This window comes from Clostridium oryzae, assembly GCF_002029235.1.
Taxonomy (GTDB): domain Bacteria; phylum Bacillota; class Clostridia; order Clostridiales; family Clostridiaceae; genus Clostridium_AE; species Clostridium_AE oryzae.
Genome location: NZ_MZGV01000010.1, coordinates 57,672 through 109,457, shown reverse-complemented (window position 1 = coordinate 109,457; position 51,786 = coordinate 57,672). Strand labels below are relative to the sequence as shown.

Below are 51,786 nucleotides of genomic sequence, written 5' to 3'. Positions count from 1 at the left end.
AAATAATAAGTATATAATAGTAGATAATGTATTTATACATAAACATATTGAATTTGATTAATAAGTTTCGATGTACTTAAGAAACTGCGAAAAGAAAGGTAAGATGTAAATGTTTGATTATTTAATAGTAGGCTGCGGACTTTCAGGAGTTACAGCTGGAAGGATTCTAGCAGAGAATGGAAACAAGGTTTTAATTATAGATAAAAGGAATCATGTAGGTGGAAATGTCTATGATTATTATAATGAAGCAGGAATATTAATACATAAATATGGTCCTCATATATTTCATACAAATAGTAAACAGGTATTTGACTTTTTATCAAGGTTTACTAAGTGGAGGTTGTACCAACATAGAGTGCTGAGCTGCGTTGATGGAAAGCTGGTTCCTATGCCTATTAATCTTGACACGATAAACATGCTGTATGGTACGAATTATTCCTACAATAATATAGGAGAATTTTATGAGAATCTTAAGAACGATTCAATGGACATAAAAAATGCTAAGGATATGGTTGTATCAAAGGTTGGTGAAGAGCTTTATGAGAAGTTCTTTAAAAATTATACTAAAAAGCAGTGGAATATAGATGCAGAAGATCTTGAAAGTGAAGTTACGGCCAGAATTCCTATAAGGTATAACAGGGATGATAGATATTTTGCAGATAAATATCAGGCTATGCCGCTTAACGGCTATACTGAAATGGTGAATAACATGCTTGATTGTGAAGGAATACATGTTATGCTTAATACATCCTATGAGCAGATTAAGGATGAAGTAAAGTACAAAAAACTGATTTTTACAGGCTGTGCTGATGAATTCTTTGGCTATAAATACGGAAGATTACCTTATAGATCTATAAGATTTGAAGAGGAAACTTTACAGTCAGAACAGTATCAACCAGTAGGAACTGTTAACTATCCTAATGATTATGATTTTACCAGAATTACGGAATATAAGTATCTTACAGGACAGAAATGTCCTAATACCACGATAATGAAGGAATATTCTTGTGGTGAAGGAGAACCATATTACCCTATACCTCAAAGTGCAAACAAACAGCTTTACGAGAAATATGCTAAGGAAGCATCAAAGCTTGAAAATGTATATTTTCTTGGAAGGTTAGGACAATACAGATATATGAATATGGATGCAGTTATTTTAAATGCTATTAATTTTATTAATTCAACATTGCTGTAAGGAAGGTTTTTGATGGAAGATTTTAATGTTGTATTTTTAGGAGGATCAATTACTGAAGGAACAGGATGTTCAACTTACGATAAGAGTTATGTGTATAAGGTAGGAGAATATATTAAGAAAATTTATGCGGACAGAAATGTAAATATAATCAATAGTGGAATAAGTGGTACCGGATCCGTATTTGGACTTTTTAGGTTAGATAGAGATGTGATACGGTATAACCCTGATTTGGTGTTTATAGAATATTCAGTAAACGATAGGATATATGAGAAAGATATTGTACTTTCTACTATGGAGGGCATAATGGAGCTTTTTTCCAGACTTAGAAAGGTTCCGGCTGTAATTATACTGATAGCGCCCACTGGAGAAGCAGATGCATGTAGTGAAACACATAAGAGGGCAGCGCGTTATTACGGTATACCATATATTGATATACAAAAATATGTATATGATAATATAAAGCTAGATAAATATACTTGGGGCGATATAGCTATTGATAATCTTCATCCTAACAATCGAGGACATTATATATACTCTAAATGTATAATAGAAGCATTAAAAAATGATAAATCATTACTTAATAAGAAACCTGGCATAAATTCGAAAGACACCAATAGATGCAAGTTTATTCATCCTTCTATGATAAGTTATAGAGAGGCAGTTTTTCATGGCCATTGGAGAGAAGAAAATATAGATATGCCGAAAAAAATTGAATTGGCTGCTGTTTCAGATACCGTTAATGATTGTTTAGAATTCAATTTTAGAGGAACATATATTGGCATAACAACGATTTATTCAAGAAATGCCGGCACATTATACATAGCTGTAGATGATGATGAATATGAAATGGATTTATATAAGGATGAGGATGGATATTTTGATACAGCAATAGATATTATGAATTTAAAAAACACTGACCATAGGCTTATATTAGGAGTTAGTGAAAGAAGAAATCAATTAAGTTCGGGAAATAGGGTAGTAGTTGGCAGTTTCCTTGTAGATGAAGGATAATAGGAGAGAATATAATGATAATTGCAATAAGAGCAGATGGCGGCAAGACCATTGGTATGGGGCATATTATGCGAACATTGACGCTGGCTAAAGAGTTAAGGGTTAAAGGAAATGATGTATTCTATATTTGTAAGGCAGAGGATGAACTTATAAATAAAGCTTCGAAAGAAGAAAGTTTGTTTTATGTTGGCATAGAGAAGATAGAAATGGAAGGTTTTGCTGTAAAATTCATAAGACAAAATCGTATAGAGGATATTTGTGATGTAAATGCAGATCTATTGATAACAGATAGTTATGCAGTGGATACTCAGTATTTTGATCTCACAAAAACTCATTTTAAAATCACAGCTTATATAGATGATGAAAATAAATTAGATTACTTTAACGTAGACTTCATAATAAATCAAAATGCTGGTGCAGAAGCCTTCAACTATAATGTAAATAAAAACACAAAGCTGCTTTTGGGCAGCCCTTTTGTTATGCTTAGAGATGAGTTTAGAAATGCTGATGAGAAGAAAATCAATACTAAGGTTAAAGATATAATGTTTACTATTGGAGGCTCCGACTTTAATCATATAACTGAAGCGTTAATTCCTGCATTTAACCATATGAATTATAATTTTCACATTGTCGTGGGAGCGGCCTTTGAAAATACCGAAACGCTAAAGGATATAGCTGCTAAAAATATTAAATTATATTTTAATGCAAATATGTCAGAAGTGATGAAAAAATGTGATATAGCTATAAGTGCATGTGGAACTACATTATATGAACTTTCATCTTTAGGGGTTCCTGCAATAGGAATAGTTATTGCAGATAATCAGGTTAGATTGGCTGATAAATTAAATGAACTTGGAGTTATAGTTTCTGTTGGAGACTACGATAAATTAAATATAGCTGAGCTAGAGAAAACAATAATGTCTCTTGATAAAGATATTAGCAAAAGAAAAAGAATGAGTAAAAGAGGAAATGAACTTGTAGACGGCAGAGGAGTAGAGAGAATAGCTGCAAGTTTCATGAAAAGTGAAAAGTTCAGTAAGATTTAAGCTTGGATGAAGAGGAGATGGATAAAATGAATGTATTAGTTACCGGTGGAGCAGGTTTTATTGGAAGATGGGTGGTTAATAAATTATTGAAGGATGGTCATAATGTAACTGCTTTTGATAATTTAGCTAATGGTTCAGAAAAAAATATTGAAGAGTTTAGGAATAATGACAGATTTAAATTTATAAAGGGTAATATATGCAGTGAAGAAGATCTAGATGCTCTTTTTACTGAAAATTACGATATAATTTACCATATGGCAGCTTCAATAAATGTACAAGACAGCATAGACGATCCTAAAACTACATTTTTTAATGATACTGTAGGTACGTTTAATATACTTATGAAAGCTAAAAAGCAGATGTTCGGTGAGCATGGCAGAATGGACGGAGATAATTGGATTTTGGATGATAAGGAGAAAACCAGTCCCTGTAAAGTGGTTTTTATGAGCACCTGCATGGTATATGATAAATGCTCTCTTGAAACTGGTATAGATGAGAAGCATCCAACAAAGCCAGTTTCACCTTATGGAGGCAGTAAGATAGCTGCTGAGAATATGGTACTTTCGTTTTATCATGCCTATAAACTGCCAACTACTGTTATCAGACCGTTTAACACTTATGGACCTTTTCAGAAATCAGGTGGTGAAGGTGGAGTTGTAGCTATATTTATTAAAAACTCACTTCATAATAAGGCTATAAATATATATGGTACGGGTGATCAGACTAGGGATCTTTTATATGTAAAGGACTGTGCAGACTTTGTAGTTGGTTCAGGGTACAGCCAAAAAACAAATGGCGAAATTTTAAATGCCGGTACAGGCAGGGATATAACGATAAATGAGCTTGCTAAGCTTATAAGTTCAGGACGAAGCGAGATAAATCATATAAAGCACATTCATCCTCAAAGTGAGATAATGAAGCTGCTTTGTAATTATTCTAAGGCTGAAAAATATCTTGGTTGGAAACCTAAATACACGCTGGAGCAGGGAGTTAAAGAAACGGAGCAGTGGATAAAGCAAACAGAGGAGGCTTAAATTTGAAAAACATAGTTATATGTCTTATTGATAAGATGGATTCTCATATGGAGGAAGTACTAAATAGATTTGATGCAGCTGGATATGAGATGAATGTATTTGATAATATATATGAAAACAAAGTGGAGCCTCACAGTGTAATATATATATTGGATGAATTTATTAATGAGAGCTACAAGGATAATAATGTATTTTTTCTTACAGAGTCGCAGCAGCTTATGGAAATTGTATATAAATTATATAATGAGATATTTGAAGGATTCATTTATGTAGAGGGCTATGATCTAAACTATGTTGCACAGAGCAAAGTTTATGAGGCAGTTTTAAAGGATGAAGAGAATTTTAAACTGCTTAATAAAAGTATATATCTGGTAGGAGAGGACAGCTCTTCTAGGAAAAGCAGATATTTAAATGAAAGGTTTAAATCTATAAGTAATGTTAATGAAGTGATTAGTACAGAAGGTAAAATTCTTTGCGAGAATAAAATTCAAAAGCTTTATTACTATAACGGTGTGTATTATATATTTTCTGCAGGGACTTACGGCGGTGAAGAAATTATAAATCTCTGCGGTGAAAAAATTGAAAAAGAGCTGACCATAGATAGAATTGTGAATCTAAATGGTATTAAATTAGAAAATGAGATTAAAGATGTACTATGGAGGATTAGTAATAATAAAAACATTTTTATTGAAAATGATCAGCGTATACAAGCATTGCTGAAAAATATAAAAGATAACATAATTGGGATGCGTTACTTCACCCAAAAACTATATATAAAGTTATTGGAGCTGCAGGGGGATTTACTAAATGATACTGCTAAAGTACTAGTACTGTCTTTTATAGCTATAATAGAGAAAAATCCAAGATATCATAATAGTATTTTAAGAATGTGTCTTAACAGTTCTAACATGGATTTTACAGAAAAATTCTTTTTAGTGTATCAACTTATAAGAAGAGGTTTTGTTAATGAGGGCGCTGCAGATGAAGAAACTAATAAGCTTATGTGGAAACTTTACAGAAACATAGTTGATTCTGCAGAAAAGCAGCTTTCTACCAAGCTTAAATACATAAAGCGTGAGAATCGAAACGAGGATTTAGTTATATTAATTACAGCACAATTTCTAAGCCTTGGCCATGGCCCTACTAAGACAATACTTGATAGATGTTATACATTAGTGAAAACAATGCATAAGAAAGTCCTAATAATAAATACTAGAGATTTGATGCCGATACTTGGTGCTGTACCATTTTTTAATATAAATTCAGGAAATGTATTTGAAAATTACAATGATATAAATAGTATAAATTACAAAGATATAAGTATTCCATTTTATCAGAGTTCATGTCAGATGCCTAATATTCAGGAAATCAATCAAATACTGAAGGTTATTGCTAGTCATAAACCTTATTTTGTAATCAATATAGGCGGAAATAATATTACTGCTGATTTGTGCAGTAAGATAGTTCCAGTTATGAATGTAAGTACAGTTATGGGAATACCTATGTTTTTAGGACAATTCTTTTCTGTAGGCAAAAAATTAAGTGATGGTGAGAAGAAGTTTGCTGACAGTATGGGCATTGAGAGAGAAAGACTTATTGAAGGAGTATTTACGTTTGATTTTAAGTCTCAGGAACATAAATATGCTAGAAAAGATCTGAAATTACCTGAAGATAAAAAATTATTATTAATTGTCGGGGCTAGACTTGATAATGAGGTTACTCAGGAATTTATCGATATGCTAAAAGAAACGTTTGAGTTTGGTACTTTTATAGTGTTTGCAGGATATTTTGAAAAGTATGCATCAATTGTAAAAGAGGATGAGGTGTTGAGGAATAATTCGATATATCTAGGCTTTCAGGATGACATGCTGGCAGTATCTGAACTTTGTGACATATATGTTAATCCTCCAAGAGCTGGAGGGCAGACTTCTGCAGCTGAAGCCATGTCAAAAGGCGTACCTCCAGTTTCGTTAAACTTTGGGGATGTATCTGTTTGTGTAGAATATAGATTCTGTGTAAATGATTTTGAAGGTATGAAAGAAAGAATAAAAAAATTTATTGAGGATAAACAGTACTATAAAGAGATGTCAGAATTAGCTAAAAAGAGAGCAGAAGTTTTGCTGGACACTGATACGGAATTTGTTCGAATTATTAAGCAAATGGAAAACAGCAGGTATTTTAAATAAGGGGTGATTATTAATGAGCACATTAGCAATAAATGGAGGAAAACCTGTAAGGGATACATATTTAGCTTATGGGAGACAGAGTATAGATGATAATGACATACAGGCAGTAGTGGATGTCCTAAAAGGAGATTTTTTAACTACAGGACCCAAGGTAGCTGAATTTGAAAATAATATAGCGGCTTATGTAGGTGCAAAACATGCAGTAGCTGTTTCTAATGGTACAGCAGCGCTCCATATGGCTTGCTTTGCTGCTGGAATAAAGAATGGTGATGAAGTTATTGTAGCACCGTTGACTTTTGCTGCTTCAGCTAATTGCGTATTATATTGCGGCGGAACACCGGTTTTCGCAGATATCGATGAAAGAACCTATAACCTAGACCCAAATAAAATTGAAGATAAGATAACAGACGGGACTAGAGCTATTATACCAGTAGATTTTACAGGGCAATCTGTGGACATGGATAAGATTAGAGCTATAGCAGATAAGCATAAGCTTACAATCATAGAGGATGGAGCTCATGCACTTGGCAGTGAGTATAAAGAAAAAAAGGTAGGTAATATCGCAGAGCTTACAGAGTTTAGTTTCCATCCAGTAAAGCCCATTACTACGGGAGAAGGCGGCATTGTTATAACAAACGATGATAGACTGTATGAAAGAATGCTTCTATTTAGAACTCATGGTATAACTAGAGACGAAAAGCTTATGACTCATAGTGAAGGACCATGGTATTATGAGCAGCTGGATCTAGGCTATAACTATAGGATAACGGATATACAATGTGCTTTGGGAAGCAGTCAGATGCAAAAGTTAGATAAGTTTATCGCTAGAAGAAGACAAATTGTAAAAGCATACAATGAAGCTTTTAAGGGTATAGACGAGGTAATAACTCCTTTTGAACCCGATTACTCTAATTCAGGCTGGCATATATATGTGATAAGACTTAAACTTGACAAGCTTAAGGTTTCAAGAAAAGAAGTGTTTGAAGCTCTTAGAGCTGAAAATATTGGAGTTAATGTGCATTATCTGCCTGTATATTTACATCCATATTATAAAAAGCTTGGATATCAAGAGGGGTTGTGTCCTAATGCAGAATCAGTATACCAATCTATAATAACATTACCATTGTTTCCAGGCATGGAAAAACAGGATGTCGATGATGTGGTAGCTGCAGTGAAGAAAGTAATTGAGTATTACAAGATATAATTAGAAATTAAGGGAGGAATTCTGCACAGCAGAATTCCTAAAATTTTTTCCATCACTTTTCTCTTTTCTCTCTACTCTTTACTCTTCTTACTATAAAGTATTAAAAAAACATTACGATACTATTAGTAGAAATTAATATGGAGTTGGTTGTATGAGAATTAATATAAATTTGGCGTCACTTAATGTATTTAGAAATCAGACTAACAGTGTGGCTGCTAATAGTAAGGCCATTAGGTATCTAAGCAGCGGACTTAAAATCATAAGTTCAGGGGATGATCCTAACGGACTTAATAAAAGTGAAAAAATGAAAATGCAGATACGTTCATTAGAAATGGCTGGAAGAAATGTTCAGACTGGTGCCAGCATGCTTCAGGCAGCTGATGGAGCTCTTAGCAATGTGAATTCTATGCTTAGCAGAATGAGGGAGCTTGTGGTTGGAGCTGGTTCAGCTAAGAATAGTGATGATCTTGATGCCATAAAAAAGGAGTTACAGCAGACAGCAGATGCCATTGATGGTGTAGTAAAGACAAATGATTTTAATGGAGTTAATGTATTATATAATGAAAAGGTAACTGATAATTCAAAGCCTGAAACTTTAAAGATGCAATCGGGCTCAATGGTAGGAGAAATTAATGTAATACCTCAATATAATCTTTCAAAGACTCAACTTGGAATCGATAATTTAGACATTTCTGACAGTGCTAATATTGGTAAGTCAATAGATAAATTGGACGATGCTATCGATGCAGTAGTATCTGCAAGAAGTAAGTTTGGCGCTATAGAGAAAAAGTTTGAGGACATGGGGGATAGTATGTCTGCAATTAGTAATACTATTGAATCGGCTCAAAGTGATATAACAGATACTGATTATGGCAATAGTATGATGGAATTGTCAAGAACCAATATATTAATTGAAGCTGCAAATGCAATAATGGTTCAGACAAATAATCTTCCTCAGGAATGTCTGAGAATATTGGAGCGAGTAAAATAGTTGTGCTATTTTAACATAAGGTTATAAATAAATTATCATTATTTATAACTTTATGTTATTTTTACGTAGAAATGTTACATTTTTATTGTTAAAGGAAAAAATTGTTGTATAATATATTAAGAGATATTTTGTATAGAAATTAGATTGCTTTGAAGATTTTATGAATGTATATAAGTTGCAATAAAGTTCTTACATCGTGGCTTCTAAAATATCACTGCTGAATCGGTTCGACCGTAGGATCTTTTAGAAGTCAGAATGTATTAGAACTTTCACAACTTATGTAGTTAACACAAAAGAAAAAAATGATAAACAGTATGGATGAAATATGTATATGATTGTAAAATAAATTATAATAAGCTAGCGTTAGTATTGGTTTCACTTTTGGGGACAGTACTTTTTTGATATTGGCGTAGTGCTCATACTGTTGTGATTACAGGTTAATCACTTTTAATTAACAGTCTAGAGTACTATGTCATTTTTTTGTTAAATTGTAATAAACTCTGTAAAATTTCAAATAAAAAATCATTGCAAGAATTAAATAGAATAGAAGCTCAATGCTAGATTATTAAAGATATGGTGTATTAAGCATTAAAACGAAAAAACATGTATAAAGTTAATGATATATGGATAGTAAAGTATGGATGTTTGTAGTTATATAGATAAATATATAGAAAAAAAAGCGAATATGCACTATAATAAATCTATATTGTGTAGAGTGGTGCTGATTAAAATCAAATTTTATAATAGATTGAAATTTAAATAAATTTTTTTGTCAAAAATTTCATATATCTATGTACAAAATGGAAACTTTGGTATAATATATTATTATATTAAAAAAACGACTTAATAATTATTATTTTGTATAGGGAGGTAGGAACATAAGTGAATGTATCGAATTATGATGAAGCAGTGTATAATCTTACAAAAAAAGGCTTAGACGCTTCAGCGATTAGAAGTAAAGTTATTTCTAACAATGTTGCTAATGTAAATACTAAAAATTATAAGAGGTATTATGTATCATTTGAGGATACTTTAAGTGATAATATGAACAAGCTTCAAATGAAAAAGAGTGATCCGCTTCATCTCGGTGGTACAGATGGAGAAGGAAGTATTACAGTAAAACAGGATAAAGATTCAGTCATGAGGCAGGATGGAAATAATGTAGATGTGGAAAATGAAATGACTAATCTTGCTGCTAATACGCTTATGTACAATGCATTAATTACTCAGGCAAATTCTAAATTATCTATGGAAAGATATGTTATAACAAACACTAAATAAATTTAGGAGGTAGTGATTTATGGGCGTTTTCAGTACTATGAGAATAAGCGCTAGTGGTCTTTCGGCTGAGAGACTTAGAATGGATACAATAGCTTCCAATATAGCTAACGTAAATACCACAAGAAGCAGTGATGGGACAGGTCCCTACAGACGAAAGATAGCTTTGTTTCAGGAAAATTTAAACAAAGCTGTTGGAGCTGGCAATACTGATGGAAGTAATCTTTTAGGAGTAAAAGCTGTGGGGATTGAAGATGATCAGTCATCCTTAAGAAAAGAGTATGATCCTACAAATCCTGATGCAGATAAGGATGGATATGTAACATATCCAAATGTTAATGTCTTGAACGAAATGGCAGATATGATTTCGGCTTCAAGATCATACGAAGCAAATGTAACAGCTATGAACTCAGAAAAGACAATGTTTACAAAAGCTTTAGATATAGGAAAGTAGAGGGCTTAATATGCAAATTAGTAATGATTTTGTAAGAGGTACTTTGGCAGCATTAAATGGCAGCACACAAACAAATAGCAGCAATGTGAATAATACTTCTGCAAGTGGAGTAGATAGTTTTGCTAGCTTGCTCACAGATAAACTAGATCAGGTTAATAATAAGCAGTTGAAAGCTGATAGCGACACTGAAAGTTTCATTAAAGGAGATAACATTAACATACATCAAGTCATGCTTTCTACTGAGGAAGCTAAGCTTTCGCTGGAAACAGCTGTTCAGATAAGAAATAAATTAGTGGAGGCATATCAAGAAATTAATAGAATGCAGTTATAGTAAGGAGCATGGTGATGAGTAAGCTATCAGAGATTTTTAAAAATATAATTAATAAGTTTAAGTCTTTGAGTCTATTTAGAAAGATAGCTTTGGGAGTAATAGTTTTAGGCGTAATTATTTTTATCATAAGCTTTATTGCCTACAGGCAATCAAATAAGTATGGACTTTTGTTTTCAGACTTGTCAGTTGAAGATGGACAAACTATACCAGCGCAGCTTAAGACTGACAAAGTTGACTATATAATTAAAGGCAATTCAATATATGTACCAAAAAATAAAGTCGATTCATTAAGATTGCAATATGCATCAAAATTGAGTGATGACAGTAAGGGTTATGAACTTTTAGATAACAGCAATAGTTTTGGAATGACAGATGATGAATTTCAAGTTCAAAAACAAAGAGCTATTCAGGGAGAGATAGAGAAGACTATAAAAAGTTTTCCACAGGTAGAAAATGCGAGAGTATTGATAACTCCTGCGGAGGAATCAGCATTTGTAAAGGAGACTAAACCTGCTAAAGCTTCTGTGTACATACAGCTAAAAACAGGGCAAACGCTTACTAAAGGAAATGTAAAGTCAATTATTGCTTTAGTTTCCGGAAGTGTGGAGAATCTTCCGAAAGAAAATGTTGAAGTTGTAGACAACAATTTAAATTTACTTTCACAAGGTATTGAAAATAGTTCCTCATCTACAGGAACTGGAACAGATAGTTCTTCATCAGTTGAAAAGCAGCAATCCATAGAAAGCAAATTTGAACAAGGCAGAGAAAAAGCTATTATGGATCTTATCGAACCTGTAGTAGGTAAAGATAAAGTACAGGTAAAGGTAAATGCAAATCTGGATTTCGATGCTAAACAGAATACGACTATAACCTATGACCCCAATAAAGTAGAAGCTAGTACACAGACTACTAAAGAAACCAGCAAGGATGGTTCTGCTACAAGCAGCAGTAGTCCTGTTGATAATAATATGACGAATACAACAACTACTACGAATGGTGGAAATGGGGAGAGTTCTTCGGAAAGCCAGACAGTAAATTACAAAAATGGCAAATCACAGACTAAGACTGTTACAGCACCTGGAGAGATTAAGCGTATTACAGCATCTGTTGTTGTAAATGGTACATTACCTCAGAATACACTAAACAGTTTGAATACATTGGTTCAGGGAGCAATAGGCTATGATCCTGCTAGAGGAGATTCAGTAAATGTAGTTTCTATGCCTTTTGATACAACTGCTCAAAAACAAGCTCAGGCACAGCTTAAGGCAATGCAGGCTGAAGAACAGCAGAAACAGAGAACGGCATTATATAGAAACATAGCAATTGCAGCTGTAGCACTTATTGCTGGAATAGTAGCTTTGATAATATTCCTTATAAAGAGAAGAAAAGACAAAGAGGATGAGTACGAAGAAGGAGAAAATATTGACGTTGTTATAGGCGATGAGGTTGAAGCTAAGGAACCTATTGCATATGAACCGTTAGATTTGGAGCCTAAAAATGAAAATGCACATGTAGAGTCTGAAATAAAGAAATATGCTACTGAAAAGCCTGACCAAGTTACTGATATTATTAAGTCCTGGCTGTCAGAAGATGAGAGGTGATGTATATGGCTAGAGAAGCTAATAAATTGACTGGAGTTCAGAAAGCCGCCATATTATTCATAACTTTAGGCCCGGAAGCTTCTGCAGGTATTATCAAGAGACTTCCAGAACAAGAACTTCAGAAAATAACTTATGAAATTGCAAATATTACTGGAGTAAAATCCGAACAGCGTCAGACTATACTTCAAGAATTTATAGAGATAAACAAAGCTAAGGATTATATACTTGAGGGTGGAATTGATTATGCGAGAGACCTTTTAGGTAAAGCGTTAGGTCAGCAGAGAGCAAAGGAAATTCTTGACAGAGTAACTGAAGCAACTCAACAGTATAGGCCATTCGCAATAGCAAGAAAAGCAGATGCTCAGCAGCTTATGAATGTAATATCTAATGAACATCCGCAGACGATAGCATTAATTCTTTGCTACATGCAGTCGGATAAGGCAGGTCAGATTTTATCTGCTTTACCAGAGGATGTACAGACGGATGTAGCTTATAGACTTGCCACAATGAATACTACTTCGCCTATGGTGGTTAAGGAAATTGAAAAAGTTCTGGACAGCAAGCTTTCTTCTGTAGTTAGATCAGAGACTACTATCATTGGTGGAGTTCCAACTCTTGTAGATATATTGAATCAGGTTGATAGAACTACTGAAAAGAATATAACTGAGGGTCTTGAAAGAGAGAATGCAGAACTTGCAGAGAAAGTCAAGGAATCCATGTTTATATTCGAGGATATTGTTACAATTGGCGATATTGCTATACAAAGAGTGCTTAGAGAAGTGGATGCTAAGGAATTGGCTATGGCACTTAAAGGATGTTCAGAGGAAGTTGCAAGTGCTATATTTAGAAATCAGTCCAAGAGAGCTGCTGCTGCTTTGAAGGAAGATATGGAATTCCTTGGGCCAGTTAGACTTATGGATGTTGAAAAAGCACAGCAGAAGATTGTTGGCATCATAAGGAGACTTGATGAAGCTGGAGAAATCGTAATTTCAAGAGGTGGAGAAGATGCAATCGTCGTATAGGATCATTAAGAATGACAGCGCTGTTAGCGGAGAAAGCAAAGTTATTGTAACCGAGTTTAAACCTAAGGCAGTCAAGGAAAAAGTAGAGAAAGATGAAGCAGCTGCAGCAGCAGCGGCTTCAGAAGCTGCTGCAAAAAGAATGATGGAAAGTTATGAAACGATAGCTGAGAACATTTTGAAAAATGCTAGAAGTAAGGCTGACAATGTTCTATCCCAGGCTCTTACAGATGCTCAGGTTATGAAGGAAGATGCCTACAGAGAGGGGTATCAGAGCGGTTATGAAGAAGGAGCAAATAACGGCTACAAAGAGGCTTACGACGCAGAGATAGTTAAGGCAAGAGAAGAAGCAGAGAAAATTATTGAATCGGCTAATAATACACTAAGAGCTGCAAAGCTTGAATATGAGAAATATTTAAGTGAAAAGCAAGAAGCTATAGTAGGAATTGGTATTTCTATAGCCAGACAAATATTAAAGCATGAGATTGATAGATTTGATGGCATAGATCAAGCTGTTATAGACGCTCTTGATAATTCAAAAGGTGCAAAAAACATAATTATTAGATCCAATTCGATTTATATTGATAGCCTAAAAGCAAAGGTTTCTGATTACCAATATAAGCTTGGAGAAGGCTGCACAGTAAATATACTTCCTGATGATAATCTTGAAAAGGGTAAAGCCGTTATTGAAAGAGATAATGGAAAAGCAGAAATAGATGTTGATAAGGCAATAGAAAACATATTGGAAGTTATTAAGTAAAAAGATGGAGTGGTATTAATATGCTGTCAGTAGATTTTGATCTTTTAACAAAGAATATTAAAAATTGCAATACCACATATTTTGAAGGAAAAGTAAAAAAAATAGTAGGCTTGACTATAGAAGTTGAAGGTATTAAGGCTTTTGTTGGTGAGTTATGTACTATTTATAATGAAAATAACACTGCAGTATTGTGTGAAGTTGTTGGTTTTAGAGATGATGTCATATTACTGATGCCGCTAGGTGAGCTTAGTAGTATATCACTTGGCTGTAAGGTTGTACCAGAGGGAAGACTTTTGAGTGTAAAGTGTAGTGATGCTTTGCTAGGAAAGGTACTAGACGGCTTAGGAAACCCAATTGATGGTTCAGATATATCTTCTGGAGGAGGAGTTTTCTATCCATTGGATAATGACCCTCCAGATCCTCTTAAAAGGAGGAGAATAAAAGATATAATGCCTACTGGGATAAGAGCTATAGATGGTTTCCTGACCTGCGGAGAAGGCCAAAGAGTTGGTATTTTTGCAGGAAGTGGAGTTGGTAAAAGTACAACTTTAGGTATGATAGCAAGGTATGCTGAAGCTGATATAAATGTAATATGTCTGGTAGGTGAACGTGGCAGGGAAGTATTAGACTTCATCGAAAAGGATTTGGGTGAAGAAGGTATGAAGAAGTCTGTGGTAGTGTGTGCTACATCAGACAAGCCTGCACTTGTAAGACTTAAGGGAGCATTTACTGCTACAGCGATAGCTGAATACTTTAGAGATAAAGGGAAAAAAGTTATTTTGATGATGGACTCAGTTACTAGATTTGCTATGGCGCAGCGAGAAATTGGACTTGCTACTGGGGAGCCGCCGGCAACCAAAGGGTATACTCCGTCAGTATTTGCAAAGCTTCCAAGATTACTAGAGAGATCTGGAATGTCAGATAAAGGCTCAATTACAGCATTCTATACGGTGCTTGTTGATGGTGATGACTTTAATGAACCTATTGCAGATGCTGTAAGAAGTATTTTGGATGGACATATAGTACTTTCGAGAAGTCTGGCACACAAAAACCATTATCCTTCTATTGATATATTAAATAGTATAAGCAGACTTATGGCAGAAATTGCCGATGATCAGCATAAAGCAGCAGCATCTTATGTAAGGGATTTATTAGCTACTTATAAGGATTCAGAGGATTTAATTAATCTTGGTGCATACGTAAAGGGCAGTAATCCTAAAATTGACAAGGCCATAGAATATCATGAAGCTATATTGTCATTTTTAAAGCAAAGGATGATGGAGCATGAAGAATTTGCATCTAGCACTACAAGACTTAAATCTATATTATCTGTTTAGGAGCTGATAGGTCATGTCTTTTAAATTTTCACTTCAAAAGCTGTTAGATATGAGGATAGAGAATGAAGAAAAAAGCAAATTTGAGTTTATGAAGGCAAAAAGAGAAGAACTAGAAACAAGAAACAAATTAAATCAGCTTAAACAGGATTATAAAAAATATAATAGGTTAGATGGAAGTAGGAATTCTGTTGAACTAAAGATATTAAATAATTATCTTAATGCCTTAAACATAGGTATTGCTAATACTGCTGAACTGCTGAAGAAGAAACTTGAGGTAGTAGACGAGAGACGTCAGGATTTAAAGACTAAACAGATTGAAAGAAAGACTGTTGAAATACTCAAAGAAAAACAGCATGCAGCATATTTGAAAGAAGAAGAGCGAAGAGAACAGATTCAAAATGATGAGTTTGCTCTTTATGCATATATAAGAAAGTCTTGAAAGGAGGTGAGAAAGAATGGAAAGTAATATAAATTTGAAAGTTAATTTAAAGGCTGATAATTCAGATTATGTAACTCCTTCATCAAGCATAAAATCAAAGAGCAGCAGTGATTTTAAAAAGGTTTATAACAATTACAATTCTAGCAAGAAGAATGCTGATAATGATGAAAGAAATGTTACAGATGATAGTAGTGCTTTAGCTAATAAAATGGATGAAGTAAAGAAACTTAACTCTGATGATAATAAGACTGCCGCTAAAACTGATGCAGAAGACAGTAAGCTTAAAGACACTAAAGAAGATACAGTTAAGTTAGACGAAAAATCTGATGATAAAGACAAGACCAAAACAACTAAATCACAGGAACAGATGCTTGCTGAAATTATTTCACTTCTATATGTTCATAATTTAGAAGAAAGTTATTCTGGAGATGCCAGTGATGGTGATATTGATCAAAATACATTAAAATCTGCAATGAATGGTAATGTGGATGCATTAAATGCATTAGCAGCTTCACTTAAGAAAAATAATTCCGCGCTTGAAGATATACTTAAAAAATTATCTCAAGATGATAAGTTGTCAGCTCAGGTTAAGAGTATAATCCAGCAATATTTCAAGAGTAAAGATTCACAAAAAGCAAGTCTTAATCCAGCAGATATACTTGCGGCTGTAGCCGATCAGATAAAATCAGAAGAAGGAACAACAGCAGCTTCTGATTTAAAAGAATTTGCTAATGCTATACTTAGTGCATTTAGCGGTAATTCTACTAAGGTTCAAGTAGCTAAAGGAAATTCAACTTCAAGTCTGGCAGAGATGCTGATGAAATTTAAGCTTGAACAGAGTACAGAGAACGTTGAAGTACAAGCTAATACACCTGCAAATTCAGACGCTTCTGAATCTAATAATTCAGGTTCTAAGAATCATTCTAATGCAGAACTTACAGAGAGCTATTCTAAATCAGATGATGATGTGCTTAGTGATTTTCTTAAGGATAACAGTACTTCAGATAATAAAAGCAGTAAAGTAAGTATGTTTATGAATATGCTAAAGACTGATTCAAAGGAAGCTCAGACAGTAGCAAAAGCTGAACAAGTAGTTACAGTAAATAAGAATACTCTTGTAAATGATGTTGTTAAGTCTCTGAAATATATGGAAACTAATAACCTTAAGGAGCTTACTGTAAAGATAAACCCTAAGGAGTTAGGAGAGCTTACTATATCAGTAACTATGGAAGCTGGTAAGCTAAAGGCTGATATCACTGCGCAAAACAGAGATTCTTATAACCTGCTTATGGCCAACATAGCAGAGATTAAAGAAAATGCAGCTAGTTCAGTTAAATTTCAGGATGTGAATGTGAATATCTATAATGGAGATACAACCTTCTTTAAAGATGATTCTCAGAAACAGAATGAAGAAAAAAGCAGCAATGCAAAATCAAGCAATACATTTAAAAAAATAAATGACGATGAATCAGAGGATACTCTACAGGAAATTAATGATGAAAGCAATATTAATGTATTGGCTTAGTATTTGGAGGTGAAATAAATGACAGATTCGTCAACAGGGGTTTCAAATAGCAGCGGTACTAATACAACCACTGGAACAGGAAATTATACTAAGAGAGGCACCAAAATTGTAGAAAGCGGAAGTACATTAGATAAAAGCTCTTTTTTAAAGATATTATCTGCAGAACTTTCAAACCAAGATCCAACACAGCAGACGGATTCTACGCAGTATGTAGCTCAGCTTGCTCAGTTTTCATCTCTTGAGCAAATGTCTAATTTGAATGCAACTTCTACATTTAATGCAGCAAATAATCTTATAGGTAAAAAGGTTCTTTTAAATGTAAAAGATGCTAATGGCAATCTTTATAGTGGTATTGTCGCTGGTGCTACTCAGAGTAATGGTACAACAAAACTGCAGGTTTATGTAGATGTTAATGGTAAAACTACACCTATGGAGTTTAATTACAGTGATGTTGACACAGTTGCAGATGTGGATGATGGAATGAATTCATTAGAGACAAATGTACTTTTATTTACGGCATCATCACTTATTGGTAAAAATGCTGAATTTACTGTTACAGATTCTAAGGACGCAACAAAGACGACTACATACAATGGTCAAATACTTGGTGTTTATTTATCAGATGGAAGTGTTAAATTTAATGTAAAACTTAAAGATACCGGTGAAACAAAGCAGTTTGATTATTCAAATATATCAAAAGTAGAAAGCGCATAATAGTATCATGGGATATAGGGTTATAAATGGAAATATCTATCCCGTAGGCAATTTTCCTGTTGTAGAGCAGAATAACAGCGTTTCAAAACATAGTTCTGATAATAAAGTTGATTTTAATGACGTATTAAAAGATAAACTTGAAAGCAAAGGTTTTGTTATATCCAAGCATGCTGCGGAACGGCTAAAAGGTTCTGAACTTACAGACACTGATATGAAGAATATAAACAGTGGTATAAATAAAGCACAGGAAAAAGGAGCTAGAAATTGCTTGATACTATACAAAGATGTTGCACTGGTAACTAGTATAGAAAATAGAACTGTTATTACTGCAGTTCAGCGTGAAAGAATGAAAGAAAATGTATTTACTAATTTGGACAGCGTAGTGATGCTTTGAGCCGGACCTATAGAGGAGGCTTGTTCCTATTGAAAGACAGAGATAGGATTGTAGAAAATATATCATAAATTGGAGGTACACTAATGTTAAGATCATTATATTCAAGTCAAGCAGGTTTAGGTGTAAATTCAACTAAGCTTGACGTAATAAGTAATAATATTGTAAATGCCAGCACTACGGCTTTTAAATCCAGCAGAGCTAGATTTGAAGATACGCTTTATCAGAATTCAAGAAGTGCATCTAGCCCAATAGATACTCTTGGTGGTATGAATGCTGCACAGGTTGGTTTAGGAGTTAAAGTAGCCGGTATTGATTTAATGATGAAGCAGGGTTCTATGCAGCCTACTAACAGGAATACAGACTTTGCAATAGATGGTGAAGGATTTTTCATGGTAACAAAAGGATCAAGCATATATACTGATGCTGATGGAAAGTCAGATATGAATGTAAGTAATACAACATTTAATGCTACTTATAGCGGACAAAAGAATAATAACGTCCTTTATACAAGAGATGGTGCTTTTATTATAGATGATTATGGTAATCTAACAACTTCTGATGGTTACAAAGTACTTGGATATGCAGTGACAGGAGTTTGCAGTGATGGTAGCACTGCTACAAAATCAAGCATAGTAAAAGATGATACTAATAAAAAAGGCGGATACAAAGTTAATTTTGTTGATGCTAATAACAAGGATAAACCAGTTCAAGTTGTTGAAAGTACAGACGACACAACATCAAGTTTAGTTACTCTTGTAATACCTAGTGAAATAAACGATAATGGTACAATGCGTAAGGTGGTATCTTTTTCGGTAGATGCAGATGGTACTGTAAAAGCTAATTGCGGTGAGAAGACGGCTGTAATAGGGCAGATAGCTATGGCTAAGTTTTCTAATGCTACAGGTCTTGAGAAGACTGGTTCAAATATGTACAAGCAATCCTCAAACTCTGGTGTTGCAGAGGTTAGAGTAGGACTTAATGCTAAGGTTAAAAGTGGTGGGGATGAAGTAGCGGCTACCTCTAATGCTGCAGCATATGGAGACATACTTCAAAATAACCTTGAAATGTCTAATGTTGATTTAGCAGCTGAATTTTCAGATATGATAGTTGCAACAAGAGCTTTCCAGGCATGTGGTAAGATGATAACTACTGATGATGAAATACTTCAGGAGATTATAAATCTTAAGAGATAGTAAAAAAGAGTAAAGAGTAGAGAGAAAAGAGAAAAGTGAAGGAGAGAATTCAGCTGAGGCTGAATTCTTGATGAATTGATTTTTAGTGATGAGAGTTAGTAAGTAGAAAAGTTAATAGAAGCTACAGTGATAGTTTAGAGGTTTGTAAAATGTTGCTGGAAATTCAGCCTTAGCTGAATTTCGTCCATAACTTTTCTCTCTTCTCTTTTCTCTTTGTAACTTTTAGAAAGGGGATTTCTATGATAAGGTTAACTGGATTTGACGGAAAAGAGTTCATATTAAATGCTGATAATATTGAAAAGATTGAAGAAGTTCCAGAATGCATAATAACATTAACCAACGGCAAGAAATATATGATTTTAGAGAAGACAGAAGAAGTTGTACAGAAGGTTATAGAATATAAGAATAAGATTTATACATTTAAATTTGAAGGAGAAGATACTAAGCCTTCGGAATAATAAATATTTGCTAAAAAGAAGTTGACCATTATTGTAGTACATGTGAAAAGAATAAAAAATTAGAAAATTAAGAAACTAAAATGATAATTTTGGCTTCGGAAAAGGAGAAGTAATATGAGTGAAGCAGTTAAAGGAAAACCAAAAGCAGGGAATTTATTTAAAATTATAATTATAGTATTATTGGCCTTACTTCTTATTGGAGCGGCTGCTTTTGCAGGTGTCATATTAGGAAGCAAGGGAAACTTTAAAGTTGGAAAAACTGTAGCTACATCAACTCAGCCTTTGGAACAAGCATACTTTCAAACTGGTGAAGAGTTTACAGTAAATTTGGCAGATACAGATACAAAGCATTACGTTAAAACAGCTATATATTTAGCATATGATAAAAAGAATAAAGCGCTGGGAAAAGAGCTTACTGAAAATGTTGAGGCTATAAGAGATGCTGTAATAAGTGTTTTAAGATCCAAGAAATCAACTGAACTTACACCAAAAGGCGGAGAAGATTTAAAGAAAGAGCTTATGGATAGAATCGATACGGTATTAACAAAAGGAAGAATTTCCAATGTATACTATGATAGTTTTATCGTTCAATAAGAAAGGACAAACATGGAATCATTAAAGATGGTACTTCAAATATGTCTGTTTTTACCGTTTATATTGCTGCTGGTCTATGTTACATTGAGACTTGGAGGAAGTACATTCAAGAAGGTTCAAGATGGCAGGTTTATAAAACTTCATGAAAAAGTGATGCTGAGCAAAGAAAATAGTTTATTTGTAGCACAGATAGGTGAGAGAGGTTATATTATTTCTTCTACTAATGGAAGGATAGAAATACTGAAGGAGCTCACAGAAGAAGAATTATGCAAAGCTATTGAGAAACAACAGATTCCTCAGTATAAAAACTTGCAGGAGTTTGTTAAAAATTTTAAATTGCGAAGGAAAGATTTTTAATGAAAAGACTAAAAAATGTTGCAGTGGTATTAAGCGCATTAGTGATTTTATTTTTAATATTTAATAATCAAGTATATGCAGCTCCAAAATCGATTCAGATACCTGATGTAAATGTGTCTGTAAAAGGTGGAGGCAGTGCTCAGGACTATGTTAACAACATAAAACTGCTGGCACTATTTACAGTTTTGTCATTACTCCCTTCAATACTTATAATGATGACAAGTTTTACAAGGATTATAGTAGTATTTTCGTTTCTTAAGAATGCTATGGGAGCTCAGCAATCTATTCCTAATCAGGTTCTAATAGGCTTGGCAATATTCCTTACGGTATTTATAATGATGCCTACTTACAATACTGTAAACAAAACAGCGATCAAACCTTATCTTGAACACAAGATAACTCAGAAACAGGCTATTGAGATAGGCCAAGAACCAATAAGGGAATTTATGTTAAGGCAGACGCGTCAAAAAGATTTGAAGTTATTTATGGATCTTTCAAATGCTGGATCTAAGGTAACAAGCAAAAATGTGCCTTTATATATAGTAATACCAGCCTTTTCTATAAGTGAATTAAAAAGAGGTTTTGAAATAGGATTTTTAATATATATTCCATTTTTGATAATAGACCTAGTAGTTGGTAGTGTGCTTATGTCAATGGGAATGATGATGCTTCCACCAACGATGGTTTCACTTCCATTTAAGCTGTTGCTTTTCATAATGGTTGATGGTTGGAATCTCTTAGTACAAAGTCTTATCAAGAGCTTTACGTAAGGAGAAGATGCTATATGAGTGAAAATTTATTGATTGGGATCTTAAAAGATTCTATTAATGCAGCAGTTATGATTTCAGCGCCGTTTTTATTAACTGGTATTGTGGTTGGTTTAGCAATAAGTATATTTCAGGCTACTACTCAGATTCAAGAGCAGACATTAACATTCGTACCTAAACTAGTAGCAATGGCACTTGTAGCGCTTTTTGCCGGAAGCTGGATGCTTCATCAGCTAGTTGATTTTACTAAGAATATATTCAATATGATTTCAAAAATTTCCTAGGAAATTGGGAGTTGGTGACTTGATAGATACAGTGTATTTTACAGCATTAATTTTAATATTTATAAGGCTTGTGACTTTTGTAGCACTTGTACCAATATTTTTTCCAAAAGGAACTCCTAATATAATGAAAGCATTTATTGCTGGAGTGCTGGCAATAATAATAGCGCCAACTGTTGATGCAACAAGCATTAAATCAATAAATGATAATTATACATTAGCTTTGTACGTTGTTAATGAATTTGCCATTGGTATAGTATTAGGATCTATTGTAAGTATGGTTCTTTCAATGCTTAAACTTGCAGGACAGCTTCTAGATCTTCAGATGGGTTTAGCGATGATGAGTTTGTTTGATCCTAATTCAAATACAAATTCTACACTTATGGAGACTTTTTTCTATTGGATAGCTCTGATGGTTTTTATATTATCTGATGGTCATCTTGTACTGCTTAAAGCAATAATACAGAGCTTTCAGATTGTAAATTTAGGCCATGGAATTTTATATAGCGGTACTATGATGGTGGCGATAACTTCATTAATAAAAGTGTTTGTTATAGCTTTTAGAATTGCTATTCCGCTTATACTGGTGCTCATGATAACTGATATAACGCTGGGTCTTGTATCGAGAACTGTGCCGCAGTTAAATGTTATGCTGCTGGGCATACCTGTAAAAATTGCTGTAGGTCTCACAATAGTGGCTTTTGCAATGCCAGAAATAGTTAAAAGCATGGTTATTGTGTTTCAGAATATACCAGACATATTTAATTCGGTTTATAAAGCCATTCCTATGGTTCTTATCTTTGCCGCGGGAGATGACAAAACAGAGGAAGCTACACCGAAGAAAAAGGGTGATGCCAGAAAAAAAGGACAAGTTGCTAGGAGCAGAGATGTAGGTCTCGCACTTACGCTTTTAGCTGCTACTGTGGTAATATCTGCTGCGGGAGGCTCTGTAGGAAGAGAATTAGAAAAAACTTTAGTTTATTTTCTTTCTGATAATATTAGAGACATCAGTGCACTTACTGCGGGCAAAGTAGGCTATATGGCGATTGTAATAATAGCAAAAATATTTTTTCCAGTAATATTGCCTATTATGCTTATGGGTATAGCAGCAAGTTATTTTCAAACGGGTTTTCTATTTACCTTGGATACTATAAAACCTAAGTTTTCAGGTATGGATCCGTTGGCAGGCTTTAAGAGGATGTTTTCTTCAAGAACATTCGTTAATTTAATAAAGGATATAATAGTCGTAACAATTGTTGGCTTCATAGGATATAGGTTTCTTATGAGTAATTATTCAGAAATTTTAAAATTAGGATTTGTTGCTGTTGATAGAGTACCAAAGCAATTTGGAAATTATGTGCTAGATATCATGAGACAGATTGCATTAGTTATGATAATAATAGCTGGGGCAGATTACTTTTATCAAAAATATAAGTATAAAAAAGATATGAAGATGTCTAAGCAGGAGGTAAAAGAGGAATTTAAACAGCAAGAAGGAGATCCTAAAATAAAAGGTAAGATTAGACAGAAACAAAGAGAGATGGCTACGAGAAGAATGATGGCTAAGATACCTGATGCAACTGTGGTAATAACAAACCCAACTCATGTAGCAGTAGCACTGAAATATGAGGAAGGCGGCAGCGAAGCACCTGTGGTAATAGCCAAAGGCTTGGATTTGGTAGCCTATAATATAAAAAAGATAGCGAAGGAAAATGATATTCCTATAATTGAAAACAAACCTTTAGCCAGACTTATGTATGAAGAGGTTGATCTCGATAGGGAAATACCTGTTTCAATGTATCAAGCCGTGGCAGAAATTTTAGCAGTTATATACGCGATGAAAAAGAAAAAATAGTTTGGAAATTGTATTTCTAAGTTAAATATAGATAAAGGGTGATTGTATTGGCAGTTAACAGTAAAGCAAGGATAAAAGTTAATTTTAAAGAACAGTTTGATACAATAGTTGCATTTGCAGTGGTAGGAATAATCTTAATGATGATTATTCCGCTGCCAACAGCACTGTTAGATGTGCTGTTAGCTATAAATATAAGTATATCAATAACTATATTGCTGCTTACCCTTTTTACAACAGAAGTGCTCCAACTTTCAGTGTTTCCGACTTTGTTACTTATCACTACACTTTTTAGATTATCTTTGAATCTATCTTCCACAAGGCTGATACTTGGTCAAGGGGATGCTGGACACATCATACAAGCTTTCGGTACCTTTGTTGTTAAAGGAAACTACGCAGTTGGTATAATACTTTTCATTATCATAATAATAGTTCAGTTTGTAGTTATAACTAATGGTGCAGGAAGAGTATCTGAGGTATCTGCCAGGTTTACACTTGATGCTATGCCAGGAAAGCAGATGAGCATAGATGCAGATTTGAATGCAGGAATGATAGATGAAGCTACAGCCAGAAAAAGGAGAGAAAACCTTCAAAGAGAGGCAGATTTCTATGGAGCTATGGATGGTGCTTCTAAGTTTGTAAGAGGTGATGCTGTAGCCGGAATGATAATAACTGTTATTAATATAGCAGGCGGAATAATTATCGGTGTATTGATGATGGATTTAACGGCTGCTGAAGCTGCTGCTAAGTATGTGAAGCTTACTATAGGTGATGGACTTGTAAGTCAGATACCAGCACTGCTTATATCAGTAGCATCTGGTATTCTGGTTACTCGTTCAGGAAGTGAAGACAATTTTGGTAATGTTTTAGTAAAGCAGTTAACTTCCTTCCCCAAAGTTCTAGCTATTGCATCAATTATTCTCCTTATTATGGGTCTCATACCAGGTATGCCTTTTCCAGCTTTCTTTGGCCTTGCAGCAGCTTTTGCCGCAGGAGCATACTTCCTTCACAAGGATCAAAAGGAACAGGAACAGCGAATGATGGAATCTGAACAGGAAGAGATAATGGAGGTTGAAAAAAAGGAACCAGAGAATGTAATGAACCTTATCTCTGTAGAACCTATGGAGGTTGAAATAGGATATGGACTGATACCTCTTGCTGATGAAACTTCCGGAGGTGATATGTTCCAGAGAATAGCTTCAGTTAGAAGACAGTGTGCTATAGAAATGGGAATTGTAGTACAACCTATACGAATAAGAGACAACTTGCAGCTTAAAACTAATGAATATGTGGTTAAGATTAGAGGAACCGTAGTGGCTTCTTCGGATCTAATGCCAAATATGCTTCTATGTATGGATCCTACAAATGAGAACTTAGATATGCCAGGAATCAAAACTAAGGAACCTACTTTTGGACTTGCAGCTGTATGGATAAATAAGGATCAAAGGGAAGAGGCAGAAATAAAGGGATATACAGTTGTTGATCCTACTACAGTTATGGTAACTCACCTTACTGAAACTATAAAAGCTCATTCTTATGAACTTCTTGGCAGACAGGAAGTTAAGCTGATAATAGACGGCGTAAAAGAAAAATACAATGCTGTTGTTGAGGAACTTATACCTGATCTTATGACGATCGGAGAGGTTCAGAAAGTTCTTCAAAATTTATTAAAGGAAAAAGTTCCGATAAAGGATATGGTAACTATATTGGAATCTCTTGCAGATAATTCAAGGGCTACAAAGGATATAGAATTATTAACTGAATATGTTAGATTTGCACTAGCAAGAACTATATGTAATCCACTTGTAGATGAGAATAGAACTATTATCGTTGCTACACTCGATCCAAAACTTGAAGAACTTATTTCGAACAATCTTCAAAAATCTATACAGGGTACTTTTCCTGCTTTGGATCCTCAGATTACAGGAAAGGTGCTAGCCTCAATAAAGGATATTACTCAAAGTGTATATTTTAATGAAAATGTACCAGTATTCCTTGTGTCACCAAAGATAAGACCTGCATTTAGACGACTAATTGAAATGGTATATCCAAACGTAGTGGTATTATCATTAAATGAAATTCCTAATGATGTAGAGATAAAAACAGAAGGAGTTGTATCCATATAATGGTTATAAAACGGTATTTGGTTAAAAACATGAATGAAGCAATGACCAGGATAAGATATGAACTAGGGGCAGAAGCAATAATAATTAGCCAGAGAAAAATTAAGAAACCAGGTTTTATAGGTCTTTTCTCTAAAAGGATTATTGAAGTTACAGCAGCTGTTGATAATAGTGGAAAAGAAAAGAAGAAAGCCGACTTAAGGACTGATTCAAATCAGTCTATGAAAGACAGCATTGACGCGATAAAAAAGATAATGAACAGCAGTATTGAAAATAGGAAACAAAATAGCGAAGCAATTGCCAGCACAGCAGAAGATGCTATTGTAGAAGTTAAACCTGATAATGAACTTAATGATGAAAGTAAACCTTCTGGAATTGAAAATATGCTTCTATCAGAGTTTAAGGAAATGAAAAGCATGATTGCTGGAATAAATGTGTCTAACGGCGCAGCTTCCGGTGCTCAAAAGAGTGAAATACAGAAAAAATTAGAGTCTAATGATATAAATGAGAAAACTGCAGAAAAGATAATTAATACTATAAAAGCCGACGACTCTGAAGCAGATGAAAAAATCAAATTAGAAAATGCAATAAAGAAATATATAAATATATCTGATGCAGAGATGAATGGTACTATTGTACTTGTTGGACCTACAGGTGTAGGAAAAACAACTACCATTGCAAAATTAGCAGGAAAGTTGGCTTTAATGGATAAGAAAAAAGTTGGACTTATTACTGTTGATACCTATAGAATTGGAGCTGTAGAACAGCTTAGAACCTATGCTGAGATAATGAATATACCTTTTAAGGTTGTCATTACTATAAAAGAAATGGAAAAAGCATTAAGCGAGCTTGAAGATTGTGATGTTGTTCTAGTAGATACCACTGGGAGAAGCAGTAAAAATACGATGCAGCTTTCCGAGCTTAGAGCATTTATAGATAAGACTGGTTCTGAGAATATAAATCTGGTGGTAAGCTGTACAACCAAAGACAGGGATATAGTTTCAATTACTGAGGGCTTTAAACAGTTAAACTATAATAATGTTATAATAACCAAATTGGATGAAACGAGTACTTATGGTTCTATTGTAAATATATTGGATATTGCAAAAAAACCATTAAACTATATTACTACTGGTCAAAATGTACCAGATGATATCAAGAAATTTACTGAAGTGGAGCTTTGCAATCTTATTTTAGGAGAGGACGTAATATGCTAGATCAAGCTGATAAACTTAGAAAATTAGCATCGCAAAATACAAACGCTGCTTCAAAACCAAGAATAATAACAATTACATCAGGAAAAGGGGGAGTTGGTAAAAGTAACGTAGTAGTTAACCTTGCTATAACTCTTCAAAAAATGGGAAAGCGAGTTTTGATTTTTGATGCCGATATAGGGATGGGAAATGATGATGTTTTAATGGGATTTTTGCCAAAATATAATATTTTTGATATAATATTAGATAATAAGAACATTGAAGAAGTCGTTATAAAGGGTCCCTTTGGCGTGCAGCTGCTGCCTGGCGGTTCAGGGTTAAGCAGAATTGAAGATCTTACTGAGGAGCAGAGGACAGCTTTTATGAATAAGCTTAATTCCTTAGAAAACTTGGATTATATTTTGATGGATACAGGTGCAGGAATAAATAGAAGTGTACTTGGATTTATATCAAGCTGTGAGGAACTTATCATTCTAACTACACCAGAGCCTACATCTTTGACTGATGCCTATAGTCTGCTAAAAGCCGTCAGCCATTTCAAACTGAAAAATAAAGCTGAGGTCATAATAAATAAAGCGATGGATGAAAAAGAGGCAGTTATAACTTACAATAAATTTAATAATGCGGTATCAAACTTTCTTAAAGTTAAATTAAATTATTTAGGAATGGTTTCCGATGATAGGAAAGTTGTGATGGCAGTTAGATCACAGCAGCCTTTTACAGTAATCTATCCCACCTGTGATGCTTCTAAAAATATCATCAGCATAGCTGAAAAATTGATTGGTAATTCGTCACAAAGTGAAGGAACTGGATTTCAAGGCTTTTTCAAAAAATTATTCAATATTTTTTCATGAGTGAGGTAGACAATGAAGATAGAACTTAAGTTAAATGCTAGAATTGAAATACAAGTTGAAGAAGAAATGTACAAAAGTAATATTCAGAATATAACAAAAGATAAAATGCTTGTAAGCTTACCGGTAAAAGACGGGGTATATATTACACCCTCACGAGGAGATATATTAGAAGTATTTTATTATGACGATCAGTATAGATATAAATTTTCTTCGAAAGTAATAGGACGAGTGTCTGAAAATAAGATACCTATGCTGTCTATAGAATATCCAAGCGACGTTGAGAGAGTTCAAAGAAGAGAATTTGTTAGAATTAATGTGATGTATGATATCCAATATACCAAATTGGAAGCAAGGCATGACAGGCCGGGCAGTTACGTTGAATTAGAGCAGATATATGAAGGAACCATTCTTGATCTTAGCGGAGGCGGTTTTAGACTGAGCAGTAAAACTGTTTTAAGCTTAAAAGATCTTATAATTGCTAAATTAAATTTTTCCGATAATCAGATAAAGGTTATGGGAGAGGTAGTAAGAGTTGATCATGTGGACAATAAATATATATATGGAGTAAATTTAATTAATGTAGAAGAGAGTACTAGGGATAAAATAATACACCATATTTTTGAGATAATGAGAAAGCAAAAGAGAACTATGCTATAAATAAATTTCTAAAGTTAAATGTTTAGGAGGAGAAAGTATGGCTATTTCAGAAGCTGTAGATTTACGTGAACAAGTAATAAAAAAATATATTCCTCTAGTAAAGTATTTGGCATCTAGAGTTATTATTGGCAAGAGTAAGTATGTTGAATATGAAGATCTTGTAGGTTATGGTATGGTAGGGCTTATGGACGCGGTAAATAAGTTTGATGCGTCCAAAGGTATGAAATTTTCAACGTATGCCTCTATAAGAATCAAAGGCTCTATGATAGATGAAATCAGGCGTAATAGTCCAATCTCCAAAGGGGCTATGGATAAATTAAATCAATATAATAACGCTATAGACAAGCTTCAATCAAAACTGCTAAGGGATCCAACGGATTTTGAAATAGCCCAGCACTTAAACATGACGATTGATGATGTAGCTGAAATACAGAATTATATAAATTATATTTCCCAGGTGTCATTAGATAATATACTATTTTCAGAAGATGACGATATTGAACTTATGGGAAGTATAGAAGATAAGAACAGTCCTAACCCAATCAGAAATATGGAAGAGAAGGAAGAACTGCAATATCTTAGTAAAGCTATTGATGAGCTTAACGAAAAAGATAGAACGGTTATTTCTCTGTATTATTATGAGGGACTAACTCTTAAAGAAATAGGCAGGATATTAGAAATATCAGAGTCTAGAGTTTGTCAGCTTCATAGCAGAGCTATAGTACATATGCGCAAAATTCTGAAAAAACTGAAATATGAGGATTTTAATTGATTGGAGGATTATATGGCTGCTTTTTTATTAGTAGTTGGACTTTTACTTATATGCATTAATACATGGTTGATTCGCAAGGAGCAGAGAAGTTTTAAAACAGTATATAATGATAGGCAAGCGAACATAAATGAAACTAATGAACTTATAACGACGTTACGAAAAGAGATGGCTGAGACTATATTAGAGCTTCAAACAGAGATTTACGATATAAAAAGCAGATTAGATAAAAGTGATGAAAATAATGGAAATAGCCTTAAGAATTTTGATGAACAGGACGAATATAGTATTGAACAGGACAATATAGAGGACGATATGAAGAGTTCAGAGGATGGAACAGCTAATGCTGAAAATATTGATAACGAAGACACACAATTAAGCAGTGGTAATAGCTTCAAGGTCGCAGAGATTGAAAAACTTTTAAAAGAAGGTTACACTGAAGAACAGGTTTGCGAAAAATTAAGTTTAGGTAAGGGGGAAGTACTATTAATAAGGGATTTGTACATCAAATAAAAAGCTTACTTAAATTTCTTTCTGATAAAAAGGTATTACTTGGGATAGGTATTGGAATGGTAATTTCAGTAATGCTTATGACGGCTGTTAATTCAGGAAAGCTAACAAACGCTCAGATCGAACAGAAAGCTAGAACACTTGGAATGGGATACCCGGATGAGTACAAAGTTATTGATGGAGGTAATTCGAAATGATAAGAGGACTTTATACAGCTGTATCAGGACTTATTACACAGGAAGCAAAACAGGATGTAATAACTAATAATATGGCAAATGCAAATACTAATGGATATAAATCTGATGATCTAAAAATTAAGAATTTCGGTGATGTATATATTGAAAACCGTGATAGGATTGCAGGAAATCGTAATGTTACTAGCCGATTAGGCAAATTGAGTTACGGAAGTAAAATAGATGAAACCTATACAGATTTTACTCAAGGTGATCTAGTTAACACAGATGAGGATACTGATTTTGCTCTAAGTGGATCAGGTTTTTTCACAGTACAGGGGACTGTAAATGGAAAAGCTGCCAATTACTATACAAGGGATGGACATTTTCATGTAAGCAATGATGGATATCTTGTCAATGACAGCGGGTACAGAGTTCTTGGAAGAAACGCTGCTACTAATGCTTTGGAACCTATAAAGGTAGATAATTCAAAGATGACAGTAGATGCAAATAACAATATATACTTAGATGGAAGATTAGCTTATAATTTTGGCATTGTAGATTTCAATAATTATAATGCACTGCAGAAGCAAGGAGATAACTTATACAGTGGAAATAATCCAATTGCAGCTCAACAAACTACAGTAAAACAAAAATCATTGGAAAAGTCTAATGTTAATATTATAAATTCTATGGTTGATATGATGTCTGTAATGAGAAATTTTGAATCAGATCAGAAGGTAGTGCAGACGATGGATGAAACTTTGGGAAAAGCAGTAAATGATGTTGGAAAGATATAAACTTTAGAATTTGAATTTTAGGAGGTGCTATTTTGTTAAGAATTTTATGGAATAGTAAAAGTGCTATGACAGCAAATCAGAATAAATTAGACGCAATATCAAATGATCTTGCAAACTCAACAACTAGTGGATATAAGAGTAAAATTGTTTCATTTCAGGATTTAGTATCAGAAACATTAAACAGAAAAGGGTATCCGGTTACTGAAAATGGTAAAAGAGTTAAGGATCCTTATACAGGCTCTGGTGTTAAATCAACTGATTGGATGATGAGTACAGTTCAAGGTTCAATGGTAAAGTCAGATTTATCTACTAATCTTGCATTAGATGGTCCAGGATATTTTGAGGTAACCACTTCATCTGGAGAGAAGGCTTATACTAGAAACGGCGAATTCCTATTAGATGCTAACGGACAGTTAGTAGATCATGATGGAAATAAAGTTACTATAGAATATGCTAACGGATATAATGCTAATAATGTTAAACTAACAGATGATAATTTCCATGTTACTGAGGATGGCTCAATAACATTAAATGGTTCGAATAAGATAATAGGTCGTATTCCAGTATATAACACTACAGGATCTGAAGCTATGATTCCTTCTGGCGATAGTTTATTTAAGCCAGATAATGGTGTTAATATGTTTCAGACTAATGGTACAGATGTATTGCAAGGCTATACAGAAGCTTCCAATGTAAATGTCGGAAAAACGATGTCTGATCTTATAGTCACCCAGAGAGCTTTTCAATTGGGCTCAAAGGGTATTCAGACTGCTGATTCCATGTGGCAGATGGTTAATAATTTAAGAAGCAGATAGTAAAAAAGAGAAAAGAGTAAAGATAAGGAAAGAATTCAGTTTGGCACTGAATTCTTTTTTAGCATTAGGGATAGTATAAATCTATTTATTAATACATATAATCTACTATTATTAAAAATGAAGGGGTAGAGATATTATGTTAAATTGTAACTATTCTGATATGATGATAAATTGTAATGAACAATGTTTTAAGTCTAATTCATATTCATCTGAAAGAGTTTTTAATACATGGCCATATGTATATCCATATTCTCAGCCTATTGTTAAGGATAAGCCTATATATGATAATAAATTTGGTTACAATACCAATACATTATATAATGGTGTTCTTCCTCAGCCAGTTTTCCCTGAACCTGTAGCAGCTAGTAATCTAAAAATTACAACAGTAAACATTCAAGACATATGCTTGTAAAAAGAGAAGAGAGAAAAGAGTAAAGAGTAAAGAGACAAGTGAAGGTGGGAATTCAGTCACACTGAATTCCTATGAATAAATTTTGTTTCTTTTTAGGAATTTATGTTTTTGGATAGTGTTAAGATACTTTTATATAAAGCAAAAAAGATTATCATTAAATATAGAAACGTTTCATCATGTTTGCGAAGAAGTTAAAAAGAAACAGTAATATATTTTGAAGTCAATAAATTAAGATAAGAAGGCAACAGAAGCGGTATAATAAGAGTATTTTATGAATATTAAGAGTCAGGGCATTAAAAATGGTTACATCCGACGGAGGCATTTGGAGTGAATTTAGCAATTACCCATGTCTTTTAGGCAAATTTCCGTTAAGATGGCGAATTGTTTGAGGCGTAGCCGAGTTATGAGCCATTAGGAAATTTGCCTAAAAGATGCGGTGTAATTGCTTAATGAACGTAACCGGCCGACATAGGGTGTAACCATTTTTTACTTCATATTTGCAATAGCTGAACTTATTGGCGGAATTACTTGTTTCTTTCTTGAAACAACTCCAGGAAGATAAACACTGTTGTTTTCAAACTCCACGTTAAACGCTTTAGATAAGATTTCTTTTTCTTCTCCTGCTATAATAAGCTCGGATCCGCCTTTAAGTATATCTGTAATCATAAATATAAGAATAAAGAAGCCATTTTCCCTAACTTTTCTATTCATAAGCTCTAATATAGACTTCTTCATTGCCTCCATTCCTTCCATATCAAGTGTTCCTATTTGAGAAACTCCAACTTTAAGATCATTAATGCTGAAGGCCTTAAAATCTTGATGAAATATTTCTTCAGGACTTTTATCTCTGAGGGAGGTTCCTGCTTTAAACATTTCCTTAGCAAATTTTTCAGGGTCCAAATCGGCAATAGCAGAAAGTCTCTTTAGCATTATCTGATCAACAATTGTAGAAGTTGGTGACTTTAATAACAGCGTATCAGAGATTATTGCAGCACATAAAATTCCTGCCACATTTTTACTTGGTCTTATACCATTTTCGAAAAATATTGAAGCTATAATTGTAGAAGTACTGCCCACGGGTTCATTTCTAAAGTATATAGGATTTCCAGTCTGTACATCTGCTATTCTGTGATGATCTATAATTTCAAGCACTTCTGCCTCCTCAAGGCCATCTACTGCCTGAGATCTTTCATTGTGGTCAAGGAGTATAACCTTTTTTCTGTTTTTGGAAATCAAATGATATCTGGATATACTTCCAATAACTGCATCATCTTTTCCGATAATTGGGTAGCTCCTATATCGGTTTTCCAGCATTACATCTCTAATTTCATCTACAAAATCTTCTGTAGAAAAACTAATAAGATTATCTTTAGTCATTACGTATTTTACAGGGATACTCTGAGTTATAAGTCTTGCAGCTGTAAAGCTGTCATGTGGAGTAACGATTACTGAACATTTATTTTTTTGAGCTAATTCTATAATGTTTTTTTCTACTTTATTGTTATCAGTTACAATTAAAAGAGAAATACCTTTTTCAATAACTAACTTCTGGACATCAGGACTGTCAGAGCAAATAGCTATATCTTCTTCGCTAATTGTGTCAGAGATAGAAGAAGAGGATATAGATGTAATTACGATCTTGCCTTCGAAGTAAGGCTTCGATTCCTCTACATATATTATTTTAGCAGAGAGGGTAGCAGTTATATTGTCAAGAGGAGTTTGACTTTTAGCTAAAATAGCATTATCCCATATATCCATAAAAGAAGATATGAGATTAGACATAGAAACTATACCTACCAGATTATTTCTCTCGTTAGTGACAGGCATGGTTTTAACGTTATTTCTTTTCATAAGGTTCCAAGCCATTTTGAGTGAAATATCAGGTGATACAGGAGCAATTTTATCTATATTTAAATCGCTTATTTGAACCTTTACAGTATCGATAAGCATAGGAGGTTGAATCTTAAAATAATCTAAAATAAATTTAGTTTCCAGATTTAATTCACCAAGTCTTACAGGTATTGCCGGGGTATTCTGCGTTTTATTTTTGAATTCTGCATATGCAATAGCAGCACATACTGAGTCTGTATCAGGATTTTTATGTCCTGTAATATAAATAACTTCTTTCATGTTAATTAATTCGTCCTTCCGTTTGTAATGATGTTTTTAAGTATATTCAACATTTATTTTATAGATTATGCACAAAAATGTAAAGAAAATAATTATAAAACAACTTAAAGTAATAATTTTTCTGCGGCTCTTTTCTCCTTACTCTTAACTCTTTTCTCTTCTCTTGGTAATGTTTAATTAATATGCTACATATATATATAAGGAAATTTATATAGCTCTGGGAGGACTGGGACATGTTAGAGCAAGTAGAATTATTGAAGGGACTTACGGAATCAGAAGCTAAGAGAAGACTTGAAAAGTATGGCCCTAATACACTAGAAAAAAAAGCTAGTATATCTCCTTTAAAAATTTTTCTAGCTCAATTTAATGATTTTATAACCTGGGTGTTAATAGTAGCTACTGTGATATCCGGTTATATGGGAGAAAAGGCTGATGCAATAACTATTCTTGTAATAGTCGTGATGAATGCAATATTAGGGTTCATACAGGAATATAAAACAGAGAGGTCTTTGGATGCACTAAAAAAGATGGCGGCGCCAACCACTAAGGTTATAAGGAATGGAAGATTGAAGGTTATCAATGCTGAAAATGTAGTTCTGGGGGACCTTTTAGTACTAGAAAGCGGAGACAGGATACCAGCAGACTGCATAATTGTTACATCAAGTAATGTGTTAGTAGATGAATCATTACTCACTGGAGAGTCAACGGGTGTGATTAAGAGTACAGCAAAGGAAGAAAACAATATCTACATGGGAACGATAATGCTAAAAGGAAGAGTTGAAGCAAAAGTAGTAAAAACAGGCATGGATACAGAAATGGGTAAGATAGCAAACATGCTTCAGAATATTGAACGTGAAAAGTCGCCCCTTAAAGAGAAACTTAATTTTCTTGGCAAGATAATGGTAGTTGGCTGTATTGTTATTTGTTTCATTGTAACTATACTTGGAATTATGCGTGGGAATGACATAATGGATATGTTTCTTCTAGGGGTAAGCTTAGCAGTAGCAGCGATTCCAGAGGGATTAACTGCAATTGTTACGGTAGCTTTAGCTCTTGGAGTTTCGAGAATGCTTAAACGAAATGCACTGGTTAGAAAACTTCCTGCTGTGGAAACCTTAGGATGCACCTCAGTCATTTGCAGTGATAAAACAGGGACGCTGACAGAAAATAAAATGACTGTAAAGAAGCTATATTTTAATGATAGAATCATATCTGCTAATGATAAAAAGGAACTTAAGATATTTGAAAAAGATAACATGCTGAAAAAAATATTTACTATATGTAGTGATTGCAGCTTTGATTTTACTGAAAAAAATTTTGAAAAGGCTCTGTTTGGAGATCCAACTGAAACCGCGCTGATAAGGGCATTTTTTAAAGAAAATAAAGATTTGCAGAACTTCATAACATCGTTTAATAAGGCTTATGATATACCTTTTGATTCTGAAAGGAAAATGATGACGGTAATTTCCAGAGAAAGGGGAAAAGAGGTTTGTCTGGTAAAGGGTGCACCGGAGAGAGTCCTTGAAAAGTGTACCAAAATATATGTAAATGGAAGTATAGAACCGATGACTCAGTTGTGGAAAAAGAGAATACTTCGTAATATAGAGCTTATGTCAGATAATGCGCTAAGATGTATAGCAGCAGCTTATAAGGAGATTGGGATTGTACATAATAAAAATGTGGAAAGTAATTTAATATTTGTAGGTGCAGCAGGAATTATAGATCCGCCGAGAAGAGAAGTAAAAGATGCTGTAATGCGATGTAAATCAGCAGGTATAAAGGTAGTAATGATTACAGGAGATCATAAAAATACTGCTTATGCCATTGGAAAGGATCTTGATATATGCACTAGCAAGGAACAAGTCATAACCGGTGAGGAATTGGATAGATTGTCAGATAGTGAGCTCAGTGCAAAAATCGAAGGATTAAGGATATTTGCAAGAGTAAACCCTGAACATAAACTGCGAATAGTTAAAAACTTTAAAAAAAATATGGAGATTGTTGCAATGACTGGTGATGGTGTTAATGATGCACCAGCCATTAAAGAAGCTGATATTGGAATAGCTATGGGTATAGCAGGAACAGACGTTACAAAAGAGTCTGCTTCAATGATACTTCTTGATGATAACTTTGCGACTATTGTGGCAGCGGTAGAAGAAGGAAGAGTTATTTACGGTAACATAAGAAAATTCATAAGATATCTTCTTTCTTGTAATCTTGGAGAAGTACTTACAATGTTTTTAGCTTCGTTAATGTATCTTCAAACGCCACTTATAGCAATACAAATACTGTTTGTAAATCTTGCAACTGATGGACTTCCAGCTATAGCATTAGGGGTAGATCCGCCGGAAGATGATACAATGATTGAAGAACCTAGACCAAAAAATGAGCATATATTTGCAAGGGGACTTACCGAGAAGATATTAATCAGAGGAAGTCTAATAGGAATTTGCACAGTACTTTCTTACTTAGTTGGATTAAACTTTGGTTTTTCACTGGATAGCTGCAGGACTATAGCTCTTTCAACGCTGGTGTTATCACAGCTGATTCATGTCTTTGAATGTAAGTCAGAAAAGAAACCACTTTTCCGTATCAATATATTCAGCAATATGTATTTAGTTGGAGCTGTTACAACGTCAGTGCTTATGCTATTAACAGTAATATATGTACCAACTTTTCAGCAAATTTTCCACACGGTAGCTTTAGGAGGAAAACAGTGGCTGATTATACTATTCTTCTCGTGGATAATATCACTTATCAACACTATTTATATGCAATTTGGGAAAAGCAGAAACTAAGCAGTAGAAACTGATTATTTCTATAAGGCTAAGAGTTATTCACAAAAGAGTAAAAAATAAAGAAGCTTTCTGGAATCTAGAATATATCATAATTTCAGAAAGCTTCTTTATTAAGTCCCAAAAAATAAATTGCAAGAAATTCTGCTTTGCAGAATTTCCTCCACCACTTTTCTCTTTTCTCTTTTCTCTCTACTCTTTACTCTTCTTACTTGTATTTGTATTTAACTTTAGTAGCATTTTTCATAACATTGCCGTCTACATGATAAAGCTCACCCTTGGTTGTCAGATTTAATATGTTCATTATTGTTATGCTTTCCTTTGAATCCTTGTGCTTTTTACTGTTGTTCTTCTTAGGTTTTAAACCTTGAACGATAACCAAATTTCCCTGAGAAATAGCCATGAACTTTGGCTTTTTGAACCATTTGTTTCTGCTGTATACGCAAGAAACAATATTTCTGCTTCGCTCAGGCTTAACAATTAGTACCGCTTTTAATTTATAGAAAATCCAAAGGATTCTTTTTTCTTCTACTTTAACGGAAAGCACATTACCTCTCACTTGAGTAAGTCTATCACCGTATTTTTTTAAATAAGAATCTTGATAATATTTAGTTAGTTTGTCTCTAAACCCCATGGTTAAAACTCCTTTACTAGTTAGTGATGCAAATCTTACAATGATTATTATAACATAGAAAAATCGGTTAGTGTCAATGTTTATATTTTTTTTAGTTACTAAAAGCTGAGTATTGGAATATTATTATAGTAATGAAGTTGTAATATTACTTTTAGAGGGTGAGGCCTAATATTATGGATTTAGCATTGAAAACCATGGATATTGTTTATAAAGTAAAAGTCCCTGAGGTTCAGCTTGATGATAAAGAATACAGCATTCCACAATATGATTCTGTATTAGATGAATTGGAAAGAACATTGTTAATCGATGAAAGTAACTATAATATTTATTTGGTGGATGAGTATTCAGAGGAGAAGATAGAAAAAATAGTTGACAAAGTACAGGCAGTTGTTGCCCAAAATGAAATTCGAGATATATGTTATGCAATCTATGATGATATTAAAGCCCCACGTATAATCACATTGAAGAAGGGCTTTGGTAATGAACTTAAGAATTCACTTGACGATTTAAAGAACTATTACTTAGAAGTACTATATGATTTTTACAATAGAAGCACAGAAGAAAAAGATAAGATAATGGAAGGAATACAGATAAAAAGAAGTAGGCTTTTAGAAAGTCTTGTTGAAATGGCAAAGCAGGAAGGATTTAAGCTTAAGCCTTCCAGTAGTGGATTTGTATTTTTGCCAGATGAGGATGATACTAGTGATAGCATCAGTTTTGACGAAGAGAAATATAAAGCAATAAATAAGCTGAAGCAAAGGGCTAGAGAAATATTAGAGGATATAAAAAATTGTGAATCAGATGGACTTCAAAAGATAAAGGAGAATCTTTTAAAATTTGTTACAGAGGAAATGAATATTATAAAAGCTCAATGCTTTAAGACTTTTGAAGACCAGTCAGATGCATTGCGGTATCTTAAGTACGTTTGTGAAAATATTGAAAAAAACGTTATTGATATCTTTTCTGGAAATATAGAAGATGATGAAGATAAAATTATTTCGTTAATTTCAAAATATAATATAAATGTTATTGTTGATAACTCTAAAATTGAAAGTCCGCAAGTTATTTATGAAGAAGATCCTACACTTCAAAACCTAATTGGCACTGTGGACTATGACATTTCAGGCGGAAATTATGTTTGGGATGTTTCAATGATAAAAGCAGGTACAATTTTGAAATGCTACGGAGGATGCGTAATAGTAAGAGCCAGAGATATCTTTAGCAGTGTATCAAGTTATTTGTATCTAAAGAAAGTTTTACTCAATCATAAGCTTAAGATGGATTTCAATAAGATATATATGGAGATGCATGGAATTTGTATCGATCTAGAACCAATCTCAATAAACACAAGATTTATAGTTATTGGTGATTATGAAACATATAATATTCTTTACAATGGCGATGAAGATTTCAAATATATATTTAATAATAGGATACAATATGACAATTGTATAAATAATACAGAAGAAAACAGAAAAAAACTCGCACAAAACTTGAATTGCATCACAATAGAAAAAAAACTCTTAAATTTAAACGAAGCAGCATTACATGAAGTATTCAGGCACCTGTCTAAAAAAGTAGAGGATAGAGATAAATTATTCTATGATGATATGGAGCTCAAAAAAATATGTCTGGATGCAGACAGCTATGCTAGAAAAAGAAATAGTAATCATATAGAAGCAGTGGATATAGCAAGAATAGATAAGTATGAGGATTTAGTAGAAAAACATCTTTTAGAAAATTATGAGCAAAATTATATTAGATTTAATGTAGAAGATAAATGTATCGGCAGCGTAAACGGACTTTCGGTTATTGATTTGGGCTATATGTCTTTTGGACGACCTCTAAAAATAACCTGCAGTTGCTATAAAGGTGACGGAAATATAATGGATGTGCAGAAGGAAAGCAATTTGAGCGGTAATATTCATAATAAGTCTGTAAATATATTGAAGGGACTTATCAGTAAAATGCTGGGAGAAGATGTGGATATACCATTTGATTTTAATGTCAGCTTTGAGCAGGTATATGGAAAAGTTGAAGGAGATAGTGCATCTGTAGCAGAGCTGTTAAGTATAATATCTTCACTTTCGAAAATTCCCATTAGGCAGAGTATAGCTGTTACAGGTTCTGTTAATCAGTTTGGAGATATACAGGCAGTAGGTGGTATAAATGAAAAAATAGAGGGATTTTATAAGCTTTGCAATATAAAAGGAAAAATAGATGGAAAAGGAGTGCTTATTCCCAAGAGTAATTTGAAGAATCTAGTTCTAGATTATGATATAGAAAAACAGATAATTAAAAGCAAATTTAGCATATACATTATGGAAAGTATTGAAGATGCGTTGGAGGTCATGATGGGAAGCAGTAAGATCTCTAGCAAGGATATTATTGACGCGGCAATAAAAGAAGCTAAAAAAATTTCAAAATCAGAAAACTAATTGAGAGAAAAGAGTAGAGAGAAAAGAGAAAAGTTATGGAGAAAAGGTGGTCACTAAATGAAACAACAATACATCGTGTTTACGAAGAGATTAAAAAGAAATAATAATATATTTTGAATTTAGCGAATTAAGATACGAAGGTAACAGAATTAATAAAATAAAAATATTATGTAAAGATTAAGAGATAGCGCATAAAAAAGATTACATCAGAAGTAGGCATTTGGAGTGAGTTTAGTAATTACCCATGTCTTTGAGGGAAATTTCCGTTAAGATGGCGAATTGTTTGAGGCGCAGCCGAGTTATGAGCCATTAGGAAATTTGCCTCAAAGATGTGGTGTAATTACTTAATGAATGGAATTAGCCTACGTAGGATGTAATCTTTTTTATGACAATATTTGAGAATAAGTAAGCAATTAATGGCAAGAAATAAACATTGTAATGGTATACAATTGGTTATGAAAGGTGGCAGTACTAAAGGTTATAAGGGTATTGCAGCTGCAAACTAATATTTTTAGAAGGGAGAGAAAATTGACCATGGATTGCGATTTTAATGCTTAGTATGGTCGGTGAGAAATATGGTGGATAGACGTATCGAAAGAAAATTAAAGGTGGCTGTTATAGGCTGCGGAGGTATTGCAAATGGAAAACACTTACCAGCAATAAAGAAAAATGGAAACATAGTTATAGAGGCTTTCTGTGATTTAATTGAAGAAAGAGCTGTGAAGGCTAAAAATGAGTATGGTACAGAAGAAGCAAGAGTTTATACAGACTACACAGTACTTTTGGAAAAGGAAGAGGAAATAGAAGCTGTATATGTTTTAACACCAAATAAGTCGCACAGCATTATTTCTATTGCTGCAATGAAAGCAGGTAAGCATGTTATGTGTGAGAAGCCTATGGCAAAAACCTATAAAGAGGCAAAGGCTATGGTAGACACCGCTAAAGAAACTGGAAAGATACTCACAATAGGATATCAGAATAGATACAGAACTGATTCAGCTTATTTGAAGTCTGCCTGCGAAAATGATGATTTAGGTGAAATTTATTATGGTAAGGCACATGCTATAAGGAGAAGGGCAGTACCAACCTGGGGCGTATTTTTGGATGAGGAAGAGCAAGGAGGAGGTCCGCTCATCGACATAGGAACACATGCTCTTGATTTGACGCTTTGGATGATGAATAATTACGAGCCGGAATGTGTGTTAGGCTCAGTTTATAAAAAACTAGGAAATCAGACTAACACCGGTAACGCATGGGGAGATTGGGATAGAGATAAATTCACAGTTGAAGATTCTGCTTTTGGCTTTATAAAGATGAAAAATGGTGCAACCATTAATCTTGAAGCAAGCTGGGCATTAAATAGTCTTGAGGTGGATGAAGCTAAAACTTCATTATGCGGTACTAAGGCAGGAGCTGACATGAAGGATGGTTTAAGAATAAACTATGTTAAATATAACAAGCAATGTATAGAGAAGCCAGCCTTAGATGCTGCAGGAGTTGCATTCTATGATGGAGCTGCAGAAGAAGCACCGGATATTGAGCAAAAGGTGTTTTATAATGCAGTTGTAAATGGCAAAGAATTGGTGGTTAAGCCAGAGCAGGCTTTGGTGGTAACTCAGATTTTAGAGGCAATATATGAGTCTGCTAGAACTGGTAAGGCTGTATATTTTGAATAGAAAGAAGGGATTTTATGAGTCTGCCGATAGGACTTCAGTTATTCAGTATAAAAGATGAGACTGCAAAGGATTTTGCAGGAACCTTAAAGAAAGTGGCAGAGATAGGCTATGAAGGAGTAGAATTTGCTGGCTATGGAGGTTTGAAAAGTCATGAGCTTAAAGCAGTAATGCAGGATCTGAACCTAAAAGCCTGCGGAAGCCATGTGGGATTAAATGAATTAGTAAATGATCTTGCTGCTGTTATTGACTATAATCTTGAGATAGGTAATCCATATATAATATGTCCATGGTCGGAACTTAACAACATAAAAGAGTGTGAAGAGCTTGCCCTTAAATTAAATACCATTGGAGAAAAGTGCAAAAAGGAAGGACTAATATTAGGATATCATAATCATAACCATGAATTTAAACAGATTAATAGTAAGTATTTACTCGATATATTATATGAAGAAACAAAGTCAGAATATGTTAAGGCAGAAATAGACACATATTGGGTTGAGTATTCTGGAGTTAATGCTATTGAATACATGAAAAAATATACAGGAAGAGTAGAGCTTGTCCATATGAAGGACATGGAAATAGTTAATGGAGAGAAACGCTCTACTGAAATAGGAAATGGAATTATAGATATAAAGGCTATAGCAGCAGAAGCTGAAAATATAGGAGTAAAATGGTTGATAGTTGAACAGGAGTATTTTAGAGGATCAACTATTGAAAGTGTTAAGCTAGGGTACGAAAATTTAAAAAAGCTAATAAGAGGAGAGAGATAGTATGTATGTAGGATTATTAACAGTAAGTTTAGGAAATATGCCCTTAAAAGAAAAAGCTAAATGGGCAAGTGAGCAGGGTTTTAAGTCATTAGAAATAGCTTGCTGGCCAGCTGATAACAGCAGAGATTACTCAAGCTGTGATATAGATGTTGAGAATTTCTCTAAAGAGCAGGCAGAGGAAATAAAAGCATATTTTAAGGAGTACGGCTTGACTATATCTTCATTAGCATATTATGATAATAATCTTATAAATGATTTATCGAAAAGGAAGGAAATAAATAATCATTTTAAGAGATGTGTGGATGCAGCAGTGCTTTTGGAGGTACCAGCAGTAGGAACCTTCGTTGGAAGAAACATAGACAAGAGTATAGAGGATAATTTTGATGAGTTTGAAAAGGTATTTGTAGATTTAGTAGGTTATGCTGAAGAAAGAGGAATAAAAGTAATAATAGAAAACTGCGCAATGCAGGGATGGCAGGTAAAAGGTCTTCCAGGGACGATATCCTTTGCACCTGAGCTTTGGAGAGAAATGTTTAGGAGGGTACCAAATAAAAATTTTGGATTAAACTATGATCCATCACATCTTCATTCAATGTTAATGGATTATATTTCACCAATTAAAGAGTTCAAGGATAGAATTTTTCATGTACATGCTAAGGATGCGGAGGTTTTTGAAGATAAGCTAAAACAATATGGTGCATTCAACAAACAATTAAACTCAAGCAGTGAGGATTTTGGATACTGGAGATATAGAATGCCTGGTCTTGGACAGATTGATTGGGCACAGCTAATAAAGGAGCTTAAAAAAATAGGGTATGACGGTGTAATAAGTATAGAGCATGAAGATCCCGTATACGAAGGCAGTGAAGAAAAAGTAAAGGCAGGACTTACACTTGGAATAAACTATTTAAATAAACTGGTATAGATGCCGGCGCAGGAATGGAGTGATAAGCTGTGAAATGCAAAACTGCAGTTATCGGGTATGGCGGTATGGGCAGCTGGCATGCTCAGCAATTGAGAACAATGCAGGAGATGGAACTATGTGGAATCTATGATATAGCTCCGGAACCTTCAAACCGTGCAAGGAAAAATGGAATTTATGCCTATGAGACTTTTGAACAGCTTTTAGAGGATAAGGAAGTGAGCCTTGTTGTGGTGGCTATTCCTAATGATCTTCATAAAGAAGTATCCATTAAAGCTATGGAAGCAGGAAAGAATGTTATATGTGAAAAGCCCGTAGCTTTGAACTCTCAAGAACTTCAGGAAATGGTGGCAGCATCAAAACGGTGTGGCAAATTGTTTACAGTACATCAAAACAGAAGATGGGATGAGGACTTTTTAGTAGTAAAGAAGCTTTACGATGAAGGTACTTTGGGTAAGATATTTAATATAGAGTCAAGGGTGCATGGTTCAAGAGGAATTCCGGGTGACTGGAGAAACACAAAGGAGCATGGAGGCGGAATGGTACTGGACTGGGGAGTTCATATGCTGGATCAGATATTAATGCTTACTAAAAAAAGGATTATTTCAACTTATGCAGAACTTACTAATATAACAAATGAGGAAGTTGATGATGGCTTTAAGATATTATTAAAGTTTGAGGATGGATTATCCTGTCAGGTTGAGGTTGGTACAAGCAATTTTATTAACCTTCCAAGATGGTATGTTCAAGGAGAAAATGGAACAGCGCTTATTGAAGATTGGGACATAAATGGCAAGCTTGTAAAGGTTTCTGACTGGGAAAAACGTGATGCGGTACCAGTAGTAACTGCAGCTGGACTTACGAAAACTATGGCTCCTCGCACAGATGATACAATTAAGGAATATAAATTGCCAAGAATTAAGTCGGATGTCAGGGATTTTTATAGGAATGTAGTTAAATCTATAGAAAAAGAAGAAGAGCAGCTTGTTAAACACGATGAACTTATGAGAGTGATGAAGCTTATGGAAACAGTATTTCAATCAGCGGAAGTTAAGCAGGCAATACATGAAATCATATAAAGGTATAGTTATTTAAATATTTCCGGAGGTAGCCTTCTATGCAGGGAAGTTACGAAAAAACGATATTGGAACCAGATTTCCCATTCAGATTATTTTTTAATGACGGATATGGAAGCGTATCACATCACTGGCACGAAGATATTGAAATTATTTATCTTGTAGAAGGTGCGCTCAAGGTTGGTGTGAACAGTAGAACATGGAAGCTTAAGCAAGGGGATATTATAATAATTGGTTCCGGAGAAGTACACTATTTTTTTCAAGAAAAAAAATTTAGCAATAGAGCAGTAATACAATTTAGATTGTCCATATATGATAGCTTTCTTTCCGGGATAAAGGATGCTAAAGCTTTGAGACCAATGCTGACACATTCTATTTGTCTGACAAAAGGTAATAAAATTCATGCCTTGATGGAGAAGCATATAAAGGAAATAATCAGTGAGTATAGTGAGGCAAAGGAAGGGTATAAACTAATACTTAAGGCAAGGCTATATGATTTGGCGGGAATATTACTTAGATATATGCCCAAGGAGGAGTATTCACTTGAAGAACTAAGCCGTGAAAAGGAGAGGCTGAAACGGATGGAAAGCATCTTTCAGTATGTTGAAGCAAACTATCAGAATCAGATTGATCTGGATGAGATCTCAAAAGCGATGGGGTTCAGTAAATATTATTTTACAAAGTTTTTCAAGAAGAATGTTGGGATGACTTTTGTAGACTACTTAAGTAATTTCAGGGTTATGCGAGCCCAGTGGAGCATATTACAGGAGGAGGATTCCATGGCAGAAGTTGCATACAAGTCTGGTTTTAATAGTATTAAAACCTTTAATAGGGTATTTAAAAATATTACAGGATGTTCACCTATGGAATATAAAAAACATGTTAATAATTCAAAGACAGGTGAATTTGAAGTAGATATATAATATAATCTGACATAAAACGAAGGAAGAAATACAGCTTTCAAGCTGTATTTCTTCCTTCGTTTTACTCTCTTCTCTTTACTCTTAACTCTTTTATACGTTGAATCTGAAATTAACTACATCTCCGTCCTGCATAACATAGTCTTTTCCTTCTAACCTGTATAGGCCCTTTTCTTTTGCTACGACCTCTGAGCCACATTCTACCAATTTATCGTAGGAAACTATTTCTGCACGGATAAATCCTCTTTCTATATCTGTATGTATTTTCCCAGCTGCTTGAGGTGCTTTTGTTCCTTTCTTAATTGTCCATGCTCTTACCTCTTGCTCACCTGCAGTTAAAAAGCTCATTAAACCAAGCAGACTGTAGCTTGCGTTTATTAGCTTATCCAAACCTGTCTCATCTAAACCGTAGTCAGCAAGCATTTCTCTCTTCTCATCTTCTTCAAGTGCAGACAATTCCTCTTCTAATCTTGCACATACAACTATTACATCTGAATTTTCTGATTTAGCATATTCCTGTATCTGCTGAACAAATTTATTGTTAGCATTGCCATTCATCAAATCATCTTCAGATATATTAGCTGCATAGAGTACAGGCTTAGATGTTATAAGAAAATAACCGTCTATAAGTTTTGCTTCATCTTCATCCACTTCTAAAGTTCTTACTGGCTTTCCAGCTTCTAAGTGAGCCTTTATTCTTTCCTGAAGTTCATTTTCCTTCTTAGCAGCTTTATCGCCGGACCTAGCAAGCTTAACAGTCTTCTCTAATCTTCTTTCAAGAACCTCTAAGTCAGAAAATATAAGTTCAAGATTGATGGTTTCTATGTCTCTTATTGGATCTACAGAACCATCCACGTGTACTATGTTTTCGTCTTCGAAGGCTCTTACAACATGAACTATTGAAGCTACTTCTCTAATATGTGACAAAAATTTATTTCCGAGTCCTTCACCTTTGCTGGCACCTTTGACAAGACCAGCTATATCATAAAATTCGATGGAGGCATTTACCTTCTTTTTTGAATTATACATTTTTTCAAGTACATCTAATCTTTTATCAGGTACTGCAACTACACCTACATTTGGTTCTATAGTGCAAAATGGGTAATTTGCAGATTCTGCGCCTGCCTTTGTAATGGCGTTAAATAGAGTACTTTTACCTACATTAGGCAGTCCAACAATTCCTAATTTCATTTATAAACATCCTCTCTATTAGGTTATATCTGTAGAAAAACAACTTCAACTATTAACATTACATAAGTAAATATTTGATGTTTTACTGTCCGTATGCAAAGTCTATGTATTGTTTTTTCATATATAATACAATTTTAAATTATACGCTACAAGTATATACATTTCAATAAAAAAACTCTTCATTAATAATAGATATATTATGTGTGTATTAATTATGAAGTAAATACATAAAGTGGGAAAATAGCGAAAGATATTTTTATAAATAGTTTATTTAATGTAATTAATAAGCAGAAAAAAACAGATGTTTAGAATATTATATAAAAAAATTTAATATTTTTTTGAAAATGGTAAAAAACCAGAAGGATTTTTTAATTTTGTATAGAATATTATTTCTTGTGGATTAAAGTGGAGTAAAGTGGAGTGAAATTATTATTTTGTGGTAGAATATAGAGGTGTAACATGTTTATCGGTGAATATCAACATGCCATTGACACAAAAAATAGAATGATTATACCCTCAAAATTCAGAGAACAACTTGGAAGTACATTTGTTGTTACGAAGGGTCTTGATGGATGTCTATATGTCTACCCTATGGAAGAGTGGAAGGTGCTTGAAGAAAAACTTAAGAAACTTCCCCTTACGAGTAAAGACGCAAGAGCATTTGTTAGATTTTTCTTTTCAGGTGCTAATGAGATCGAAGTTGATAAACAAGGCAGAGCTTTGATTCCACAAAATCTTCTTGAGTATGCTCAAATAAAGAAAGAGATAGTAAGCATAGGAGTATCTACAAGAATAGAAATATGGAGTAAATCCAGATGGGATGAATATAACAGTTCTAATATAGATTTTGATGGCATAGCTGAAAAAATGAGTGAGCTTGGTATATAAGAGGTGAAAGAATGGAATTTAAACATAAACCTATAATGCTTAATGAGATAGTTGATGGACTTAACATAAAAGAAAATGGCATTTATGTGGATTGTACTATGGGTGGCGCAGGGCACTCTGAAGCTATAGTCAGAAGACTTTCCAAAGATGGAAAGCTTATAGGAATAGATCAAGATATAGAAGCAATAAATGCATCTAAAAAAAGGTTAGAAGCCTTTGAAAATGTTATTTATGTAAATGATAATTTTTATAATATTAAAAATATATTAAATACGCTGAATATTACAGGGGTTGATGGGATACTTATGGATTTGGGAGTTTCTTCGTATCAGCTTGATAATGGAGAAAGAGGCTTTAGTTATATGCAGGATGCACCTCTTGATATGCGTATGAATAGAGAAAATGAAATTAGTGCCTATGACGTAGTAAACGGTTATGATAAGGGGGAACTTGAAAAAATAATAAGAGATTACGGTGAAGAAAAGTTCGCAAGAAGAATTGCTGATTTTATAGTTAAAGCTAGAGAAAATAAAAAGATTGAAACTACTTTGGAACTAGTTGATATCATAAAAGCTGCTATACCCGCTAAAGCTAGGAGAGAAGGACCTCATCCGGCCAAAAGAACTTTTCAGGCTATAAGGATAGAAGTAAATGAGGAGCTTACTGTACTTTCTAAAGCTGTAGATTCTGCTATAGAGATGCTTAACAGTAAAGGAAGGATGGCAGTAATAACCTTTCATTCTCTGGAGGATAGAATAGTAAAAAGTAAATTTAAAACTCAGGAAAATCCTTGTACATGTCCACCAGATTTTCCTATATGCCAATGTGGAAAAAAACCACAGGTTAAGATTATTACCAGAAAACCTATGGAACCAAGTGAAAACGAATTAGAGGAAAACCCTAGAAGCAGAAGCGCAAAGCTTAGGATTATAGAAAAGTTGTAGTTATATTTTATGAATGAGGTGAATAGATTGTTAATGGATAAAAGCAGCTATTACATAAACGGAAGTACCATTGAATCACCGAATACATATGAAGAAATTCCTAGCAAACAGGAATATGAGAAGCTAAAGAAATCTAAAATTGAAAAGAATAATAGACAAAAGCATAAGAAAAATCTGCAAAAAAGAAAAACTATTATTGCTGTAACTGCGGTTTTTGCACTTGGGTTGCTGCTCATGTATAATCAATCCAAAGTTTATTCAAAGCAGATGAAACTTACAGAGTTAAAAAGAAACATATCAGAACTTAGGCTTACCCATGAAGATACACAGATGAAATTATATAAACTCAGTAACATTGAAACGATAAGAAAAAATGCTCAGAACAAAGTGGGCATGGTAAGCATGAAAAAGACGAAAAATGTTTACGTTAATTTCAGCAAAAATTATTTCAAACCAAGAACATCAGAAGCTAAAATGAGTAAAACAAAGGAGTTATTAATAAAATTAAAGAATTTACTATTTTAGCGGAGGGTAGCATGTGTATAGGAAAATTTACAGGGATAAAGTGATAATGAAAAAAAGGATCATTATATCCCTTATTATCATTTTTATGCTATTTATGGGTCTATTGACAAGACTCGCTTATGTAATGATTTTTCAGTGGAATAAGCTTAATGGATTTGCCACTGAACAGTGGACCAATGAAGTAAAAATAGATGCACGAAGAGGAAAGATACTTGATAGGAATGGCAACGAGCTGGCTGTCAGCGCTAATGTGTACAGGGTTGATTTGGATATGAACTCAGTAAGAGCTGCTGTGAGAAAAAGCAAAGGGAAAATTACATTTGAAAAGATAGCAGAAGGATTGTCTGCTGCACTGAATAAGGACAAACTGAAAATATTACAAGAGCTATACAAGAAGCTGCCTAATGGAAAAGATAGAGGGGCGGCTACATTAGCAAGAAGGGTAGATAAAGAGACTGCAGACAAAGTTAGAGCGTTAAAAATAAACGGTGTATTGATATCACCTGACACTAAGAGATATTATCCTAACAATAATTTTTTATCACATGTTATAGGTACAACGAATTCAGATGGTAATGGACTTGCAGGAGTAGAATTGCAGTATAATAAAGAATTATCTGGGATTCCTGGATTGAAAATATCCGAAATCGACAGAAGAAATGACGCGGTTCCATATGAAATATCGGATTTTACAAAGCCTATTCCGGGAAAAGATGTAGTCCTTACTATAGATAAGAAAATACAGGTAGCAGCTGAAAAATCCGCAGAGCAGGCTCTGATAGATAACAAAGCTAAAGCGGTTACTATCATGGTAATGAATCCTAAGAATGGAGAAATACTTGCGCTTGTTAACAAACCTGATTTTGATCCTAATAATCCAAGAGAAGGGGCAAGCACTCCAGATGAAATGGCGGCAAGGTGGAGAAACAGGGCTGTTAGTGATACCTATGAACCTGGTTCAATTTTTAAAGTTGTTACAGCTATAGCGGCTATGGAAAAGAATTTAGTAAATGAAAAGGACACTTTTGTATGTAATGGAAGTCTTACCGTGGGAAAGAAACATATCCATTGCTGGAAGAGGACAGGACATGGAAGTCAGAGTTTCATACAAATATTGGAAAATTCCTGTAACGTGGGCTTTATGACTTTGGGCGAACGACTTAAAGCAAAGGGAATCAATGAATACATAACTAAGTTTGGGTTTGGCAAAAAAACAGGAATAGATTTGCCGGGAGAGGCTAAGGGTATAGTTAAGAAGACCTCAGCTATAACAAGTACTGATTTAGCCACAATTTCTTTTGGACAAACTAATACGTTGACTCCAATACAATATATGGCTGCATTTAACACTATTGCTAATAATGGTGTTTGGATTACTCCCCATATAATGAAAGAGATAGTTCATGAAAGCAGCGGCGGAAATTATATTGTAGATTCAACCTATGAAAATTATACTAAAAACTATGCTAAGAAGCAGATAGTAAGTAAGGAAAAAGCGAACCTGCTTTGCAGTTATCTTGAAAAGGTAATTTCAAAAGGTGGAGGAAAAAAAGCTTATATTGCTGGTTATGATATAGCTGGAAAGACTGGTACAGCTCAGAAGGTTAATCCTAAGACAGGAGCTTATGAGTCCGGGAAATATGTAGCATCTTTTGCAGGCATGGCACCTTCTAAAAACCCAAAAGTGACAGTTTTTGTATCTATAGACCAGCCTGACCCTTCAAATTACTATGCGGGACAGATAGCAACTCCTGTTGCAAAACAAGTTTTTTACGATATATTTAATTATTATTCTATAAAGGGTGACGCAAACCCTGATGAATCTGCTCAAAGCCTTTTAAATGATGTGGTACTGCCGGAGATAAGAAATACCAAAAAGAGTGAAGCTTTGAAGAAGTTAAAAGATTTAAATATAGAATATGAGATACATGGCAGTGGAGAATATATAACAGACATGAATCCTAAGCCTGGATATACAGTTAAGGAAGGTACCAAGATTAATCTATATACTGGTAGTGAAAAAAGTGACGATGATGAGTATATAATAGTTCCTGATTTTACGGGATTAAATCAGAAGAAGGCTAAGGAGCTGCTAACTTCTTTAAAAATCAAAGGCAATTTCGCAGGAAGTGGACTTGTTGGAGAACAGAGTGTGGCTGCTGGAAGCAAGTTAAAGGAAAATTCGTATATTGAATTGGAACTTGAGAACTTAGGTAATGATTAAATATTCCGCTTAATTTAAGTTGTTTATTTAGATAAGTATTTACTTTTTACTATATGGCAATAATTTTAGTTGAAGTTTTATATAAATTGTGAATTATGAATTAGGAATTAGGATGAAGGTGAAAATTCTGCTATGCTGAATTTTCACCATAATTTCCTCATTTCTCATTCAACATGTTTTAAGAAAGGTGAGATTATAGTGAAATTAGAAGAAGTGCTGTCAGGTATTGATTATGAGCTGTTGAAAGGTAAAGATGATATTGAAGTAAGGGAACTTGCCTATAATTCTAGAACTGTTAAAAAAAA

General features: G+C 33.9%; 50 protein-coding genes (1 of these 50 cut by a window edge). 47 read left to right on the top strand and 3 right to left on the bottom strand.

All coding sequences use genetic code 11. The features are described 5' to 3' along the window. Positions 1 to 109 precede the first annotated feature (109 nt). The 35 genes from glf (at position 110) to CLORY_RS06755 (ending at position 32,348) form a co-directional block, all read left to right on the top strand. On the top strand, positions 110 to 1,195 hold the full coding sequence (glf, locus tag CLORY_RS06920; RefSeq protein ID WP_079422785.1) for a UDP-galactopyranose mutase: 1,086 nt from the start codon (positions 110 to 112) through the stop codon (positions 1,193 to 1,195). A 12-nt stretch (positions 1,196 to 1,207) separates the two neighbouring features. Next, positions 1,208 to 2,206, top strand: a complete 999-nt coding sequence (locus CLORY_RS06915; protein WP_079422784.1) for an SGNH/GDSL hydrolase family protein — start codon at positions 1,208 to 1,210, stop codon at positions 2,204 to 2,206. A 14-nt stretch (positions 2,207 to 2,220) separates the two neighbouring features. Then, positions 2,221 to 3,252, top strand: coding sequence for a UDP-2,4-diacetamido-2,4,6-trideoxy-beta-L-altropyranose hydrolase (gene pseG / locus CLORY_RS06910; RefSeq protein WP_079422783.1), 1,032 nt, complete (start codon positions 2,221 to 2,223; stop codon positions 3,250 to 3,252). A gap of 26 nt (positions 3,253 to 3,278) precedes the next feature. Beyond that, the gene (locus tag CLORY_RS06905; protein ID WP_079422782.1) at positions 3,279 to 4,286 is read left to right on the top strand and encodes a dTDP-glucose 4,6-dehydratase; all 1,008 of its coding nucleotides are present in this window, start codon (positions 3,279 to 3,281) and stop codon (positions 4,284 to 4,286) included. Positions 4,287 to 4,288: 2 nt separating this feature from the next. After that, on the top strand, positions 4,289 to 6,472 hold the full coding sequence (locus CLORY_RS06900; RefSeq protein WP_079422781.1) for a glycosyltransferase: 2,184 nt from the start codon (positions 4,289 to 4,291) through the stop codon (positions 6,470 to 6,472). A gap of 13 nt (positions 6,473 to 6,485) precedes the next feature. Next, the gene (gene pseC, locus CLORY_RS06895; RefSeq protein WP_079422780.1) at positions 6,486 to 7,676 is read left to right on the top strand and encodes a UDP-4-amino-4,6-dideoxy-N-acetyl-beta-L-altrosamine transaminase; all 1,191 of its coding nucleotides are present in this window, start codon (positions 6,486 to 6,488) and stop codon (positions 7,674 to 7,676) included. A 151-nt stretch (positions 7,677 to 7,827) separates the two neighbouring features. Further along, positions 7,828 to 8,667, top strand: a complete 840-nt coding sequence (locus CLORY_RS06890) for a flagellin N-terminal helical domain-containing protein (protein WP_079422779.1) — start codon at positions 7,828 to 7,830, stop codon at positions 8,665 to 8,667. 882 nt (positions 8,668 to 9,549) lie between these two features. Further along, positions 9,550 to 9,948: a flagellar basal body rod protein FlgB gene (gene flgB / locus CLORY_RS06885; RefSeq protein ID WP_079422778.1), complete on the top strand. Its 399-nt coding sequence runs from the start codon at positions 9,550 to 9,552 to the stop codon at positions 9,946 to 9,948. Between the two features lie 19 nt (positions 9,949 to 9,967). Next, positions 9,968 to 10,399, top strand: a complete 432-nt coding sequence (gene flgC / locus CLORY_RS06880; RefSeq protein ID WP_079422777.1) for a flagellar basal body rod protein FlgC — start codon at positions 9,968 to 9,970, stop codon at positions 10,397 to 10,399. Positions 10,400 to 10,409: 10 nt separating this feature from the next. Continuing rightward, entirely contained in the window at positions 10,410 to 10,730 is a 321-nt protein-coding gene (fliE, locus tag CLORY_RS06875; protein ID WP_079422776.1) for a flagellar hook-basal body complex protein FliE, read from the top strand. A gap of 14 nt (positions 10,731 to 10,744) precedes the next feature. After that, positions 10,745 to 12,331: a flagellar basal-body MS-ring/collar protein FliF gene (fliF, locus tag CLORY_RS06870; protein ID WP_079422775.1), complete on the top strand. Its 1,587-nt coding sequence runs from the start codon at positions 10,745 to 10,747 to the stop codon at positions 12,329 to 12,331. 5 nt (positions 12,332 to 12,336) lie between these two features. Continuing rightward, a complete protein-coding gene (gene fliG / locus CLORY_RS06865; protein WP_079422774.1) occupies positions 12,337 to 13,353 on the top strand; it encodes a flagellar motor switch protein FliG in 1,017 nt (338 codons plus the stop codon). After that, positions 13,337 to 14,110 carry a FliH/SctL family protein gene (locus tag CLORY_RS06860; protein ID WP_079422773.1) on the top strand — a complete coding sequence of 258 codons (774 nt, stop codon included), beginning with the start codon at positions 13,337 to 13,339 and terminating at the stop codon, positions 14,108 to 14,110. The genes fliG and CLORY_RS06860 overlap by 17 nt, the downstream gene beginning before the upstream one ends. A 20-nt stretch (positions 14,111 to 14,130) precedes the next feature. Beyond that, positions 14,131 to 15,447, top strand: a complete 1,317-nt coding sequence (gene fliI / locus CLORY_RS06855; protein ID WP_079422772.1) for a flagellar protein export ATPase FliI — start codon at positions 14,131 to 14,133, stop codon at positions 15,445 to 15,447. Between the two features lie 13 nt (positions 15,448 to 15,460). Continuing rightward, positions 15,461 to 15,886 carry a flagellar export protein FliJ gene (fliJ, locus tag CLORY_RS06850; protein WP_079422771.1) on the top strand — a complete coding sequence of 142 codons (426 nt, stop codon included), beginning with the start codon at positions 15,461 to 15,463 and terminating at the stop codon, positions 15,884 to 15,886. 16 nt (positions 15,887 to 15,902) lie between these two features. Next, positions 15,903 to 17,411: a flagellar hook-length control protein FliK gene (locus tag CLORY_RS06845; RefSeq protein ID WP_079422770.1), complete on the top strand. Its 1,509-nt coding sequence runs from the start codon at positions 15,903 to 15,905 to the stop codon at positions 17,409 to 17,411. Between the two features lie 18 nt (positions 17,412 to 17,429). Then, positions 17,430 to 18,125: a flagellar hook capping FlgD N-terminal domain-containing protein gene (locus CLORY_RS06840; protein ID WP_079422769.1), complete on the top strand. Its 696-nt coding sequence runs from the start codon at positions 17,430 to 17,432 to the stop codon at positions 18,123 to 18,125. A gap of 7 nt (positions 18,126 to 18,132) precedes the next feature. After that, on the top strand, positions 18,133 to 18,519 hold the full coding sequence (locus CLORY_RS06835) for a TIGR02530 family flagellar biosynthesis protein (protein WP_079422768.1): 387 nt from the start codon (positions 18,133 to 18,135) through the stop codon (positions 18,517 to 18,519). A gap of 83 nt (positions 18,520 to 18,602) precedes the next feature. After that, complete coding sequence (locus tag CLORY_RS06830; RefSeq protein ID WP_079422767.1) at positions 18,603 to 19,712, top strand: flagellar hook-basal body protein; 1,110 nt, start codon at positions 18,603 to 18,605, stop codon at positions 19,710 to 19,712. A gap of 239 nt (positions 19,713 to 19,951) precedes the next feature. Continuing rightward, positions 19,952 to 20,170, top strand: a complete 219-nt coding sequence (locus CLORY_RS06825) for a flagellar FlbD family protein (RefSeq protein ID WP_079422766.1) — start codon at positions 19,952 to 19,954, stop codon at positions 20,168 to 20,170. Between the two features lie 114 nt (positions 20,171 to 20,284). Then, positions 20,285 to 20,764: a flagellar basal body-associated FliL family protein gene (locus tag CLORY_RS06820; RefSeq protein ID WP_079422765.1), complete on the top strand. Its 480-nt coding sequence runs from the start codon at positions 20,285 to 20,287 to the stop codon at positions 20,762 to 20,764. A 12-nt stretch (positions 20,765 to 20,776) separates the two neighbouring features. Further along, entirely contained in the window at positions 20,777 to 21,121 is a 345-nt protein-coding gene (locus tag CLORY_RS06815) for a flagellar biosynthetic protein FliO (protein ID WP_079422764.1), read from the top strand. Then, positions 21,121 to 21,891 carry a flagellar type III secretion system pore protein FliP gene (gene fliP / locus CLORY_RS06810; protein WP_079422763.1) on the top strand — a complete coding sequence of 257 codons (771 nt, stop codon included), beginning with the start codon at positions 21,121 to 21,123 and terminating at the stop codon, positions 21,889 to 21,891. Before CLORY_RS06815 ends, fliP begins: the two co-directional genes overlap by 1 nt. 14 nt (positions 21,892 to 21,905) lie before the next feature. Further along, entirely contained in the window at positions 21,906 to 22,172 is a 267-nt protein-coding gene (gene fliQ, locus CLORY_RS06805) for a flagellar biosynthesis protein FliQ (RefSeq protein ID WP_079422762.1), read from the top strand. Between the two features lie 19 nt (positions 22,173 to 22,191). Beyond that, complete coding sequence (locus tag CLORY_RS06800) at positions 22,192 to 24,024, top strand: fused FliR family export protein/FlhB family type III secretion system protein (RefSeq protein WP_079422761.1); 1,833 nt, start codon at positions 22,192 to 22,194, stop codon at positions 24,022 to 24,024. 47 nt (positions 24,025 to 24,071) lie between these two features. Beyond that, entirely contained in the window at positions 24,072 to 26,147 is a 2,076-nt protein-coding gene (flhA, locus tag CLORY_RS06795) for a flagellar biosynthesis protein FlhA (protein ID WP_139375980.1), read from the top strand. Next, a complete protein-coding gene (flhF, locus tag CLORY_RS06790) occupies positions 26,147 to 27,361 on the top strand; it encodes a flagellar biosynthesis GTPase FlhF (protein WP_079422760.1) in 1,215 nt (404 codons plus the stop codon). Before flhA ends, flhF begins: the two co-directional genes overlap by 1 nt. After that, positions 27,355 to 28,212 (top strand): MinD/ParA family protein, encoded by an 858-nt coding sequence (locus CLORY_RS06785; protein WP_079422759.1) that lies wholly within the window; start codon positions 27,355 to 27,357, stop codon positions 28,210 to 28,212. Before flhF ends, CLORY_RS06785 begins: the two co-directional genes overlap by 7 nt. A gap of 12 nt (positions 28,213 to 28,224) precedes the next feature. Continuing rightward, complete coding sequence (locus CLORY_RS06780) at positions 28,225 to 28,869, top strand: flagellar brake protein (RefSeq protein WP_079422758.1); 645 nt, start codon at positions 28,225 to 28,227, stop codon at positions 28,867 to 28,869. Positions 28,870 to 28,906: 37 nt separating this feature from the next. Continuing rightward, positions 28,907 to 29,641 carry a FliA/WhiG family RNA polymerase sigma factor gene (locus CLORY_RS06775; RefSeq protein ID WP_079422757.1) on the top strand — a complete coding sequence of 245 codons (735 nt, stop codon included), beginning with the start codon at positions 28,907 to 28,909 and terminating at the stop codon, positions 29,639 to 29,641. Positions 29,642 to 29,653: 12 nt separating this feature from the next. Next, a complete protein-coding gene (locus CLORY_RS06770) occupies positions 29,654 to 30,151 on the top strand; it encodes a hypothetical protein (protein ID WP_079422756.1) in 498 nt (165 codons plus the stop codon). Positions 30,152 to 30,207: 56 nt separating this feature from the next. Then, positions 30,208 to 30,345: a hypothetical protein gene (locus tag CLORY_RS23210; protein ID WP_169911552.1), complete on the top strand. Its 138-nt coding sequence runs from the start codon at positions 30,208 to 30,210 to the stop codon at positions 30,343 to 30,345. Next, entirely contained in the window at positions 30,342 to 31,121 is a 780-nt protein-coding gene (locus CLORY_RS06765; protein WP_079422755.1) for a flagellar hook-basal body complex protein, read from the top strand. The genes CLORY_RS23210 and CLORY_RS06765 overlap by 4 nt, the downstream gene beginning before the upstream one ends. Positions 31,122 to 31,153: 32 nt before the next feature. Then, positions 31,154 to 31,936, top strand: coding sequence for a flagellar hook-basal body complex protein (locus CLORY_RS06760; RefSeq protein WP_079422754.1), 783 nt, complete (start codon positions 31,154 to 31,156; stop codon positions 31,934 to 31,936). A 136-nt stretch (positions 31,937 to 32,072) separates the two neighbouring features. Next, positions 32,073 to 32,348, top strand: a complete 276-nt coding sequence (locus CLORY_RS06755) for a hypothetical protein (RefSeq protein ID WP_079422753.1) — start codon at positions 32,073 to 32,075, stop codon at positions 32,346 to 32,348. A 486-nt stretch (positions 32,349 to 32,834) separates the two neighbouring features. Here CLORY_RS06755 and CLORY_RS06750 read toward each other — a convergent pair whose 3' ends face one another. Continuing rightward, positions 32,835 to 34,478 carry a putative manganese-dependent inorganic diphosphatase gene (locus CLORY_RS06750; RefSeq protein WP_079422752.1) on the bottom strand — a complete coding sequence of 548 codons (1,644 nt, stop codon included), beginning with the start codon at positions 34,476 to 34,478 and terminating at the stop codon, positions 32,835 to 32,837. Between the two features lie 233 nt (positions 34,479 to 34,711). Between CLORY_RS06750 and CLORY_RS06745 the strand changes: the two genes are divergently transcribed. Further along, positions 34,712 to 37,276 (top strand): cation-translocating P-type ATPase, encoded by a 2,565-nt coding sequence (locus CLORY_RS06745; protein WP_079422751.1) that lies wholly within the window; start codon positions 34,712 to 34,714, stop codon positions 37,274 to 37,276. A gap of 205 nt (positions 37,277 to 37,481) precedes the next feature. Here CLORY_RS06745 and CLORY_RS06740 read toward each other — a convergent pair whose 3' ends face one another. Further along, positions 37,482 to 37,907: a hypothetical protein gene (locus CLORY_RS06740; protein WP_079422750.1), complete on the bottom strand. Its 426-nt coding sequence runs from the start codon at positions 37,905 to 37,907 to the stop codon at positions 37,482 to 37,484. A 173-nt stretch (positions 37,908 to 38,080) separates the two neighbouring features. On the opposite strand from CLORY_RS06740, the gene CLORY_RS06735 reads away from it, so the two are divergent. The 6 genes from CLORY_RS06735 to CLORY_RS06710 all read left to right on the top strand — a co-directional run bounded on the left by CLORY_RS06735 (position 38,081) and on the right by CLORY_RS06710 (position 45,712). Continuing rightward, positions 38,081 to 40,345 (top strand): AAA family ATPase, encoded by a 2,265-nt coding sequence (locus tag CLORY_RS06735; RefSeq protein WP_079422749.1) that lies wholly within the window; start codon positions 38,081 to 38,083, stop codon positions 40,343 to 40,345. A gap of 575 nt (positions 40,346 to 40,920) precedes the next feature. Beyond that, positions 40,921 to 42,021 carry a Gfo/Idh/MocA family protein gene (locus tag CLORY_RS06730; protein WP_079422748.1) on the top strand — a complete coding sequence of 367 codons (1,101 nt, stop codon included), beginning with the start codon at positions 40,921 to 40,923 and terminating at the stop codon, positions 42,019 to 42,021. Between the two features lie 14 nt (positions 42,022 to 42,035). Further along, entirely contained in the window at positions 42,036 to 42,791 is a 756-nt protein-coding gene (locus CLORY_RS06725; RefSeq protein WP_079422747.1) for a sugar phosphate isomerase/epimerase family protein, read from the top strand. 1 nt (position 42,792) lies between these two features. Next, positions 42,793 to 43,716, top strand: a complete 924-nt coding sequence (locus CLORY_RS06720) for a sugar phosphate isomerase/epimerase family protein (RefSeq protein ID WP_079422746.1) — start codon at positions 42,793 to 42,795, stop codon at positions 43,714 to 43,716. Between the two features lie 29 nt (positions 43,717 to 43,745). Further along, a complete protein-coding gene (locus tag CLORY_RS06715) occupies positions 43,746 to 44,792 on the top strand; it encodes a Gfo/Idh/MocA family protein (RefSeq protein ID WP_079422745.1) in 1,047 nt (348 codons plus the stop codon). 38 nt (positions 44,793 to 44,830) lie between these two features. Then, on the top strand, positions 44,831 to 45,712 hold the full coding sequence (locus CLORY_RS06710; RefSeq protein ID WP_079422744.1) for an AraC family transcriptional regulator: 882 nt from the start codon (positions 44,831 to 44,833) through the stop codon (positions 45,710 to 45,712). A 90-nt stretch (positions 45,713 to 45,802) separates the two neighbouring features. Here CLORY_RS06710 and ychF read toward each other — a convergent pair whose 3' ends face one another. Beyond that, positions 45,803 to 46,900 (bottom strand): redox-regulated ATPase YchF, encoded by a 1,098-nt coding sequence (ychF, locus tag CLORY_RS06705; RefSeq protein ID WP_079422743.1) that lies wholly within the window; start codon positions 46,898 to 46,900, stop codon positions 45,803 to 45,805. 459 nt (positions 46,901 to 47,359) lie between these two features. On the opposite strand from ychF, the gene mraZ reads away from it, so the two are divergent. From mraZ to CLORY_RS06680, 5 genes are all read left to right on the top strand, one after another. Then, positions 47,360 to 47,788, top strand: a complete 429-nt coding sequence (gene mraZ, locus CLORY_RS06700) for a division/cell wall cluster transcriptional repressor MraZ (RefSeq protein ID WP_079422742.1) — start codon at positions 47,360 to 47,362, stop codon at positions 47,786 to 47,788. A gap of 11 nt (positions 47,789 to 47,799) precedes the next feature. After that, positions 47,800 to 48,732 (top strand): 16S rRNA (cytosine(1402)-N(4))-methyltransferase RsmH, encoded by a 933-nt coding sequence (rsmH, locus tag CLORY_RS06695; RefSeq protein ID WP_079422741.1) that lies wholly within the window; start codon positions 47,800 to 47,802, stop codon positions 48,730 to 48,732. 27 nt (positions 48,733 to 48,759) lie between these two features. Further along, entirely contained in the window at positions 48,760 to 49,257 is a 498-nt protein-coding gene (locus tag CLORY_RS06690; RefSeq protein WP_139375979.1) for a hypothetical protein, read from the top strand. 13 nt (positions 49,258 to 49,270) lie between these two features. Beyond that, complete coding sequence (locus CLORY_RS06685) at positions 49,271 to 51,481, top strand: stage V sporulation protein D (RefSeq protein WP_079422739.1); 2,211 nt, start codon at positions 49,271 to 49,273, stop codon at positions 51,479 to 51,481. A gap of 198 nt (positions 51,482 to 51,679) precedes the next feature. Continuing rightward, positions 51,680 to 51,786, top strand: partial view of a UDP-N-acetylmuramoyl-L-alanyl-D-glutamate--2,6-diaminopimelate ligase gene (locus CLORY_RS06680; RefSeq protein WP_079422738.1) — the beginning only. The gene runs 1,333 nt beyond the window's last position; the window shows 107 of its 1,440 coding nt (coding positions 1-107); it begins with the start codon at positions 51,680 to 51,682; its stop codon lies beyond the right edge, outside the window.

Coding starts and splice junctions, on each gene's coding strand:
- CLORY_RS06755 (WP_079422753.1), top strand. CDS start 32,073: ATGTTAAATTGTAACTATTCTGATATGATGATAAATTGTAATGAACAA.
- fliP (WP_079422763.1), top strand. CDS start 21,121: ATGAAAAGACTAAAAAATGTTGCAGTGGTATTAAGCGCATTAGTGATT.
- CLORY_RS06750 (WP_079422752.1), bottom strand. CDS start 34,478: ATGAAAGAAGTTATTTATATTACAGGACATAAAAATCCTGATACAGAC.
- CLORY_RS06905 (WP_079422782.1), top strand. CDS start 3,279: ATGAATGTATTAGTTACCGGTGGAGCAGGTTTTATTGGAAGATGGGTG.
- pseC (WP_079422780.1), top strand. CDS start 6,486: ATGAGCACATTAGCAATAAATGGAGGAAAACCTGTAAGGGATACATAT.
- CLORY_RS06770 (WP_079422756.1), top strand. CDS start 29,654: ATGGCTGCTTTTTTATTAGTAGTTGGACTTTTACTTATATGCATTAAT.
- fliE (WP_079422776.1), top strand. CDS start 10,410: ATGCAAATTAGTAATGATTTTGTAAGAGGTACTTTGGCAGCATTAAAT.
- rsmH (WP_079422741.1), top strand. CDS start 47,800: ATGGAATTTAAACATAAACCTATAATGCTTAATGAGATAGTTGATGGA.
- CLORY_RS23210 (WP_169911552.1), top strand. CDS start 30,208: ATGGTAATTTCAGTAATGCTTATGACGGCTGTTAATTCAGGAAAGCTA.
- fliQ (WP_079422762.1), top strand. CDS start 21,906: ATGAGTGAAAATTTATTGATTGGGATCTTAAAAGATTCTATTAATGCA.
- CLORY_RS06840 (WP_079422769.1), top strand. CDS start 17,430: ATGACAGATTCGTCAACAGGGGTTTCAAATAGCAGCGGTACTAATACA.
- CLORY_RS06765 (WP_079422755.1), top strand. CDS start 30,342: ATGATAAGAGGACTTTATACAGCTGTATCAGGACTTATTACACAGGAA.
- CLORY_RS06835 (WP_079422768.1), top strand. CDS start 18,133: ATGGGATATAGGGTTATAAATGGAAATATCTATCCCGTAGGCAATTTT.
- CLORY_RS06820 (WP_079422765.1), top strand. CDS start 20,285: ATGAGTGAAGCAGTTAAAGGAAAACCAAAAGCAGGGAATTTATTTAAA.
- CLORY_RS06735 (WP_079422749.1), top strand. CDS start 38,081: ATGGATTTAGCATTGAAAACCATGGATATTGTTTATAAAGTAAAAGTC.
- mraZ (WP_079422742.1), top strand. CDS start 47,360: ATGTTTATCGGTGAATATCAACATGCCATTGACACAAAAAATAGAATG.
- fliF (WP_079422775.1), top strand. CDS start 10,745: ATGAGTAAGCTATCAGAGATTTTTAAAAATATAATTAATAAGTTTAAG.
- CLORY_RS06915 (WP_079422784.1), top strand. CDS start 1,208: ATGGAAGATTTTAATGTTGTATTTTTAGGAGGATCAATTACTGAAGGA.
- glf (WP_079422785.1), top strand. CDS start 110: ATGTTTGATTATTTAATAGTAGGCTGCGGACTTTCAGGAGTTACAGCT.
- CLORY_RS06815 (WP_079422764.1), top strand. CDS start 20,777: ATGGAATCATTAAAGATGGTACTTCAAATATGTCTGTTTTTACCGTTT.
- CLORY_RS06720 (WP_079422746.1), top strand. CDS start 42,793: ATGTATGTAGGATTATTAACAGTAAGTTTAGGAAATATGCCCTTAAAA.
- flhF (WP_079422760.1), top strand. CDS start 26,147: ATGGTTATAAAACGGTATTTGGTTAAAAACATGAATGAAGCAATGACC.
- CLORY_RS06860 (WP_079422773.1), top strand. CDS start 13,337: ATGCAATCGTCGTATAGGATCATTAAGAATGACAGCGCTGTTAGCGGA.
- CLORY_RS06830 (WP_079422767.1), top strand. CDS start 18,603: ATGTTAAGATCATTATATTCAAGTCAAGCAGGTTTAGGTGTAAATTCA.
- fliI (WP_079422772.1), top strand. CDS start 14,131: ATGCTGTCAGTAGATTTTGATCTTTTAACAAAGAATATTAAAAATTGC.
- CLORY_RS06890 (WP_079422779.1), top strand. CDS start 7,828: ATGAGAATTAATATAAATTTGGCGTCACTTAATGTATTTAGAAATCAG.
- fliG (WP_079422774.1), top strand. CDS start 12,337: ATGGCTAGAGAAGCTAATAAATTGACTGGAGTTCAGAAAGCCGCCATA.
- CLORY_RS06775 (WP_079422757.1), top strand. CDS start 28,907: ATGGCTATTTCAGAAGCTGTAGATTTACGTGAACAAGTAATAAAAAAA.
- CLORY_RS06780 (WP_079422758.1), top strand. CDS start 28,225: ATGAAGATAGAACTTAAGTTAAATGCTAGAATTGAAATACAAGTTGAA.
- CLORY_RS06825 (WP_079422766.1), top strand. CDS start 19,952: ATGATAAGGTTAACTGGATTTGACGGAAAAGAGTTCATATTAAATGCT.
- CLORY_RS06730 (WP_079422748.1), top strand. CDS start 40,921: ATGGTGGATAGACGTATCGAAAGAAAATTAAAGGTGGCTGTTATAGGC.
- CLORY_RS06785 (WP_079422759.1), top strand. CDS start 27,355: ATGCTAGATCAAGCTGATAAACTTAGAAAATTAGCATCGCAAAATACA.
- CLORY_RS06845 (WP_079422770.1), top strand. CDS start 15,903: ATGGAAAGTAATATAAATTTGAAAGTTAATTTAAAGGCTGATAATTCA.
- CLORY_RS06745 (WP_079422751.1), top strand. CDS start 34,712: ATGTTAGAGCAAGTAGAATTATTGAAGGGACTTACGGAATCAGAAGCT.
- pseG (WP_079422783.1), top strand. CDS start 2,221: ATGATAATTGCAATAAGAGCAGATGGCGGCAAGACCATTGGTATGGGG.
- CLORY_RS06725 (WP_079422747.1), top strand. CDS start 42,036: ATGAGTCTGCCGATAGGACTTCAGTTATTCAGTATAAAAGATGAGACT.
- CLORY_RS06710 (WP_079422744.1), top strand. CDS start 44,831: ATGCAGGGAAGTTACGAAAAAACGATATTGGAACCAGATTTCCCATTC.
- flgC (WP_079422777.1), top strand. CDS start 9,968: ATGGGCGTTTTCAGTACTATGAGAATAAGCGCTAGTGGTCTTTCGGCT.
- ychF (WP_079422743.1), bottom strand. CDS start 46,900: ATGAAATTAGGAATTGTTGGACTGCCTAATGTAGGTAAAAGTACTCTA.
- fliJ (WP_079422771.1), top strand. CDS start 15,461: ATGTCTTTTAAATTTTCACTTCAAAAGCTGTTAGATATGAGGATAGAG.
- CLORY_RS06740 (WP_079422750.1), bottom strand. CDS start 37,907: ATGGGGTTTAGAGACAAACTAACTAAATATTATCAAGATTCTTATTTA.